Genomic DNA, 56464 nt, shown 5'->3' with positions numbered 1-56464 from the left:
GCTCACGGGGTCGCCCAGCGCGGCGGCCAGCGATCCGGAGACCTCGGGGTCGGCCAGGGCAGGCAGCCCCAACAGGGCATTTTGCTCCAGGGACTCGCCGGGCCCGTCCGCGGGCTTGCTGCCGATCCCGGAGGCCGGCAGTACCAGGTAAAGGACCTCGTCCTGGACGTGGCGCAGCGTGCAGGCATCCACCGCGGCGGACAGGTCCGGCAACCCCGGATCCGCGAGAAGCCGGGCCGCGGCCCGTGCCGCCAGCCCCGGGTCGTCCCCGGGTGAGAGCCTGATGCCCAGCAGGCGGACCCGGTTGGGAAGCTCGGCCAGTCCCAGGTCCTCGGCCACCATGTGGGCCGCCTCGGTCTGCCCGTGCAGCAGCAGCTTGGTCGTCGCGGCGCCCAGCGCATGGGCGGTGCCGACGACCACCTCGCGCTGCCTGGCCCGCAGGGCCAGCAACGTGGAGACCGTCATGATGATCTGCCGGTCGGCGCGGGTCAGCGTGCGCCCCGAGCCGATGCACAGGAACCCGTGGATCCGCGCACCGAGCAGGATCGGGTACAACACCACCGGCTGGCCGTGGAGCTCAAACGTGGCGGCCGAGGGGACGCCTGCCTTGTTGAAGCGAATCGACTCGGCGCGCAGGTCCTCGACCAGGGCGCTTGCGGAGGCGGGCCACACGGTCTCGGTTCCGGCATCCGCCGGAAGATAGGCGGCCCAGCCGCCGAGCGCCTGGGCGAGTCCGCGGACCACTGCGCTGGTGGCGTCGGGGCGCATGGCCGCCCGGGCCAGCGCCGTTTGCGTGCCGAGCGAATCCATGAGGTTGGCGGTGTCGTCCCGGGTGGACAGCCGCCAATATGCGCGCGAGACATGCTGGAACGGCACCCCGTCGGGGACGATCGCCAGCTCGATGCCCGCCGCGCGGCTGGCGGCCAGTACGTGCCCGGGCACCTGCTTCAGCCATGGGCCCAGGCCCAGCCCCACGGCACGAACCTCCTTTGACCCGAGCCGCTTCATGTATGCGAGCGAGAGCGCCGCCGACTTTGCGAAGGGCATGCCGGTGGTCAGCAACAGCTCGCCGCCCTCCAGGTACGGGGTGGGGTCCTCCAGCTCGGAGACATGGACTCCCGTCACCGGCTTGGCGCTGAATTCGGACCCGGGGCTGGGCACAAGTTCGGGTCCGAGTTCGGCACCCAACTGCAACAAGGAAATCATGGGTTGAATTATCCAACAGAGTGGGTCGTGTTGGGCAAATCATCCAATGACGTGTGTCACGTCCTGGCATAACGTGGAGCCCATGACCGAAACACTTCTGGCCGTTGACGCCGAGACGCTCCCGCAGACCCGCCACCTTGCCACCTCCATCCCCGGCCCGCGCTCCACGGCCCTGCACGCCGAACGCACCGCACAGGTGACCAACGGCTTCGGCATCACCCTGCCGGTCTTCGTGGCCCGCGCGGACGGCGGAATCGTCGAGGACGTCGACGGCAACCGGCTCATCGACTTCGCCTCCGGCATTGCCGTGACCTCGCTGGGCGCCAGCAACAAGCGCGTGGCAGAACGCGTTGCCGCGCAGCTGGACGCCTTCACCCACACCTGCTTCATGGTCACCGAATACGAATCCTTCACCCAGGTCTGCAAGTGGCTCAACGCCAACACCCCCGGCGACTTCGACAAGCGCACCGGGCTGTTCTCCACCGGCGCCGAGGCCGTGGAAAACGCCGTCAAGATCGCCCGTGCCGCCACCGGACGGCCCAACGTGTTGGTCTTCGACGAGGCCTACCACGGCCGCTCTCTGCTTACCATGGCCATGACCGCCAAGGTCAACCCCTACAAGCTGAACTTCGGTCCGCTTCCCGCGGAGATCATCCGCGCCGCCTCGGCCAACCCGCTGCGTCCCGCCGAGGGCCTCGAGTCCGGCGCCGAAGCGGCACTGGAATCCGTGGAGGCCACCATCCTGGAACACGGCGCGGACACCTTCGCCGCCATGGTCATCGAGCCGATCCAGGGCGAGGGCGGCTTCATCGTCCCGGCCGCCGGCTTCATCCCGGGCCTGCGCAAACTCGCCGACAAGTACGGCATCGTGCTGGTCATCGACGAAATCCAGGCCGGCATGGGCCGCACCGGAACGCTCTTCGCCTCCGAACACGAGGGCGTTGCGGGGGACATGATCCTCACCGCCAAGGCACTGGCCAACGGCGTCCCGCTCTCCGCCGTCACCGGACGCACCGAGCTGATGAACGCGCCGCACGCCGGGGGACTGGGCGGCACCTATGCCGGAAACCCGCTGGCCTGCGAGGCCGCGCTGGCGGTCTTCGAGCAGTTCGAGGACGGATCACTGCTGGCCAACGCCCGCCACATCGAGGCGGTCGCCCGCGAAATCCTTGAGCCGTTGCTTTCCTCCACCGGCATCGTTGCCGAGGTCCGCGGCCGCGGCGCCATGCTCGCCATCGAACTGGCCGACGCCGGGACCCTGGCCCCGCGCGCGGATAAGGCCAAGGAGATCTCCGCCGCCTGCCACGCCGCCGGTGTGCTCACCCTGACCTGCGGCACCCACGGCAACGTCGTGCGCCTGCTGCCCCCGCTGGTCATCGGCGAGGAGCTGCTGCGCGACGGGCTGGACGTGCTCGCCCAGGCAATCACCGACGCCGCCAACTAGCACCGGACCACTTCACCCCCCCCGAACTTTTTGGAGAACACCATGACCCTCACCATGCACGACCACGAAACCCACCAGTTGGACCCGGCGGATTTGATCAACTTCGATGCGCTGCTCACCGCCGAGGAGCTCGCGCTGCGTTCCAAGGTGCGGACCTTCGTCGACGAGGCCATCAAGCCGAACATCGCCGGTTGGTACGCCGACGCGGTCTTCCCGCTGGAGATCGTCCCGGAAATGGCCAAGCTCGGCCTGCTGGGCATGCACTTGAAGGGCTATGGCTGCGCCGGGGGCACCGCGGTGGAGTACGGATTGGCAGGTTCCGAGCTGGAGGCAGGGGACTCGGGGCTGCGCACCTTCGTCTCGGTGCAGGGTTCGCTGGCCATGAGCGCGATCTACAAGCACGGCTCCGAGGAACAGAAGCAGGAGTGGCTGCCGAAGATGGCGGCGGGGCAGGCCATCGGCTGCTTCGGGCTGACCGAGCCCACTGCCGGCTCTGACCCCTCGGCGATGAAGACCTTCGCCCGCAAGGACGGGAACGACTGGGTCATCAACGGCACCAAGCGCTGGATCGGGCTGGCAAACGTCGCCCAGGTCGCGGTCATCTGGGCACAGACCGACGAGGGCATCCGCGGTTTTGTGGTCCCCACCCAGACCGCCGGGTTCAAGGCGACCCCGATCGAGCCCAAGCTCTCGATGCGCGCCTCCATCCAGTGCGAGATCGAGCTGACCGACGTGCGCCTGCCCGCGACCGCGGTGCTGCCGAACGTCACGGGGCTAAAGGGACCGTTCTCCTGCCTGAATGAGGCCCGCTACGGCATCATCTGGGGCGCCATGGGAGCGGCCCGCGACTCCTTCGAGGATGCCCTGGCGTACTCGCAGCAGCGCATGCAGTTCGACAAGCCGCTGGCCGGGTACCAGATGACCCAGCAGAAGCTGGTGGACATGGCCCTGGAAATCAACAAGGGCTACCTGCTGGCCCTGCACATCGGGCGCATGAAGGACGCAGGCACCCTGGATCTGCACCAGATCTCGGTGGGCAAGCTCAACAACTGCCGCGAGGCCATCAAGATCGCCCGCGAGGCCCGCACCATCCTTGGCGGCAACGGCATCACCCTGGAGTACTCGCCTCTGCGCCACGCCAACAACCTGGAATCGGTGCGCACCTACGAGGGCACCGACGAGGTCCACACCCTCATCCTCGGAAACAAGCTCACCGGCGTCCCGGCCTTCCGCTAAACAACCCCCACCATCGTTTCGAGAGGAACGCCATGACCGAAACCATGACGCACACCGACACCGTTCCGCTGCGCCTGCTCATCGACGGGCAATGGATAGACGGCACCGGTGCGGGCCTGGAATCCACCTCGCCCGCGAACCCCGGGCACGTGGTCGCCGCCGGAGGCACCGCCACGGTGGACAACGTGCGCACCGCCGTGGCGGCCGCGCGTGCGGCGGCCACCGAATGGGCCGCAACCCCGATGGCCGAACGCGGGGGATACCTGGCCCGTGCCGCGGCGATCATCACGGCCAACGCCGACGCGTGGGGCGGCGAGCTGGCCCGCGAGGAAGGAAAGACCGCAGCGGAGGGCACCGGAGAGGTGCTGCGCGCCGCGCAGATCCTTTCTTATTACTCCGCCGAGTCCGACCGCCTGGCCGGGGAGGTCTTCTCCTCCCCGCGCCGCGGCGAGCAGATCCTGGTGACCCGCAAACCACTGGGCGTCGTTGGAGTCATCACCCCGTTCAACTTCCCCATCGCCATCCCGGCCTGGAAGATCGCCCCGGCACTGGTATTCGGCAACACCGTGGTGTGGAAGCCCGCCTCCACCGTGCCGCTGCTGGCCATGCGCCTGACCCAGGCCCTCGTGGAGGCCGGCCTGCCGGCCGGCGTGTTGAACCTCGTCATCGGATCCGGTGCGCTGGGCAACGAGATCGTGAACCACCCGGAGCTTGACGGGCTCACCTTCACCGGCTCCACGGGAGTGGGCCGCAAGCTCGCCGCCGCAGCCGCCGGACGGGGCGTGCCGATCCAGGCGGAAATGGGCGGCAAGAATGCCTCGGTCGTGCTCGAGGACGCGGATCTTGAGCTCGCCGTGGAACAGGTGCTCCTCGGCGCCTTCCGCTCCACCGGGCAGAAGTGCACCGCCACCTCGCGGCTGATCCTGCAGGAGAAAATTGCCGATGCGTTCCTGGCGCGCCTGTGCCAACGCCTCGGCGAGTGGAAAACCGGGGACCCGACGGATTCCTCCGTGCACATGGGGCCGGTGGTTTCGGGTGCGGCCGCGGAGCAGATCCGTGCGGGCATCGCCGCCTCGATCGCCCAAGGTGCTCGCCTAGCCTTCGAGGGCGATATCGCGGGCCTGGGGGACGCCTTCGTGGCCCCGACCGTCCTGGAGCTGCCGACCGGGGAGAACAATGCCTGGCGCGAGGAGTTCTTCGGTCCCGTGCTGGCCGTGCGCCGGGCGCCAACCACCGAGCAGGCGTTCGAGCTGGCCAACGATTCGGAATATGGACTGAGCTGTGCGCTGTTCACCCGGGACCTCTCCAAGGCGCTGGCGGCCATGGAACAAATCGATGTGGGCGTCCTGCACGTGAATTCGGAATCGGCCGGAGCGGACCCGCACGTGCCCTTCGGCGGGGCCAAGAAGAGCGGCTACGGGCCCAAGGAACAGGGCGGTGCGGCGAAGGAATTCTTCACCCACACCACCACGGTGTACCTGCGCGGAGCGTAGGAAACCAAGTTCGGGGCACCCGCCGTCATCCAGCCTGGCCGGATGCGGCGGGTGCCCCGAGTCATGTCTAGGATTGGCAACGGGCATGGCAGAAACGTGAGCCAGCGAACAATTGACGAAAGTGCGGAGCCAAGAATGAGCGTAGAGACCGGCATCGAGAACATTTCCACCATCCTGGTCATTGGCGCGGGCACCATGGGACGGCAGATCGCGATGACCGCGGCCCTGGCCGGGTACGCGACCACCATCCAGGACATCTCCGCCGACGGCCTCGCCGCGGCGCGCGCCGAACTCGAGGGCTGGGCGGCCTCGCGGGTGGCCAAGGGCAAGCTGGAGAAGGCTGCGGCCACCGCGGCCCTGGACGCACTGGCCTACAGCACCGACCTGGACGAGGCTGCCGCCAACGCCGACTTCGTCATCGAGGCCGCCACCGAGCGCCTGGAGATCAAGACGGCGATCTTCGAAAAGCTCGGCGTGCTGGCCCCGGCCCACGCCATCCTGGCCACCAACTCCTCGACCCTCGGCTCCTCCAAGGTCGCGGCGGCCACCGGTCGGCCGGCACAGGTCTGCAACATGCACTTCTTCAACCCGGCCCTGGTCATGAAGTGCGTCGAGGTGGTCCGCCACGGGGAAACCAGCGACGCGACCGTGGCCACCACCATGGAGCTGGCCCGGCGCCTGGGCAAGGAGCCGGTGCTGATCAACCGCGAGATCCCCGGCTTCATCGCCAACCGCCTGATGGGCGCGATCCAGCGCGAGGCGCTGTTCCTGGCCGATGAGGGCATTGCCAGCATCGAGGACATCGACACCACCGCCCGCACGGCGCTGGGCCACCCGATGGGTCCGTTTGCGCTGATGGACATGGTCGGGCTGGACGTCATCGACTTCATCGCCCAGGCCACCCACGCGGAGACCGGCGCGGCCGAGGACGCCCCCAACGAGCGGATCGCGGCACTGGTGGCCGAGGGCAAGCTGGGCCGCAAGTCCGGCGCCGGGTTCTACCACTACGCCTAGACTGATTCCAAAGTCTTACGAGCACGGGCGAGGGCGTCCGGGATTGAGTTGAACCAGCCAAATCGCCGATTTGGGGAAATCAGCTGGGCAAAGACCTGGACACCCTTGCGACAGCGTTGTGCGCCTAGCCGGATGACTTTTTGAAGGGTCATACTAAACTTGCCCCGTGGCGGCCCGCAGTCGGGTTGCGACCCTGGATCACTGATGCAGGCCCTGCCTGGCTGGAATCGGGTGAAACGGCTGACGCGGGTACGTTCCAAGTGCTGGCAGTGTCGGGAAAGAGTGGGCCGGAGGACGAAATTTTCCCCCGGCCCTGCGGTCAACCGAGCCATCGGGACCGACCATCGGGACAAGGCCACGACGCGGGACCTGTATGAAATAAACCCTTGATTCCAGGTGATTCAAATGGGCCGATTACTGTCCAAGTCGATTGAGCAGCTGCTCGTCGCGCCACGCGACACGGTCTTCCCAGCGATCCAGCGGCAGCATCTGGCGACGTTGAGAAGTTACCTCTGCGACCAAATCCGGGGTCCATTCCGACGTATCGCCTCGTTCTTGGCCCATCCGGCGATAGGTGGGGCCCATGTTCTTGGCGTGTGCCGAAATTCCGCCCCTGGTATTTAGGTCAACCGTTTCGAAGGGACCCATGAAGGTCCAACGGCGTCCCAGCCCGTCGCGTACCACGGTGTCCACATCATCGACGCTCGCGACTCCATCTCTGACCAGCGCATAGGCCTCTCGCAGGATCGCGCCCTGCAGCCGATTAAAGATGAACCCCTCACATTCCTTGTTCACCAGCACCGGCGACATCCCGGCGCCGGCGTAAATAGCGTGTGCTCGCTGCACAACCTCGGCACGGGTCTGTGGGCTGGGCACCAACTCAATGACCGGAATGGCAAATGGCGGGTTGCCCGGGTGCGCAACCAGTGCCCGGGACTCCACTCCAGTGCTACCCGCCGAAGTCGTCGTGGTCATGAACGATGATGAGGACGCCACTATGCACCGATCATCGGTAAGTTCGGCCAGCTGGGCAAACAATGGACGCTTGATGTCCTCACGCTCGGGAACACATTCCTGCACCAGGTCGGCACCGCTTACGGCATCGGAGATGTCTGCGATCACGCGCAACCGTTCCGAAATCGCTTCAACCGGCTCCTCGAGCAACCCGTAAGATTCCAGGGTTCGGAGCCGGGCTGTCAGTTCCCCGGGAATGGCCGAGCGGCGGGTCGGATCGGGATCGGTAATGGTCGTCGAGTATCCGGCGCGCGTGAATACCACCGCGAACCCGACGCCGATGGAACCGCCACCGATGATCGCGGTCTTCAGCGCTGGAAACTTCCTAGCCATGGTGTGCTCCTATGGTCATTCCGCCACAAACGTAGAGCGTCTGGCCAGTGACAAATCCCGAACGATCATCGAGTAGGTAACTCACCGCATGTGCAACATCCCGGGGGGTTCCCATCCGGCGCACGGGAACAGAGCCGACGATGGCCTGGGTTTCCGGGGAATCAGCGGGGTTGGCTTTGCTAAAGAGATCAGTGGCAATCGGTCCCGGACCAACCGCATTGGCAGTGATTCCATGGGCACCTTCTTCCAATGCCCAGGTTCGAGTCATTCCTTGCAAACCTGCCTTGGTAGCCGCGTAAGCCGTGCGCCGCTCTTTGCCAAGTGCCGCGCGTGACGACATGGCAACAATGCGGCCGAATCCCGCTTCCCGCATTCCCGGGAGCAATGCCTGTGCGCACAGGAAGGCACTACGCAGATTCAGCGCGACGGCAGCGTCAAACTCGTCCAGGGTCTGGTCTTCCAAGAGATTCGGGAACACCGCACCAACATTATTCACCAGGCGCGTGATCGGACCGTCCTGCAACGCCACCTCGAGTGCGCTTCTCGTGGATTGCGCGTCCGATAGGTCACAAGGAATGGCCCCGGTGCCCTCACGATCCAGAATAATTGGCTGATAGCCGTCTTCCACGCACCGCTGGGCAATTGCTGCCCCAATCCCATTGGCACCACCGGTGATTAACACGCGCCGTGGTGCAGCTTTTTCTCTTGACATCAATTCCTCACTGTCCGAAATTTATCCCTATCGGACGATTATTTCCAGAACGCTCTTGGCCGGCCCGCTGCATGCATCGCAAGTGCCCGGTGGCGCTGGCGATGACGAACTGACCGGCCAAGAGCAATTAGGCCCGAACCGACGGCGCTTCGGCCATGAGGCGCTGCGCATCTCGGCTGGGGTTCATGAAGATCATTGCGATGATCGCGCCAACGATCGACACGAGCCCAAAGACTTGGAAGGACTGCGCATAGCCTGCGGCTGCGGTGGCTGCACCATCCACAATCGCACCGGTGATCGGGGGAGCCACGATGCCGGCGACTGCTTGAAGCGCCAGGAACACCCCAAGCGCACCGGCCACCTGGTCGGGAGGGCAGATCTGTGAAATTGCGGCGTTGGTGATTGGTGTGACGATGCAACCAACGCCGTAAGCGGCCGACACCACCAAAACCACGGTCATCGGAACATGGATCATCGGCAGGACGACCATTGTTGCACCGCAGAGCAGCAAGCCGACGCCCGGGACGATACCCCGGACGATCTTGGAGCTCACCCCGCGCACCATCAACTTGTCCGTGATCGCGGTGCTGACAAACATTGCGATCAGGGCGGCGATGCTCGGAAAGCCAAACATCGCTCCTGCCTGCAAACGGGTGAAGCCCAAGCCGACCTCGAAATAGGATGGGAGCCAGGTCAAGACGACGGTGATCAGGCCGTACATCGGCACGGCCGCAGCCAGAGCGCCAAGAAAGGTCCGGCTCAAGAAGATCCTGCTCCACTTGACTGCCGGCTTTTTTGCCTTGCCCTCAAGCTTAATCGCGGTGTTCTTGATAGCCGCGTAGGGGCCCGGCTTCCACACGAAGTACCAGAGGACACACCACAGAACGCCCAGACCGGCCAGCGCCAGGAACGAATAATGCCAACCGAAGCGGGCAATGATCAGGGCAAGCAACGGAGCCATGGCGATCTTGGCGGTCGAATTTGCTGCCGAGATGAAGGCACTTGGCAGTCCTCGCTTCTCCACCGGGTGCCAAGTGTAGGTTGCCGACAATACCAGTGCCCCGGAAGGCCCTTCGGCAAAGCCCAAGATTGCTCGCGTGACCAGGAGGACCGTGAAGCTGCCGACAACCACCATGGGCAACATCATGGCCGCCCAGATCAATGCCAATCCGATGAGGGCCCACTTCAGGCTGAACAACTTGTTGATCGAGCCAGCGAAGAATCCTCCAATGGTGAATGCGAAGAAGAAAACGCTGGCGGTAAGGCCGATCTGGCTTGAGGTCAGACCCAGTTCTTCCTTCAGCGGCTGGGCAACCAGCCCCAGCAACAATTTGTCGCTGTAGTTGATGGTGTAAAGGGCCATGAGCACCATGGTTAGGCCCCATGCGGTAGCTCGCGACTCGGGATTCTTCCCGGGCAGGGTTCTCGGCGTCTTCGTGGTGACTTGCGATTGCTCCGGAGGGGATCCGTTCGTTACGTTTGACATTTTCTACTCCCGTTCGTGAATATGGTTGCCGTCGTTTGGTTGGGACAGGCGACGGGTGTTAAGGGTGAGTTGGTATTTTGGGTCCTTGGTGAATCTCAGAGTCGTTCCAGGACCATGGCCATGCCCTGGCCGCCGGCCGTGCACATGGTTTCCAATCCGAACTGCTGGTCCGTGGATTGCAGGCCATTGATGAGCGTGGCTGTGATCCGTGCACCGGTCATGCCGAAGGGATGACCCAACGCGATCGCACCTCCATGGACATTGAGCTTGTCTTCCTCGATGTCCAGGGCGCGGGCGCTGCCGATGACCTGCACCGCGAAGGCCTCATTGATTTCAACGAGGTCGATGTCGCGCATACTTAACCCGGCGTGGGCAAGTGCCTGCTTGGAGGCCTCGATGGGGCCCAAACCCATGATCTCCGCCGACAGGGCCGATACTCCCGTGGAAACAATGCGGGCCACGGGCTTGAGTCCCAGCGACTTCGCCTTGGCGCCGCTGAGGATGATCGCCGCGGCCGCACCGTCATTCAACGGGCAGGCATTGGCAGCGGTCACCGTCCCGTTCTCACGGAAGACCGGCTTCAGCCCGCTGACCGAATCGAGTGTCGTGCCAAACCGGGGGCCGTCATCCTTGGAGACAATCGTGCCATCGGGCAGCGTCAGCGGGGTGATCTCACGTTCGAAGAAGCCTGCCTTGATTGCTGCTTCGGCACGATTCTGGCTCAGTACCGCCCACTGGTCCTGCTCTTCTCGGCTGATGCGAAGATGCTGTGCGACATTTTCGGCCGTTTGTCCCATGGAGATATATGCGTCGGGTACGAATCCCAGTTCGTGAGGATCTTGCCAGATGCCATCACCGGTTGCCAACCGGGCCGTTCGTTCTGCAGCCTGGCTGAACCGCGGGTTCTTGGTGTCCGGCCATGCATCCGAGGTTCCTTTGCCGAACCGGGACACCCCTTCAACACCGGCGGAGATGAAGGCATCGCCCTCTCCCGCCTTGATGGCGTGGAAGGCCATGCGGCTGGTTTGCAACGATGAGGCGCAGTAGCGTTGCACTGTCGTGGCAGGAATCCAATCCAGCCCAAGGATCTCGGCGACGATGCGCCCCACGTTGAATCCGGTCTCTCCGCCGGGCTGGCCGCATCCCATCATCAAATCGTTGATCAGATGCGTATCTAGTTCCGGAACCTGGTCAAGGGCAGCTCGAACCATCTGCGCCGCCATCTCGTCGCCGCGCAAGCTTGCCAGCGAGCCCTTGTGGGCTCGCCCGATAGGGGAGCGGGCAATGGAGACGATTACTGCGTCGTTGTCCTTGATCGCACTCATGCTGGTTGTTCCGTCGTTTCCAGCTGCACACCGGGAATCAGGCTGATGAATTCGGCGATACACACCGGCTTGGCGATGCCGTCTGCTTCGAGACGCACTTCGAACTTCAGCTGGATCCCGGCTCGTACCGATTCAACTGACTTCAAAGTCGTAAAACCGCGCAACACCGAGTCCACCGGAACGGAAGCCGGGAATCGTACTCGGTCCAATCCGTAGTTCAGGCGGCTCTTTGCATCCGGAATGCTCAGCAGCTGCTGGTTCACGCCGGCGATCAAGGAGAGCACCAGGAACCCATGGGCAATGGTGGAGCCGGCGGGAGTTGCGGCGGCCTTTTCAGGGTCCGTGTGGATCCACTGCCAGTCGCCGGTCGCTTCGGCGAAGCGGTTGATCCTGTCCTGGGTAATGACCTCGTCGGACGACGGACCGAGTTCGACGCCTACTAAGTTGCGCAGCTCGGGGATGGCCACCGATGCCTGTTGCTGGGTGTTAATGGGGTTCATGATGCGAGTTCCTTTAGGTATTTCTTTGCAGTGAGCGGGCCTACTGCTTCGGCAACGAAGACGGTGCTTCCGGAGCTGGTTCGCGCCTCGAATGAGCAGTGAACGTGAACCGTATCGCCGTTGGTCACCCGATGCGCGGTGGGGATGATGGTGACCGTTTCCCCGGTGATGCTGCTGCCCACGATCTTCGCGGCAAGCTTGCCGGAGCTTAGCCATTGGCTTGGCGAGGAGAATCGCGTCATGGTTTGGGAGGCAAGTTCGAAGAGATACATGCCCTGCAGGATCGTGCCCCCGAATTGTTCGGTGGCAATCCGCGAGTCGGTGTGGATTGGCCCGTCGGTAGCGGTCACGCGCCCAAATTCGTCAAGCAGCGACTGCACCACGACAAACTCGACGGTTTCCACCTGCCTCTTCGGGCCGGCCTGGCCGGGGTTTGTCCCTGCAGTGAACAACCCGAAATCGAATGAACGGCTGGTCGAGGAGTCGGGCTCCTCGGTTTTCCCTGGAACCACGAAGCTCTTGAAGGCGGAGATGACGTGGTGGGAGCCGGTGAAGACGCGGCACTCCAGGGTGAAGTTCTTCCTTCCGCGGCGGACGCTCTTGTCGGCCACCAGGACCAGCACGGTTGCCGGCTGATCTACCAATGCGGGAGCATGGAATTCCACGGATTCCTTGGAATGCACGGTTCCCTGTGGGAGTTCGATAAAGTCCTTGACCGCATGCAGCGTGTCGTAGGCCAGGCTGGGCGCCGTCCCGTCGGTGTATACCTGCTGCTGCGGGTCGACGATGTGCGCGAACTCCCGTGTGTGCTCGGCGTCAAAGGTTGAGCGGAACACTCCGAGCGTTTCTCCGGTGACCATGCTGTCCCATGACAACTGAACTTTGGAAGACATTGGGGGTTACCTCCGGTAATGGTGGTTGGTTAGATCAGGTGATGGGGGGAGGGCAGGTCATTCTTGCGAATCTTGCCGGTTGCGGTCATCGGAAGTTCAGCCAGGAGGTGGACCCTTGGCACCTTGTAGGTAGCCATGGATTCCCGGGCCCAATCCTGAATCTGTTCCGCAGTGGCTTTTGATCCGGAATGCAGCTTCACGAACGCGTGAACACTCTGCCCGGTCTTCCCATCGAGATGTCCCACGACGGCGACCGCTTCGATGTCTGGGTTTCGTGACATCAAGACCTCTACCTCGCTGGGAAAGACGCTCATGCCGTTGACCTTGAGCATTTCCTTCTGGCGTCCCAGGTAGTGCAGTGCACCATCGGCGGAGAGCTTGCCGGTGTCTCCGGTGAATACCCAGCCGTCCCTGAGCACGGCGGCGTTTTTCCCGGCGACTTGCCAGTAACCCTTGAAATTCGAGGGGGAGCGCAGGACGATTTCGCCGGCTTCCCCGAGCGGTATCGGCTCTCCGGTTGCCGGATCGACGATGATGAAATCCGTGCCGGGCATGGGCAGGCCCACGAAGACCGGCTCACTGAGAAGATCAAAGTCGTCGACTTCGAGTCCCGTGGTAAACGTATTGGAAGTATGTGACTCGGTCATTCCGAAACTGGATTCCCGCAGCACGCTGTTGCCTCCGGTGGCGCCTTCCCACTGGCGACGAATGTCCATGGACAGCCGGCGGGAGAAGGACATGGCGCGCAGGTGACGCAGCGAGCCGAGCTGCCGGGCGCTGTCTTCGGAGTTTTCCAAGAGTTCGAGGAAACTTTCCACGACCCCGCTCATGGCGGTCACCCGGTACTTCTCGATGGCCTGCAGACCGGCGGTAACATCCCAGCGCGCCAACAGGACAATCGTTGCTCCGGCAAAGAGGGGTGCGAGGATGCCATTGTTCTCACCGGAGATCCAGAAGATCGGGGTGAATGCGATGACCGCCTCATGTTCCACAGCCTCGGGGCCAATCAATCCCCATGCGATGGCGCAGTTGTGTCCCGCTACCACCATGTTGCGTTGCGTGTGCATGCAACCCTTGGGCTCGCCGGTGGTCCCACCGGTATAGTTCAGTGCCGCAAGCCCGTCGGGATCCATCTCCACCGGGGTAAGCGTCTGTCCGGAAATGAGACCTTCCCAAACGTTCTCGGTTGACTCGCTGGTGGTGTCAGGCTCAAGGAACTTGGGCAGTCGAATGGTTGGTTCATTCGGGACGAGGTCCTGAATATTGATCGGTGCGATGTGCCGTACGGTGGTCATATCCGCTGCACTTACAACGTTCATGAGGTAATTGGGAGCAACAAGGATACTAATGGCCGCGTCGTTGGCCTCGTACTCTAGTTCGCTGCGCTTGAACATCGGGTTGATCGGAACGTGAACGGCTCCGGCCTTGAGCGTTCCCAGCATGAGAACTATGAATTGCGGGCAATTGGGCAGGAATAGTCCGACCCGGTCACCGGGACGAACCTTATGGCGTTGCAACCATCCGGCAAAGCTGTCGCTCCACTGGTCGAGTTGGGCGTAGGTGATGTTGGTGCCGTAGAACTGGATGGCCGTGCGATCCGAGTAGTCGCGTGCGTTGCGCCGGAATATCTCGATGAATGTTTGGCCCTCGAGCTCCTGCGGGAAATCCCGAGGGATGTGAGTCGGCCAGATCGCTTCCTGGAGCTGACGGATTTCCCTAAGTTGTGCCTCGACCCGGAGGATCCACTGCTGGTCGTTAGATGTGGCGCCCACCGGCAACCTCCACAACGATTCCGGTGATGTAGCTGCTCAAATCAGAGCCGAGGAAAAGGGCGGCGTTGGCGATGTCGCGTGGATCGCCGGCACGGCCCAACGGGATTTCCTTCTCGCGGGCGGCAAAGATGTCTGCGGGCATTGCTGCGGTCATCGCCGTCTTAATCAGGCCCGGCTGGATCGCATTGACGCGTACGCCCTTGAACCCAACTTCCTTTGCTGCGGACTTGGTAAGACCGACGATACCTGCCTTGGCTGCGGCGTAGTTGGTCTGGCCGATGTTTCCGACCTTTCCGGACATCGAGGACATATTCACGATGGAACCGTGACCCTGCTCTCGCATGATGTCGGAGGCTGCCTTGGTGCCAAGCCAGCATCCAAGCAGGTGGACCTGAATGACTTGGTTGAACTGTTCCATGCTCATCTTGCGCATGGTGGCATCGCGGGTGATACCTGCGTTGTTAACCATGACGTCCAGTGAGCCGAATTCGGTAACTGCACAGTTTACAAGTGCTCGAACGTCTTCCTCGTTGGTGACGTCACAGCCGATCGCCTTGGCCTGGAAGCCTGCATCGTTGAGTTCTTGAGCGGCTTTCTGTGCGCCTTCTATATTGACGTCCGAGACGACAACCTTGGCTCCCTGCTCGGCAAATACCTGACTGATTTCGCGGCCAATACCTTGGCTGGCACCCGTAACAACCGCAACTTTTCCATCGAGCATTTTCATGGATTCTCCTGATTTGTGGCTTTGACTAGAGATGGACGCGACTGAGATCTAGAACTCAGTCGGTGGTGACTGAAGCCACACCATCACTCGTTGTTTATACAATATATGATATTCGAAATTTGGCAACACCTTGCTAGGGAAGGTGCGGTCGGCCCTTTTCTGGCAATCCAGGTTGCCCAAGCTTGCGGGACTCGTTCCTTGGTAAGCGTGGTGGCCGCGCTAGGATATTAGATATGTCTTATAGGAAATTGTCGTGAGCCAGTCCATGCCGTCGGGGATTCTTCAGCCTAAGCAGCTCAGTAACCACATTGCGGAGCGCATTCGCGCCGACATTCTCGGAGGCGTGAGACATCCTGGCGAGTTTTTGCGCCTTGATGAGGTTGCCCAGCAGCTCGGCGTAAGTGTTACTCCGGTCCGTGAGGCGCTCATGGGCCTTAGTGTCGAGGGGTTTGTTCGACATGCGGAGCGACGTGGCTTCATTGTGTCTGCGTTGAAGCGCGGAGACCTGGAGGATCTCTACACGCTGCTTGCGGAAGTGTCCGGACGCCTGACCGAGCGTGCGGCTTCAGCTGCGACGCCCCACGATCTTGAACAGCTAGAGATCGTTCACAATCGAATGATCCGAGCCGCCGAGCTTGAGGATTTCGAAAATGTCGAACGGGCGAACGACGAATTTCACCGAATAATCAACAGGGCGGCGGACTCGGCCAAATTGGCGTGGATTCTCCTGAGCATCCTTAAGTACGTCCCAACGCGCTTTTATGCCAACATTACTGGCCTGACGAACATGCTTATCGAGCAACATGGCAACATCCTCGAAGCGATCAAAGGCCAAGATCCCAAGGCTGCCTATGAGGCCATGTATGAGCACGAGAAGCTTGCCATGCGGGAAGTCATTGAGAATCTCGAGCGCCGGGGAATCTTCGAATTGGAACCACAGGAATAGCGATTCCGGCTCCCCCTGGCCCCCCGCCCGCAGAATCATATAAAGTATATGAAGATGCCTCGTTGGATTCGCCCGCGGCAACCGTAACCAGAAATTGGGTCCCACTATGCATGCGACAGAGTATGAGGTCCGCGTTCCTGTTCGATGGTCGGACCAGGACATTAACGGGCACGTCAACAATGCCACCATCGTCACGCTGATCGAGGAATCTCGCATCCAGTGGTTGAACAGGGACGCCGAAGCCCAAGGGCTCGTGTTGTTCGCGGGCCCCAAAGTGGTTGTTTCCCTCAATGTGGACTACACAAATTCGGTAACCTCAAAGACCGATCTGAGCGTATCAATCTCAACCGAAAAAATCGGTGAGACGTCATTCACGTTGCGTTACCGCGGCATGCAAAATGGTCTCGAGGTATTCCGCGCCCGCACCGTCCTAGTCGCGCTGGACCCGGAAACGCAGAAGCCACGACCGATCTCCGCAGGCGAAGCCGCGTACCTTCAATCACGGCTTGTTCCGGCTGGCTGACAGCCCGTTCTGCGGGGCATCTAAACGCCAGCCGTTTCAAGTTCGAGTTCCCTCGGTGAATCTTTGGGCCGGAATGCGGGCAACGTATCGAACCGCTGACTAGGCTCCCAGATCTGGAACGCACGGCCGGAGGCTAGCCAAAGATCAAAGCTGAATTACCCAACTGCCTCATGGGATCTCCGCAAAAGTCCAGAGGCCTTCGGTCGCACCGACAGTCGAGCGTGATCGCGTGAGGCATCCCGGCGAACCGGGCAGCTCAATCAGCGTGACGTTTTCCAGAGGATGTTTTCTGGGGTGTGGTCGACGAAGTAGGCCAGCCTTCGGGGGCCTTGATGGGCGGAATGCTGGCAGTCAGTGTTCACCTGCGCCGGAAAGCCCGTAGATGCGGGTCCTGCCCCAAGGGAGGAGCCGCTCGCGCGAGTTTCCGTTGCCTGCGATGCGGGTTCGCCAGTCGCGGGCGTCCGTTGAAGCGAAAGGCTCGCCAGCTCGCCCCTCGACATCGAAGGAGCCGGGGCGGGGCTGACGGAATTCGGCCATGGTTACGATTCATTGACTTGACGTTTCTGATCTCCGCATTCGCGGACATGCTGGTGAGCCCGCTTGTTCGCCTTGCCGGCGGAGCGCTGGCGCTTCCCTGGATTGCACTACTTGCGTTTTCAGTACCTTGAATCCGTTCAGGGTGTTCGGCTTTCCGTGTGATGTGGGGCTTGCTGGCCTACGAAACCGGGCGAGCCAAGCCCGGAATCTGCACGATGAGGAAGTAGATCGGCCCCGGCGGTCGCGAAGTCAATCGCCGGCTCGATCATATTGGCCGCGGACCTGATCGATGGCATCGCGTTGGCGCCGGTGCATTTGAGCGTGCGGCGTCATGGTTTCTGGCGTTGAACCACCCCCATCAGGAGGGGCAGAGCGGCCGTTCGGCAGGTGCGGAACCACCGCATCCGCATGGTGGGATCCAACTACCACATGAAGCATGACACGGATCACAGTCACTGCTATGGTCGGAACATGTCCATGGGAGACACCTACAGATGGTCGTTAACCACCGGGAGTGTGTCTGACCGGGCGGCTGGCGGTTCCGGACACAGCGGGTTTGCCGGTCCATTCAATGGAAACGACAGGGAGTCACAGCTGTGAACAACAAGACGGCCGGCCTGCAACACGGAGGCTGCAGCCGAGCGCAGCAAACTCCCGCGAACTTTTTGACTGTTTTGTGAACCAACCACATGGATGATCGGAAAATGTCGGAGGACCTCATGGGTGGAACGATCGCGTGGCCGAAAGGGCAGATTGCCCACGGAGCCTAAGCTGGCCTGCGCACAGCGAGCCAGCTGACCCGGACTCCGGCTCCTGACGCTGATACGCAGGCCGCTTTGTTGGGTGCCCATTATCGATCGTTCGTACACAGGGCTTTCCGCTCGGCGGGAAGCAGGAGGAAGCGGCATGACCGCCAAACCAACCACAGAATCCCAGTGCTTGATCACCGTTAACGGAACGGTGCGGGAATTTACCGGACCAACGCATACCAACGCCCTGGACTTCCTTCGCGGTGAAGGACTTACCTCCTGCAAGGAAGGCTGCGCCGAGGGCGAATGCGGGGCCTGTTCCATCCTGGTGGCCCGAGCAGACGGAGATGCCACACGCTGGACCGCACTAAACGCCTGTCTTCTGCCCGCCGTGGCCCTCGACGGGCAGGAAGTGATTACGGCCGAGGGGTTGGGGGACCGCACCGACCTGCATCCGGTCCAGCAACAGATGGTCGAGCACGGTGGATCCCAATGCGGGTACTGCACCCCGGGATTCGTCTGCAGCATGGCCGCCGAATACTACCGTCCGGAACGAGCTGCCCCCGCAGGCACCCCGCCGGACGAAGAAGACGCAGCCGACCACCACTGTGGGCCAAATGGGTTCGACCTGCATGCGCTTTCAGGCAACCTGTGCCGGTGCACCGGGTACCGGCCCATTCGTGATGCCGCCTTCGCACTCGGCACGCCGGCGGCGGACGATGCGCTCGCTGCCCGCCGCTACCGGCCAGCGCCGGCCGTGGTGAACACAGACCTGTCTCGCGCCGATACCCCTGCAGGCCAGCTCGGCCGTTACCGGAGGCCCGGAACCCTGCAGGAGGCCCTGCGGATCCTGTCCGAGGAACCCGAGGTGCTGCCGCTCGCCGGTGGAACCGACTGGGGCGTGGAGGTCAACATCAAGGGGGCACGGGCCCGTTCCCTGCTGGCCATCGACCGGCTGAGCGAACTGCGGCAACTGGATGTCACGGACACGCATCTTGAGATCGGGGCGGCCTGCACGCTCAGTGAACTGGAGCGTGGACTGCAAGGGCGGATCCCCCTGCTGGACAAGCTCTTTGGCCAATTCGCTTCCCGGCTCATCCGCAACAGCGCGACCATCGGCGGGAACCTGGGCACCGGTTCACCCATCGGCGACACTCCTCCGGCCTTGTTGGCCCTGGAAGCCGAGCTGGTGCTCAGCTCGGTGGCGGACCAGCGGATGGTGCCATTGGCCGACTACTTCACCGGCTACCGGCAAACGGTCCGCCGGCCCGGCGAGCTGATCAGCGCCATCCGCATCCCGCTGCCGCTGTCCAAACTGACGTCCTTCCAAAAAATCTCCAAGCGCCGCTTTGACGACATCTCCAGCGTGGCCATCGGCTATGCGCTCGCCGTCGAGGGCGGCATCATCACCAAGGCGCGGATCGGCCTGGGCGGCGTGGCGGCCACCCCGTTGCGCGCGACCGCCACCGAAATGGTGCTCGAAGGCCGGGCCTGGGAGCTGGAAACGATCCGCGCCGCGGCACGGGTGATGGGCGAGGAAGGTACCCCGATGGATGACCACCGGGCCAGCGCCGAATACCGGAAGGCCATGCTTGCCTCCTCGCTGGAACGGTTCTTCGCCGCACAACTGCAAGAGACCGGCCGGTTGACGGGAGAAGGCAAATGAGCCAGCTGTCCCAACGTCCCGAGCGGCCAATCGTCGGGGAGTGGCATCCGCATGAATCCGCCGTGGACCATGCCACCGGAAGCGCCTTGTACACCGATGACCTGGATCGGCGGTTGGTCGGGGTGCTGCATGCCTACCCGGTGCAGTCGACGCAGGCGCACGCAAAAATCCTGGATGTGGGTATCGACGGGGCCTACCGGGTTCCCGGCGTGGTCCGGGTGATCACGGCAGCGGACATCCCCGGGGTCAATGACCAAGGTGCCAAACACGATGAACCGATGCTGCCGGTGGACGAGGTCATGTTCTACGGCCAGCCCGTGGTGTGGGTTCTCGGTGAGGACCTGGAAACAGCCAAGGCCGGGGCAGCCGCCGTTGAGGTGGACTACGAACCGCTCGACTCGTTGATCACCCTGCAGGACGCGATCGCCGCGCAAAGCTTCCACGGAATCCAGCCGGTGATCGACAAGGGCGACAGCCATGCCGCATTCGGGGACGCCGCGCGGGTGTTTGAGGGGGAGTTCGAGTTCGCCGGGCAGGAACACTTCTACCTGGAGACCCAGAACTCGCTGGCCATGATGGATGAAATCGGCCAGGTGATGATCCATTCATCCACCCAACACCCCACCGAAGCCCAGGACATCGTCTCCCACATACTGGGAATCCCCGCGCACCGGGTCACCGTCCAGGTGCTGCGCATGGGCGGCGCCTTCGGCGGCAAGGAAATGCAGTCGCATGGGTTTGCCGCGGTGGCGGCCCTCGGGGCCATGCTCACCGGGCGGCCGGTGCGGGTGCGGCTGGACCGGACGGTGGATATCACCATGACCGGCAAACGCCACGGTTTTCATGCCAGCTGGAAAGCCGGTTTTGACGAGGAAGGCAGGATCCTGGGCCTGGATGCGACGCTGACCGCTGACGGCGGGTGGAGCCTGGATTTGTCCGAGCCGGTGCTGACCCGGGCGCTGTGCCACATTGACAATGCCTACTGGATACCGAACATCCGGGTTCACGGCCGGGTCGCCAAATGCCACAAGACCTCGCAAACGGCGTTCCGCGGCTTCGGGGGACCACAGGGCATGCTGGTCATGGAGGACATCCTGGGACGGGTGGCCCCGCAACTCGGGATAAGCGCCAGGGAACTGCGGCGCCGGAATTTCTACGTCCAGGGGCAGGACACCCCGTACTACCAGCCGGTGCGCCATCCCGAACGGATGGAGGCCGCCTGGCAGCAGCTGCTGGAGGGTGCGCAGATCGAACGTCGCGAAGCAGAGATTGGCCACTTCAACGAGAGCCATGAGCATGCAAAGCGGGCCTTGGCCCTGACCCCGGTGAAATTCGGGATCTCCTTCAACCTCACCGCCTTCAACCAGGCCGGCGCCCTGGTGCTGGTCTACAAGGACGGTTCGGTGCTGGTGAACCACGGTGGCACCGAAATGGGGCAGGGGCTGCACACCAAGATACTGCAGGTGGCAGCCACCACCCTCGGAGTCACCCTCGATACCGTGCGGATCGCACCGACTCGTACCGACAAGGTTCCGAACACCTCGGCCACGGCGGCCAGCTCGGGCAGCGACCTGAACGGCGGGGCAGTAAAGGATGCGTGCGAGCAGATCCGTGAACGACTCGCCCAGGTGGCGGCCGTCAAGCTGGGTGTTCCAGCGCACGAGATCCGGTTCAGTCGCGGTACCGTCTCCAGCCTCGGCGGACGTGAATCCATCACGTGGCAGGAACTGGTAAACACCGCGTACTTCCAGCGGGTCCAGCTGTCCGCCGCGGGCTTTTACCGGACCGAGGGACTGCACTGGGACCTGGACATCATGAAGGGGGAACCGTTCAAGTACTTCGCCTATGGGGCGGCGGCCAGTGAAGTGGAGATCAGCCGTTTCGACGGTTCATACACCCTGCGCCGGGTGGACGTGGTGCATGACGTGGGGGATTCGCTCTCCCCGCTGATCGACCTGGGACAGATCGAAGGCGGATTCGTGCAGGGGGCGGGGTGGTTGACCCTGGAGGACCTGCGCTGGGACACCAGCGACCGGCCCGCCAGGGGGCGGCTGGCGACCCAGAGCGCCAGCACCTACAAGATCCCGAGCCTGTCGGAAATGCCCGAAGTCTTCAACGTCTCGCTACTGGACAAGGCCCATGAAGAGGGCGCGGTCTACGGTTCCAAGGCGGTAGGCGAGCCCCCACTGATGTTGTCCCTTTCTGTGCGCGAGGCATTGCGCCAAGCCATCGCGGAATTTGCCCCGTCCGGAACCAGTGTGGAGCTGGCTTCGCCTGCCACGCCCGAAGCGGTGTTCTGGGCGGTCCAGGCGGCCCGCGAGCACAGCGAAATGATCAGCGGACGATCCTCATGACCTGGATTGATGCGGTGACGCGGCTTCGGGCACGTCGCGCCCCGGCGGTGTTGATCACCGTGGTCCAAGTACGCGGGCATGCACCGCGTGAAGCCGGAACCAAGATGGTTGCCACCAGTGACGAGCTTTTTGAAACCATCGGTGGCGGCAACCTGGAGATGATCGCGGTGACACGGGCACGGCAAATGCTCACCGAGTCGCTGCACGTGCCCGAAACCATGACCTTGCGGCTGAATGACAAGGCTCCTGCGACCTACGGTCGACAATGCTGTGGAGGAGAAGTGACGATCTTGCTTGAACCACTGGCCGTGCCCCCGGCGGTGGCGGTCTTTGGCGTTGGCCATGTGGGTCTTGAACTCGCCCGCATCCTTTCGCGGCAGGACATTGAACTGTATTTGAGCGATTCCCGCGAGGAAAACCTGCGGGGCCTGCAAGCTCTTGAACCGGCGGTGGCGCGCATTCATCCGAAACTGGCCGTCATTGGTGAAGAAGTGCTCAGTCGGTTGCCCAGTGGAACCCATGTGCTGATCATGACCCATGACCACGCGGAGGATTTCCACCTCTGTGATGCTGCGTTGCGGCATCCGAGTCTTGGCTCGATCGGCCTGATCGGGTCCAACGCCAAATGGCAGCGATTCCGCAAGAATCTTGCGGAAAGCGGACATGAGGCAGCCGTGATTGGAAGGATAGACTGCCCCATCGGAGACCCGGAGGTGGTGGGCAAGGACCCTGCCACGATTGCGGTCAGCGTAGCAGCCGTCCTTCTCAAACGCATGAACAAGGTCAGCGCCGTCAAGGTCTGATCACCAGCCGTTCGGCCCAGTGGATGTGGGGGCCGTATGCGGCAATGTCCCCTAATCCGCCTCGGGTTGTTCCCCGAGGAGGAAATGGCGCCCGGAGATGCTGGTGGCCTCGATCTTGACCCAGGCATGCTTCTGCGTGGGGGTCCAGGGGGAGACGCCTGAACTGCGCGCTTCCTCGATCTCTGCGCTGGTCTGCAACTGGTGCGCGTTTCCGTGCACCACTACCGACCAGGCCTCGTCGGAGAGGATGCCGTCGGCCTCGAACGCAACCGCATCGTGCACCGTCAGAGCGGCGAGCTTTTCGCCCGGTGCCGTGCGCAGATAGATGGTCCGATCCAGCAAGCCGAAGTTCAGCGGGAATATGTCGACGGTGCTGCCCACTGCCGTGGCCAGGCGGCCGTGGCCGGTGCGCTCGAGGAGGCTCCAGGCCTGATCCTCGGTGAGCACCAGCACTGGTTGATCTGTCTCGTGGTCAAACATCATGGGCTCATTCTTCTACGGAACGTAGAATAATGCCAGTGTTATCGGGCCTGGTCTTTTTCACGCAGTGGCGGCGAGTCATCCTTTCGATCCACCGCATGCCCCCGGCTCATGAAAGACTGGACATCATGGTCAAGGAAACAGGATCCGAACGTGCCCGGCATATTGCAGCACGCTTCGAGGATCGCCTTTACGAGCTTCGCGCGGAGCGCGCCCGCGAACGTGGCATGGTTCCCACGGTCCTGCCCTACACCGGCTACGGCTTGTCGGATCCGGAGAACGGCTGGGTGCGCATCTTCGCCCGCGTGGTGTTGGCAAAGCCCGGTGCCTTCGATGCCGGGCGCCACCTGGCGAAGGTCATCGCCGACGGGGTGCGCGGCTGGCGCAACTTCATGGCCCCGATCGTGCCGCACGGCGAGGTCGAGGTGCACATCAACGGCGAGCGCTTCGCGGTCCAGGCCGACCGCGGGGGAGTGCTCGATGTCCGGGTGGCCGCCTCGCTGGAACCGGGGTGGAACGAGATCAGCCTGCATACCGAGGGCGGGGCCGCCGTCACCGCGCCGATCATGGTCGTTGACGGGGCGCAGGAATTCGGGGTGCTCTCGGATGTGGACGACACGGTCGTGGTCACCGCGCTGCCGCGCCCGCTGCTGGCGGCCTGGAACTCCTTCGTGCTCTCCGAGCACGCCCGCCTGGCCACCCCGGGGATGCCGGTGATGATGGAGCGGCTGATGCGCGACAAGCCCGGCGCCCCCACCTTCTACCTCTCCACCGGGGCCTGGAACGTGGCCCAGACCCTCACCCGCTTCCTCTCGCGCAACCTCTACCCGCAGGGCCCCCTGCTGCTCACCGACTGGGGCGCGACCGAGCGCAGCTGGTTCCGCTCGGGCATGCAGCACAAGGCCGACCAGTTGCGGCGCCTCGCCGCCGAGTTCCCGAACATGAAGTGGCTGCTGATCGGCGACGACGGACAGCACGATCCGTACCTCTACGCCGAATTCGCCAGGCGCTACCCGCACCATGTCGAAGCCATCGTCATCCGCCAGCTGACGCCCTCCGAGGCGGTGCTGGCCGGCGGGCGCAGCCAGGGGATCCTGAACTCCACACCCGGGGTGCCATGGGTCTACGAGCCGGACGGGGCGCGCATTGCCCAGAAGCTGGAGGCGCTGGGCATCATCTGCCCCGATGACCAGGCAAGGATCGACTGAATGCCCGAACAGAAGATCCGCGTCGAGGTCCCCATGCGCTGGGGGGACATGGACGCGTACGGCCACATCAACAACGTGAACCTGGTTCGCATGATGGAAGAGGCACGCATTGCCGGGTTCGGGGTGCCCGGCGGCACCGGAAAGCCCGGCATCATGCCCCAGGTCGACCTGTTCTCGACGGTCCCGGAGAACACGCAGATCCTGGTCGTCGAGCACCGGGTCCGCTACCTCAAGCCGCTGGACTACCGCAACGTCCCGGCCCACGTGGATTTGTGGATCAGCACCATCAAGGGCGCGAGCTTCGACATCAGCTACGAGTTCCACGATCCCGTGGACGGCGGGGTGTGCGTGCGCGCCGCCACGACCCTGGCATTCTTTTCCGTCGACGAACAGCGCCTGTTGCGCCTGAGCCCGGGCAACAAGGAAGCGCTGGCGCGCTACGCCGCCGATCCGATCTTTCGCTAGGACAGCTGCAGGTCGGCCGTGAGGGACTCGAAGTCCCGGGCCAGTGCCTCGTCGCGCTCGAAGTTGCAGGCCGACAGCGGTTCGGTGCTGAACGAGAAGTAGCGCAACCCGGCGCTGTGCCGCGGGTCCGCGGGAAGCGCGATCGCGCTGTTGTGGAAATTGACCCGCCCCAGCGACAGACCGGGGGCCGGCTGCGGCGCAACGCGCAGCAGGTGGGAAATCTCCGGCAGGTCGTGGGCGAACACCTGGTGGTGCGTCCCGCCGGCAAAGACGTGCAGCGTCAGTCCGTGGGCCATCGACATCGCGACCTCGACGTCCGCGGGGGCCCACAGCGTGGGGCGGGACATGAGGCTCCTGATGGCGCGGGGGTTGGTGCGGTGCCCGGAGTGGAACGAGGTACAGGTGTCGGTGGAACGTGACTGATTGCGCAAGGGGCGGCGCCTTTCGTGTGCTCTTGTCCCCAGGGCAGCGGCTGCTGCCAGGACCGCTTCGTCATCCGAACCACCCGTGAAGCATGGGGTTGGTGCGCGCGCCGGGTCGGAGCCCAAGTCTGGCGTGCATCTCGTGAAGCTGGATTCATCGTACCAAATCACCGGCGACGATTTAGAGTGAATGAATGAGACTCATCTTGATCCGCCACGGGCAGACCGCCTCGAACGTGGCACAGGCCCTGGACACCGCGGCCCCCGGCGCCCCGCTGGATGAGACGGGCCTGGCCCAGGTTCGGGAACTCGTGAAGCGGCTCGGTGCTGAGGATGTCGACGCGGTTTTCTCCTCGCCGTTGCTGCGCGCCAAGATGACTGCCACGCCCCTGGCCGAGTCGCGCGGCCTGATCATGGCCGAGCATGCGGGATTGAGCGAGATCTCCGCCGGGGAACTGGAAATGCGCAACGACCCCGAGGCCCAGCTGGCCTACCGCGACGTTTTTTTCCGCTGGCTCTCCGGCGACCTGGCAGCCAAGGTTGCAGGCGGCGAAGATGCACACACCGCGCTGGAGCGCTTCAACGTGGTCATCGAGCAGGCCCGCGCCGCGGGGACCGGGAAGCTCGTGGTGGTCAGCCACGCAGCCATGCTGGTGACCTGGCTTGCGTCCAGGAGCACCAACTTCGACCCCGGCTTGCTGCGTCCGACGCCCCTGGCCAACACCGGCGTGGTGACGCTGGATGCGGCAGCCAAATCCCGCTGGACCATGCGCAGTTGGCAGGACCGGCACCTGGACTAGAAGGTCCCGCCCCGCAAACGGCGGTGCCGCCCGCACGATGCCGGAACTTCGTGGGGCGGCATTTCCGGGTCGGCGTCAGTCCTCGAAGGAAAGCTTCGGCGGGGTGGTGCGGAAGCCCTTGGTGCGGATGGCCAAAAAGCCTATTCCTGCCGCGAACCACATCAGTCCCACCACGAGGCTGACGCCGGAAAGCGAGGTCCACAACCAAATGGTCAGCGCGAATCCCACCAGGGGCATGAGCAGGTAGAGCAACACCGAGCGGGCACCGCGCGACTTCGCATCCATGAAGAAGGTCTTGATGACCGAAAGGTTCACCATGGAGAACGCAACCAGGGCCCCGAAGCTGACCACCGAGGCCGCAGTCTCCAAGCTGACGAAGAGGTAGGTCAGCGACACCGCGGAGACTACGAGGGTGGCATAGACGGGGGTGGAAAAACGGCGGTTGAGCATGCCCATGCGGCGCGGCAGCAATCCGTCGCGGCCCATGGAGTACAGGATTCGGGTCACGCTGGCCTGCGAGGCCATGGCCGAACCAAATGACCCCACCACGTAGACCGCCACGAAAATCGCGGTGAGCACCGAACCGCCGACCCCTGCCATGAGCTCGACGCCCGCGGCATCCGGGTCGGCGAAGGTGGTGTGGTCCGGGTGGATCAATGCCCCGGCCCAGCCAACGACGATGAAGATCAGACCGCCGGCCAAGGTGGTGAGCACGATCGCGGCGGGAATCGTCTTGCCGGGATTCCTCGCATCCTCCGACAAGGTCGAAATAGCATCGAATCCCAGGAACGAGAGCGAGAGGATGGCAGCGCCGGAGAAGATTGGGCCCAGGCCGTCGGCGCCAAAGGAGAACGGTGCCAACAGGCTTGGGGCATCGGCGTTGAGGACCTGGTTGAGCACCAGGGCCACGAAGACGCCGATCATGAGCACCGAGGAGGCGACCACCGTGGCGCTGAGCCGGCCGATGAACTTGATGCCGATGATGTTCAGGCCCAGCACCAGCACGAGGGACACCAGCGAGAACGCCCAGGCGGGAACCGCGGGGAATTGCGTGTTGAGGTAGATCCCGATGAGCAGGAAATTGATCATCGGGATGAACAAGTAGTCGAGCATCAGGGTCCAGCCGGTGGCAAAGCCGACAGTTCCGCCGAAGGCCTGCTGGGTGTAGGCGTAGGCGGATCCGGCTTGGGGCACGGCCCGGGACATCTGGGCATAACTGAAGGCGGTGAAAAGCATGGTCACCAGCCCCACGATGTAGGCGGCCGGCAGATGTCCGTTGGTCACCCCGGTCACCACGCCGTAGGTGGTGAACACCGTCACGGGTGCCATGTAGGTCAGTCCGAAGAGCACCAGGAAGGGAATGCCCAGGACCCGCTTGAGCTCGGTGGGACGGGAGCCGTGGATGCTGCCGACTGCAGGGACGTGGGCCGAGACCTTGGTGTTCATCGTGTTCCTTCCAATATTCGATCGGGTGCTGCCAAATAGGTGGGGTTGCCTGCGAGCCAGGTGCCAAGGACCTTCACGCCGGCCACGTCGTGTTCCGCGCTGGAGCGCGGATCGCTCTCCAGCCAGACCAGGTCCGCGATCTGCCCCGCTGCCAGGGTTCCGCGTTCGTGGTCGGCAAAGGCCTGGTAGGCCACCTGGGTGCTGTAGGAGTCCAGGGCATCGACAACGCAGTAGGGGGCCCCGGCCAGCGGAGGAACGTCGGGGTCGGCCAGCCCTGTGCGGGTCACTGCCGTGCCGATGCCCAGCATCGGGTGGTGGTGTGTGACGGGCCAGTCGCTGCCAAAGGACACCTTGACGCCCGAGGCGGCGACCTCGCCGATCTGGAACTGCCGTGACGCGCGTTCGGCTCCAAGCCGCGGGAAGGTCAGTTCGGTCATGACGGTGTCCCGCTGGGCCCACAGCGGCTCGAAGTTCGCGATGACGCCCAGTTCCCTGAACCGTGGCAGGTCGGTGGGGGAGATGGACTGCAGGTGGGCCATGACCGGTCGGCGGTCGCGTGGGCCGTTGGCGGCAACGACCGCCGCAATGGTGTCCAGTCCCTGACGCACGGCGGCGTCTCCGATGGCGTGCAGGTGCAACTGGAAACCCATGGCATCCACGGCGATCGCCGCATCAATGAGTGAGTGGTCTTCCCAATTGGGCAGGCCGCGGCTGCCGGGGCAGTCCGCATAGGCATCGATCATGTGGGCCGTGTGCGATTCAACGATCCCGTCCAGGAAGAACTTGATGGTGTTTGCGCTGAGCAGTTCCCCACCGGCGGCGACCACGCGGTCCCTGGCTGCGGCAAATTCGGGCAGTTGCCGTGCCCAGCGCAACGGGTCCGCGCGGAAGGCAAGGTTCACCCGGGTGTGCAACGCCCCCTGTCGTGCGGCGGCGAGGTAGGCGTCGAGGGATTCCGTTTCCACCCATGCGTCTTGCACCCAGCTGACACCGGCCCGGGCAAATGCCGAGGTGGCCCTGGTGAGGGCCGAGACCAAGGTGTCCTGGCCGTGTGCGGGAACATGGGCGGCAACCAGGTCGATGGCGCCGGGTTCGCACAGCGTCCCCAGGGGGGACCCGTCCGGGCGACGGATGATACGGCCGAGCTCGGGCTCTGGCGTCTCCGAGGTGACCCCGGAAATTTCCAGTGCCCGGGAATTGACCCATACCGTGTGGTAGTCCCAGGCGCGCAAGAGTACGGGGCGGTCGGAAACGACGCTGTCGAGCCATCGGGCATCGAAGCATCCGTCTTCGGACAATGTTGCGTCGTAGCTGGCACCGACGATCCATTCGTCCCCGGGGTGCTCGTCCGCCCAGCGTGCGACCGCGGCCAGGATTTCGTCGAGGTCCGTGCAGTGGCGGATCTGGGGACCGACGTCCTCGAGCCCGGCAAAGAGGGGGTGGGCGTGGCCGTCGCCGAAGGCGGGCCCCAGGTAGCCGCCGCGCAGGTCATGGAGGACATCGGCGATCGATGCCAGGTCCCCGGCGGCCGGTCCGATGGCGGTGATGATTCCGTCGGTGACCGCCACGGCGGTCGTTTGCCCCGCAGGGGCACCGGCAACCGAGCCCGAATGAAAGACTGTCAAGGTCAAGGGGTACAGCTCCCAACTAAATTTAATAAGATTAAATAAACTGTCGCCTACCTTATCTGTGGGCGGAGTCACACGCAAGGGGTTTTGGTGGATTCGTCAGAAGTTCGTCGCGCCGGTCGGCCGCGCACCTCGGTGCTCGACCGCGAAAGGATCCTCGTCGCGGCCCTTAGGCTGCTCAATTCAGTGGGGCCGGAGAAGTTCTCCATGGCAGCGCTCGCCGGCGAGCTTGGGGTCAAGCCGCCCGCGCTCTACCACCACGTCAAGAACAAGCAGGCGCTGTTGGTGGGGATGCGCGAGGTGGTCAATGAGAGCATTGATGTCAGTGGTTTCGGAAACTTGTCCTGGCGCGAAGCCGTGGAGCGCTGGGCCCGGTCCTACCGGGCCGCGTTCTCCGCACACCCAAATGCCATTGCCCTGTTGGCCACCGAGCCCATCACAGGGGCGACTCGAACCTTGGCCATGTATGAATGCGTAGTGCAGGGATTCCTTGCCGCCGGCTGGGAGGCGTCCGCAGTTATGGGCGACATGGTGGCATTGGAGTCGTTCATCCTGGGGTCCGCGCTTGATGTGGTTGCCCCGGATGACATGTTCGATCCCGGCGAGGCCGCTGCGCAAACCCCGGGGCTGGCCGGAGTCCTCGCTGCGCAGTCTGCGCTTGAGGGCTCGCGCGCGGACCATTCATTTGAGGTCGGGCTGGCGATCATGATCGACGGTCTGGCCCGGCGCAATGGAGTAGGCATGTGAAGTTGGCATTGGCTTGGTCGATGCCCCATCGAATAGGATAGGTTTACCTTCCCTAATCCAAGAAAGTGGTAATTAGTGAGTACGCAGCGTTCAGCACGTCCGGTTCGGCCCCAGGTAGTCCTCGAGGTTTTGGCGAGCGAGCGACTGAGTCCCCACATGATGCGACTGACCTTCGGCGGGCCGGGGTTCGTGAACTTCCAGGACAAGGCCGTCTCCGACCGCTACGTCAAGATCCTTTTTGCCAAGCCGGAACTTGGTCTGGTGCCCCCGTTCGACCTCGACGCCTTGCGCGAGCAGCTGGCCCCGGAAGATTTTCCGGTTCGCCGCACCTACACCCTGCGCCACGTGGATCTTGGTGCCCAAACCGTGCAGATCGACTTCGTCATCCACGGTGATCAGGGACTGGCGGGCCCCTGGGCCCAAAATGCCAAGATCGGTGACCTGATCTGCTTCACCAGTCCCGGCGGACTCTACACGCCAGACCCGGCATTTGACCGCCATCTGCTGATCGGGGATGAGACCGCTCTTCCGGCGATTTCCGCGGCCGTCGAGGACATGACCCCGGACATGGTGGGGGACATCTACCTTGAGGTAATTGGCCCCGAGGATGAGGTGCAGTTGGACGTTCCTGCAGGGGTCAACGTCCACTGGCTGCACCGCGGCGGCTACTTCACTCCGGAAAGCACACGGCTCGAGGCAGTGGTGCGTGATGCGCCCTGGCGCGAGGGAACCATCCAGGTCTTTGCCCATGGCGAGCGTGAAACCATGAAGTCGTTGCGTGCCTACCTCAATGGCGAACGCGGCGTGGACCGCAGGGCCATGTCCCTGTCCGCCTACTGGGCCTACGGGCGTGCCGAGGACGAGTTCCAGGCAGAGAAGAAGTCGCCCATCGGACAGATCTTTCCCGAGGCGCTAAGCGCGTAGCCCGGTTGCGAACCGGGGCCACTCAGGTCCCCTGGCCACCCGGCCTGGAGAGGGCGGGCGGCAGTGGGGCCCCCGGGTCCGAGGCCCAAAGATGGACCATGGCGTAGGACCGGTATGGTGCCCATGATTCCGCCAACCTGGATGCCTCGCGTTCGGTGATCCGGTTCAACGCCCTGCGGGCGACAAGGTCACCGGGTACGAAGGCATCCGGATCGCTGCGACCGCGCATCTGAAGGTAATCGGCCGTCCAGGGGCCGACGCCGCGCAACGCCAGAAGCTCGGCGCGGTCCAGCGGGATGCCGGCGGCACCGGAAAAATCCTTGGCGGCGAAACTTTCCGCCATGGCGAACAAGGTGGCAGCACGGGACTTGGTGAGCCCAATGGTCTCTCGCAAGATGTCGACGCCCTGCGCAACCACCGCCTCGGGTGTCGGGAAGATGCGCAGGCCGCCTGGCCCGTCGCTTCCGTAGGCGCCCACGAATCGCCCGCCAAAGGTCCTGCCCGCCGCCAGTGATACCTGCTGGCCAAGAATCGTGGTGGCCGCTGCCTCGAAGCCATTGAGGTATCCGACCAGGCGCAACCATGGCCGGGCCCGGACCAGGGGGCCGAGCAGGGCGTCCCGGTCGAAGTGACCTTGCATGCGCGCGAGGTCCGAATCCAGATCCAGCCAGGCGCGCACGATGCCTTCGAGCTGGCCGAGGTCATGCGCGCTCGCCTCGGCGCAGGTAAGTTGCACGCCATCCTCGGCAAATTCCAGCTCGACGGTCCTCGGGCCAGAAGCAATCGACACCACTCGGGTGTGCCGAAGTGCGCGCGGCTCGTGGATATCGAGGGTAGGGATCGAATGAATGCCCAGCGTGCGCAACATGTGGGCGGGGTCCAACGGGCCGTTGGACTCCAGAAAGCGCGAGCTCATGCCGGCCAGATGCCCGAGGTGCCGCGACGGTGCGAGCCCACCAGGTGGGTGTCCACGATGCCCAGTGCCTCCATGAGCGCGAACATGGTCGTGGGCCCCACGAAGGCGAAGCCGCGCTTTTTCAGCGCCTTGGACAGGGCCACGGATTCGGGGCTGGTGGTGGGGATGTCCTCCAGTGCGTTGGGAGCCGGGGTGGAATCGGGCTGGAACGACCAAATGAACTCGGCCAGGCCGCCGTCCTCGCGCAGCGCGATCGTGGCCTTCGCGTTCTTGATGGTCGCCAGGATCTTGGCGCGGTTGCGGATGATCCCGGCGTTGCCCAGCAGCTCTTCGACCTTCGCATCGCCGAATCGCTCGATGACCTCGGGGTCGAACCCGGAGAAGGCCTCGCGGAAATTTTCTCGCTTGCGCAATATGGTTGCCCAGGACAGTCCTGCCTGGAAGGCCTCGAGGCTCAGCCGTTCAAAGACGCCATGCTCGTCACGCACCGGCATTCCCCACTCGGTGTCGTAGTACGTGCGCATCATCGGGTCCGTTGCCGCCCAGGACGGTCGGGCAAGACTGTCTTCTCCAATGATTATTCCGGTGCTCATGTTCCAATCCTGCCACGGCTGTTCTCCGTTGGCTTTATCGCCACAAATCGCTATCATCGTAATATGACGATGCTAGACCGAGCGGACCATGGACGCCAGAACGCCCTCGAGGGCCATGCCGCGGCGGCGGCCCTTTTCCATGGACTGGCCGATCCCACGAGACTGATGATCCTGGCGCACCTGCGGACCGGGGAGCACAAGGTCAAGGAACTCACCGAGCACCTGGGCCTGGCCCAGAGCACTGTCAGCGCCCACCTTTCCTGCCTCCGTGACTGCGGACTGGTGACCTCGCGGGCACAGGGCCGCGCCAGCTTGTTCTCGCTGGCAAACCCGCAGTTGTTGCAGAAGCTTCTGGGGGACGCGAACCACTACATCGGCATCAGCGACGGCCATGAACTCGAAACGCACGACTTCACCGCGGTCCATGGTCCCTCGCCGGTACCGGAAGGAGCGCGCCCATGAGCCACGACCACGACCATGGTTCGGCAACGACCAACCGGAAGAAACTTGCATGGGCATTTGGCATCACCGCGACCATCCTCATCGCCGAGGTTGTCGGTGCGTTCATCACCAACTCGTTGGCCCTGCTCGTTGACGCCGTCCACATGCTCACCGATTCCACCGGCCTGCTGCTGGCATTGACCGCGGCAACGCTGGTCATGCGGAAGCCCACCGCAAAGCGCACCTGGGGCTTTCGCCGGGCGGAGGTGCTTTCCGCGACCCTCCAATCGGCCCTGCTGCTCGGCGTGGGCGTCTACGCGCTGGTCGACGGCATCCGCCGTCTCTTCGAGCCGACGGAGATAGCCGGGGGCGGCTTGCTCGTTTTCGGCATCATCGGCCTGCTTGGCAATGTTGCCTCGATGCTGATCCTGGCCTCCGGCAAGGACGACAACCTGAATATGCGTGCAGCCTTCCTGGAGGTCGTCAACGACGCATTGGGATCCGTTGCCGTGATCATCTCGGCGATCGTCATTTCCGCGACGGGCTGGATGCAGGCGGACTCGATTGCCGCCATGCTGATAGCCGCCCTGATCATCCCGCGCGCACTGAAATTGCTGGGGGAGACCACCCACATCCTGCTGGAATCCACGCCCAGGGGGCTTGACCTCGAAGACGTCCGTGCCCACCTGGTCGCGCACCCGCTGGTGTTGGCTGTCCACGACCTGCACGCCAGCCAGATTGCCACGAACCTGCCGATCCTCTCCGCCCACGTCGTGGTGGAAGACGAGGCGTTCCACACCGGTGCCGCGGCCACCCTTCTTGGCGAATTGCAGTCGTGCGTGGCCGAGCACTTCGAGGTGAGCATCGAGCATTCGACCTTCCAGATCGAGTCACACAGGCACCAGGCCCCGGAGCACGAGGGGCACGACTAGCGGATTCGCACCTGACCCGCGTGAGGAGATTTACGGCACCGGCGACGCGCTCGTGGTCCAGTTCTTGAAACTGGACCACGGGCGCTTTGTTTTGTCCGCCCCTCGCCCGAGTGTCCACGGATAAGAATCCTCGGATCGGTTTTGCCTCATGGTCGGGTGGTTGTGCGCACCCGTTGAATTTTACCTTCGGAAATGAAGTTTATATCCCCATTCGCATTGCTGGGAAGGCCGGTGCGGTTGGTTTTTGCATGCAAGAAGTTGAGTATTCCGCCCCGAAGTGAATGATCTTTGAGGTGAAAGGGCCATATATGGCCGTAGATGTCAGTTTGGCCCGCTGTGGAAACTTGTCGGAGGGCTTGCGCTCTAAATCATTCACGGATACAGTTTTTATTTACCAGAGGCCGCGTGATGTACATCACAAGGGTGCGTGGCTCTGTTCACTCGACCAAACCACCGAAATCCAACTAGGAGACGTCGTGTCCATAGAGTCACGTAAAGTACCTGAGGCCTCATCGCATGTGCATGACGAGGACGCCGCCCACCTGGCATCTCTCGGCTACGAGTATGAAGCCCAGTTCAAGCGAGAGATGACGTTCTGGGGGAACGTCTCGCTGGGGTTCACTTACTTATCGCCCGTGGTGGGAATCTATTCGCTCTTTGCGATCGCATTGGGCACCGCGGGGCCCCCGATGTTTTGGTCGTTGCTCATAGTTGGAGCCGGGCAGATGTTCGTCGCCATGGTCTTTGGTGAAATCGTGTCAAACTACCCGGTCGCCGGCGGGGTCTACCCGTGGTCGCGACGCCTGTGGGGCCGCAAGTGGGGCTGGATGAATGGCTGGGTTTACCTTGTCGCGCTTCTGACGACGATCGCCTCCGTGGCATACGGCGCAGGCCCGTACCTTGCGGCCTTCCTCGGAATGGAAAGCAGCGTCGACGCGACCATCCTCGCCGCGCTGGTCATTATCGCGCTGGCAACTTGCCTCAACCTCCTCGGCACCGGCGTACTGAACAAGGTCGCCATGCTCGGCCTGATCGCGGAACTCGGTGGTGCAGTTGTCGTGGGCCTCTGGTTGATTATCGGCCACCGCAATCATGACCTGGGCGTGCTCTTTGAGACCTTCGGCGCCGGTGAGGGTTCCGACTACTTCGTGGCCTTCGCAGCAGCCGGATTGATAGGTATCTTCCAGTACTACGGCTTTGAGGCCTGCGGCGACGTGGCGGAAGAAGTCCCGAACCCCGGTCGCACCATTCCCAAGGCCATGCGCATGACCATTTACATAGGGGGAGCGGCGGCGATGTTCGTCTGCCTCTCGCTCATCCTCGCCGTCCCCGACTTCGGGGCAGTGATTTCAGGTGCCGACTCCGACCCGCTCGTGGGAGTCCTGATGGCGGCATTCGGCCCTGTTGGTTACAAGGTCGTGCTCGGGGTGGTGCTGGTTTCCTTCGTCTCGTGCGTCTTGAGCCTCCAGGCTGCTGCGAGCCGCCTGACCTACTCCATGGCCCGCGACGGAATCCTGCCATTCAGTTCCCTGCTCAGCCGATTCAGCGATCGCCGCCACGTACCGCCGTACGCGCTGCTGATCGCCGGTGTGTTTCCCGCGCTGGTCGTGATCGGTTCCAAGATTTCCGAAGATGCACTGGTCGCCATCATCTCCTTCGCGGCCATGGGAATGTACCTGGGCTTCCAAATGGTCGTGCTGGCCTCACTGCGGGCCAGGCTCAAGGGCTGGAAGCCGGCAGGCAAGTACCAGCTAGGTCGCTGGGGCATTCCGGTCAATGTGATGGCACTCCTGTGGGGGGTCTTGGGCATGATCAACATGGCCTGGCCACGGACACCGGAAGCCGGATGGTTCGCCAACTACATCGTCTTGATTTCCTCAATCTTCGTCCTGGGAATCGGAGGACTCTATCTTGCGCTTCGCAAACCCCACCTCAAGGGGAACGCTCCCGCCGCGGATGCCTGTAGCGCTCTCGAAACTGTCGGCGGAAGCTAAAAACGCGAAGCCACTATCAGCCGATGGGCGACCGCCCAAGAAGACCAGTACCACCACGAAAGGATCGCACCATGAGTGTCGAAACCGCCCCGAACCAACTCAACGTCCCTTATCTCGACATCTCGGATCCGAGCTTCGCTATGCAGTCCGAAGAGCTCCGCAACGCCCGCGAGGCCAGCTGGTATGCAAAGACCAACTACGGCATCGCCGTGTTGCGCTACGAGGAAGTCAGCAAGCTGCTCAAGAGCCCCAAGCTCATCCAGGGCAGTGCCAAGTGGCCCGCCCACAACGGAGTGCATGGCGGACTATTCTTTGACTGGTGGACCAAGAACCTGCTCGTATTGGAGGGAGAAGACCACCACCGGATCCGGCGTCTCCTCAACCCGGCCTTTTCCCCGCGGCTGATCAAGGACCTGGTTCCACGCTTTCAGGCGCTGGCGAACGAACTTATTGACGAATTCATCGACAGTGGCTCCTGCGAGTTCATCGGAGACTTTGCGGAACCGTACGCCACTCGCGTGCTGACCATCTTGCTGGGCATACCGGAAAGCGAATGGCCGACCATTGCCCGGCTTGCCTCCACCATTGGACTGGCACTTGGCGTCACCTTCAAGCAGGACCTGGACAAGGTCGACGCGGCGGTGGCCGAGCTGTATGACTACGCCGAAGACCTCATCAAGGACCGCCAAGCAAATCCGGGCGAGGACTTTGTCTCCCGGCTGGTCCTGGCCAGCCGGGATGGCGACAAGCTCAACGACGAGGAATTGCGCAACGCGCTGGTGCTGCTGATTTTCGGCGGCATGGACACCACCCGCAACCAGTTAGGGCTTGCCATGCAATCCTTCATGCGGAACCCGGAGCAGTGGGAACTGTTGTCGGCGCGGCCTGAGCTCGGCGCCAAGGCCGTCGAAGAGGTCATGCGCATCAACCCAACCGTCACCTGGGTAACCCGCGAGGCAGTTGAGGACTTCACCTATCAGGGACTGGAGATTGCCGCCGGCACCACCGTGCACCTTTTCACCCAAGCTTCCGGCACCGATCCTCTCGCATTCCCCAACCCTGAACTGGACCTGCTTGGTGAACACCCCGCCCACTACGGGTTCGGCGGTGGAGTGCACCACTGCCTCGGCCACTTCGTGGCCCGCGCCGACATGAGCGAGGCACTTCCGCTTTTGGCCGGCCGCCTGGGCAATCCGCACCTGACCGGAGGGGACGAATGGCTGCCCGACTCGGGCAACACCGGTCCGATTCGGCTACCCATCGGTTTCACCAAGCGCATCTAGGCCCCGCCTGCCTTTCCACATCACCGCCAGCACCAAGGAAACGAGCTTCACCATGTCACAGATCACCGTCGACCGTAAACTATGCGACAACCACGGCCAGTGTGCCATCGCCGCCCCGAAAGTCTTCTCGATGAACGACGAAGGAGTCCTTGAATTCGAGGAAATCTTCGACGATGCATTGCTTGACGAAGTCGAGGAAGCCATCGACGTGTGTCCGGTCCAAGCCATCTTCGTGAAGGACTAGCCATGGGCCAGCGGATCATCGTCGCCGGGGCTTCGCTCGGGGGACTACGCGCCGCCGAACAGCTGCGGGCAACCGGCTGGGAGGGCGAAATCCTGGTCATCGGGGAGGAAAACCATCCCCCCTACAACCGGCCACCGCTCTCCAAGGAGGTCCTGGCCGCACCCGGAACCCCGAAAGAGGTACTTTCCAAGCTGGCCTTCCGGCCCCGGCGCAGTGCCACCGGAATCCAGTGGCGCTTGGGAACCCGCATCACTGCTTCCAACCTCGCCGGCCGTACCATCACCCTTGACGACGGGGAGGAAATCAGTTTCGACGGGTTGGTGATTGCCACGGGGCTGCGTCCGGCGCGGGTTGCGGTCCCCGGTCCCCTGGACGGGCGTCACGTCTTGCGCAGCATCGACGATGCCCTGGCCCTGCACACGGTGCTGTTGCCAGGAACCCGGGTCGGGGTCATCGGCTCGGGGTTCATCGGATGCGAAAGCGCGGCCACCGCGGCCTCGCTGGGCTGCGCGGTGACCCTCGTGGAGGGACGCACCGGCCCCATGGAGCGACCTCTGGGTTCGGCACTTTCCGCCGGGGTGCGGGAGATGCTCTCGCGCCGCGGTGTGGACTGCCGGGAGGCGGTCTCCGTAGTCGCCTACAGGGGCGATGGATCCTGCACCGGGATCGAGCTTTCCGATGGCCGCACGGTGTCTGCAGAGGTGATCATCGAGGCCGTGGGATCCCATGCCAATGTCGAATGGCTGCAGGGAAACGGACTGGACCTCGGCGACGGCGTGGAATGCGACGGGCACCTGCGCGTCCTGGCCGCCGACGGGCAACCGGTGCCATGCGTTGTCGCCGTTGGTGACATTGCCCGTTACCCCGATGTCCGTAACGGGCTTCCCGCCCGGCGAGTGGAGCACTGGGCGACGCCCACCGACACCGCCAAGATTGCTGCCCCTGCGCTGGTCGCCGGGATCGCCGGCCGGACGCCGGCAGAGGCCCCAGCCCCGCTTCCGTCTTTCTGGACCGACATCTTCGGCACCCGGATCAACGGAGTCGGTTCCCCTGCCGACGCCGAGGAAACCCGAATCCTCGAGGGCGACCCCGGCAAGCCCCAGGAGGGGGTCGCGGTGGGCTACTACCGCGGGAACACGCTCATAGGCGTCGTCAATGCCGGCCTGCCAGCCTCGCGGCACTTGCATTACCGCCAGCTGGTGCTCGACGCCGGCGCACTAGTCACCAACTAAGACTTCCAGTAGAAACGAGTTGAGTCCCATGACCTTGCAAGCACTGAGAACCGAATCCGACGCCATGCTGGACCGTGAAGCCTTTTCCCGGCACCAGGCCCGCAACCTCGCACCCGAGGTCGTCAAGGACCTTGCGGCGAAGATCGAGGCCGCCGGGGTCGAGTACATCTATTACGCGCTGCCCACCATCGGATCGCGCGTCGTGGCCAAGATGGTTCCCGCCAACCACTTCCGCCGCAACCTGGAAAAGGGAATCTGTTTCCACCGCACGGCGCTCTCCGACCTGCAAAACGACCGTCATGGAAACTTGATCGGCGGCGGCATCGAGGCCCGCGAGTTCTGGGCCCTGCCGGAGCCAGAATCCTTTGTGGTGCTCCCCTGGGACACCTCGGTCGCCCGAATCTTCTGCACCGCCTATGAGCCCCCGCACCTGCCGGAGGTCGGCGGCCGTCCGCTGGCCATCGACACGCGTTCACTCTTGGCCCGGACCCACGCCGCGTTCACTGAACGCACCGGATTCGAAGTGCGCTCGGGCACCGAACCGGAAATGACCTGGGAAGGACCCGGCCTCGAGGTCGTCAAGCGGCCCGGCTCCAGCCCCGCCTACCAGGTCGAGAATCTCGAGCGCATGCGCCCGATCTACAAGAAGCTTGTCACCTACTCCAAGGCCATGGGCCTGGACATGATCGAGGGCGACTACGAGGACGACGGGCAGCTCGAACTGAACTGGATGTACGACCGCGTGGAGAACACCGCGGACCGGCTGGTCACGTACCGACAGATCTGCAAGCAGGTAGCCCGCGAATTCGGGGTCACCGCCTCCTTCATGCCCAAGCCCTACAACGGCCAGATGGGCAATGGCTGCCACCACAACCTCAGCCTCTGGGACGGGGACACCAACGTCATCGAGGACGCTGGACGTCTGGAACTGCACGTTTCGGAGACCGCCCGGCACGCCATTGGCGGCATGCTGGCCCACGCCCAGGGATCCATGGCCGTGATGGCCTCCACCGTGAACTCCTACAAACGGTTCTGGGACGCCGGGCAATTCGCGCCTTCCACTGCCAACTGGGGCCTTGACTCGCGCGGCTGCCTAATCCGCATCTCCGCCAACGGCCGGATGGAGTACAGGGTTCCGGACGCAGCGGTGAACCCCTATTTGTCCCACACGTTGCTGATCGCCTCGATGGAGGACGGGATCAACCGCAAGCTTGAACCGGGCGCTCCCGACGAGGCCTGCGACAGCGCGCCGGCGCTCGGCGCCCAGTTGCCACTGACCCTCGGCGATGCCATCGGGGCGTTCGTCTCGGACACCTACCTGACCTCGCAGCTGCCGGCGGACCTGGTTTCGATCTACACCAAGCTCAAAGAAGAGGAATGGGCCCGCTACTGCGGCTCGATCACCGAATGGGACCGCGAAATGTACTGGGAGACGATGCCGTAATGACAACGCTCAAACTGGCCTGCATCGACGCGGTCGCACCCCCACTCTTTTCGTTGATCGATGACAACGGCCAGCGCACCGGCTACGAGCCGGCCGCCGCCGAGCTTGTTGCCTCGCGCATGGGCAGGAACATCGAGTGGGTCGTCATGGGATGGGACGAGATGCTGCCCTCGGTGCGCGACCACCAGGTGGATGCGGTGTGGTGCGGACAGGGCATCATTCCCGAACGCCAGGCCATCGTGGATTTCACCCGCCCGTATGCGGTCTTCGATGAAACGGTACTGGTGCGCAAGGACGACCCTGCACGAACCCCGGCTGACCTGGCCGGGTATCGGGTGGCCGCCATCGACGGCAGCGCCAACATGGCATTGGCACGAACCTTCGAAGGGGCGATCCTCGTTCCCTTCAGCGGGGACACCGTTTACGAAGACATGCTGGCGGCGGTCGCCGACTCGAGCGTCGATGCCATGGTCGATGACGACGTGGTGCTGGTGCCGCTGGGGGACGACCCGCGCTACGACGTGGCCTTCACCGTGGCAACCCGCAACCCGTGGGGGATCGGGGTCGCCAAGGACAACCTTTTCCTGCGCGAGGAACTCAACGTGGCCCTGGCTGCCGTGATTGCCGACGGCAGCCTGCGCGAGGTGTGGGACACCTGGATGCCAACGCTCGACTTTCCCTTGGGCCACAGCATCGAGGCAATCGCGGGCAGCCGGGCATGACGGGGGGTCCAGGGCCCGCCCGACGCCCGCTGATAGGCGTCCCGGGCATGTGGTCGGCCAAGGTGCAGGGCATGCGCTTCGCGGGGGCTGCAGTGGCCGTGGCCGTGCTGGCCGGCATTGACCGGGCCGGAGGTGAACCCGTTGTCCTGTTTCCAGGCAGCAGCGAGTCGGCGGCCGACCAGCTCGCCCGGCTGGACGGAGTGGTCATAGCCGGCGGGGCCGACGTCGACCCGCGTCGCTATGGAAGTGAGCCGGACGAGCACTATTGGCCGGCCGACTACCCGGGACAGGACGACTACGAAGCCGGCCTCCTGCAGGCCTGCCTCGAATCAGGAATCCCGACCCTGGCCATCTGCCGGGGCATGCAATTACTTAATGTCGTCCACGGCGGAACGCTTGTGGGCCATTTGGCGCCCGGCGAGATCCAGCACCGCGGCGCCCAGCACCCGGTAACCTGCGAGCCCGGCACGCTCCTTGCCTCGGTCTTGGGGCATGCCCCCGTGTGTACCTCCTCGTACCACCACCAGTCGGTCGACCGCATCGGAGCGGGGCTGCGGGTTGCCGCCACGGCACCGGACGGAGTCATTGAGGCATTGGAGCTTCCGGACGCTTCGCTGCTGGCCGTCCAATGGCATCCCGAGGACCTGGCCGAGGCCTCGGCCACCGACCACGCACTATTCAGCTGGGTCGTCGAGGCAGCCGGGACCTTCCGTGCCGCGGCGTCCTCGCGCGAGCAGACGAACACCTTGGAGGTTTTGGGTTTATGAGTACCGATCCACGAGAAGACCGGGTATTGACCCTGGAAGAAATCATCCCGGAAGGGTTCGACTTGCTTCCCCCGGATGCTCCACTGGTGGCAGTGGTGGTCTCATTGACTTTCCCCGGCATGGTTGGCGAAAGCCACAGGATCATGCGCGACTTCACTCGCAGTGCCTTCGACCAATTGCTGGAAAGCGGGGCCCGCGCTATCTTGATCGACAGCTCCGCGGCGGATCCTCGGGCGGCGCTGGCCGCCGAGGAAGCGGACGCTGTGCTGTTTCTCGGCGGCGGTGACGTGGACGGGTCGCTGTACGAACTTCAGGGCCCGATCCCCAAGGCCTACGGTGTGGACCGCACTGCCGATGAATTCTGCATCGCCCTGATCCACCGGACCCTGGAGAAGGACCAACCGCTGCTTGCCATCTGCCGGGGATCCCAGCTCTTGAACGTGGCTCTCGGCGGGACATTGGTGCCGGACATCGTTCCCTCGACCTTGCACCAGGGTCAATCCGGCCAGCCGATGTTCCTCGACGAAGGGGTGACTCTTGCCGAGGGCAGCAAGATCCGCGGGATCCTGGGCCGTGGGCGAGTCACCGTGCGTTCCGGTCATCACCAGGCCGTGGACCGCGTGGCCGCGGACTTGATCGTCAGCGCCGTGGCCGACGACGGGATCGTGGAGGGCACCGAACACCCCGGGAAAACATGGGCCGTGGCCGTTCAATGGCATCCGGAAGACCGCGACGGATCAGCGGAGGACCGCCGCGCGATCTTCGGCGCCCTGGTGGATCAGGGCATCCTGCGTCGCCGGCAAGTCGCGCAGCTCGCGCAGTGGGCCTGACTGGCGTGGCGGGTCGAAATGTCTTCGACCCGCCACGAAGCTAGGCGGGAACCAACAGGGACAAACCCAGGTGGGGGACTTCCAAGGGCACGATCCGGCTTTCGCTGGGCGTGGCCTTGATCCTTTCCCCCACCAGGTAGGCACCGGAGTTGCCGATGATGACCCGATCGCTGGAGTTCAAAAGGGCCGCATGGCCGGGGATCGAACGCAAGGTGGGAAGAAAAATGTCTTCCAGTGCCCGCACCGTCACGTCATAGCCGGCAACACCCGCAAATTCCCCATGGATTTCGAACGGGGCGGTGTGCGTGAGGATGTACTCGTCCGATCCCAGGTAATCGACGTACGGTCCCCAGATCGTTACTTCGCCGGTTCTCTCCGCGGCGCTGAAAAAGGGAAGATGCTCATAGTCGTAGAACCTCTCCCCGCCCGGATCAAGGTCAAATACCAACTTTTCGGCCCCGTTGGGTCCAGGGGTCCACCATTCGAGGACGCCTTGTCCCGCGCTCATCCGAGCCGAGTAAAAAGTTGCCCCGGACCCAACGGCGTACGGATGCCGCTGCAGGAAATCGGAGGCCAGGGTCTTCAGGCCGGCCAGATCGTCCTTGGTGACAAGTGCGCTCGGGGCTACTTCTCGTGTGAGCAGTTCGGTAACTGCGGCGGCCATAGCGTAGGTAGCCGTCGACGCCTCGTTAAACCAGCTGGAAATGTTTCCCAAGGCTGCAACTGTTGGTTGGGGGAGGCTCATGGGGTTTCCTTCACGTCTGTTGCATAGCTCAGGGCCAACTTCGTATCAATGAGATGGTGCGTGCTGCGCCGGATATGGTCGATCACCAATTGTTGCCCTTGTTGGCTGTGATTTTCGGACACTGCACGCACCAGCGCGAGATGTTCCGCGGTGGCCCGCTCCGCATCAAACTCATCGACCAACGGAGACCAGAGAACCTCCACCGTTTCGGCCTGCAACCGGATTTCGGCGTTCGCCAATCTGGTGGATTGGGCAGTCACCGCCAATTCAATGTGAAAGCGACTGTCGGCACGTGCCCGCGCCTGGGCGTTTTCGGCCAAGACCAATGAGCGGGCCATATCCTGCAGTCTCTCCAATTCATGCGGCTCGGCCCGGTCGCAGGCCAGGCGGACGGTGGCGGCGGCTATGGCCGACTGTTCGTCTCCGAGATCCCGGATCTCGGCAATCGATGTGGCCATTAGCCACTTGCGCATGGCATCGAGCTGGAATTGCGGTTGCTTCAGAATGAATGTCCCGCCGCTGCGACCGCGTCTGGTCTCGACGATACCTTGGTCGCGCAAGACAGCCAGGGCGTCACGCAGGGTTGCCGCGGCCACGCCGAACATCTCAGACATCTCGATCTCGTTGGGCAGGCGTTCCCCCACGCGCAGCATGCCGAGCGTGATGGCCTTGGAAATGCGGTTGACGATGGCATCGGAACGTTCCAGATCTGGCAAGGAGCGATAGATCTGCGACTGGAAAGACATGTTCAAGGCCAAACCGGGTACTCCAAGCCAAACAAACGGAAATTCAGGCCAGTCTATCGGCTAGATCCGGTGAACCGTGGAACGCGAGTCCCCAGATGGAGAAGAAAACCGGATTGACGCGCACCGAGATGGAAAGCAAGCAAAGCGGGGCGAACTTCAACAATTCGTCCCCGGGTGCGTAGCCCGTCATTCGAGGCCCGGAGCATGGATGTCGAGGTCCGCATGGAGGACCCGGACAGGGAGTCGGATCTGTATGGGGATGTCCGGCATGCCTGCGACGGGGAGCACGCCGTGGAACACGTTCCTGGATCCGGTGGTTGCGGAATGCGCGATATTACCTCTTTAGCAATGGCTCCTGGCTGGATGCATCTGCCGCGCTCCGCCTTCCCCTGGCCATCGACACCAAGGCCCATCCGATCACTGCCGCAATAAACCCGCCGGCGGTGTTGGTGATGATGTCTGTGATGTCCGAGGCGCGATTGTTGCGCAGCGCCAGCTGGGTGGCTTCAACGCAGATCGACATGCCCAACACCAGCAGGGTGGTCTTCAGTACCGCAAACCGACGCCAACAGAAGGCCAACATCATGCCCAGCGGGGCAAAGAGGCCGAGGTTCGCCAGCAGCTCCACGCCCAGGGAGCGCTCCCGGTGCGCCAGGAACGGAATCCAGTTGAAGGTGCCGGCCGGGATCGAAGGATCCGGCGTCGGAGCGGCGGGAAACACCGCCACGGCCAGGCCAACGGCCCACACGGGAATGGCCACGAGCAGCACGTGGCGCTGGGCGCGGGAATTGCCACCGGAAGCGAACCAAAGAAGGACGGCCAGCAGGGCGATGCTTGCGGCAAGGCCCAGCACGACAAGCAGCGCAACGGTGGGGACGGCGAAATAGAGCATAGACATAGGATCGTATCGGCGTAGCCTGTGAGCCCGCTGTCTCATACCCGGGTATGAGCCAAGCGGTGGATAAAAGGGTCCCCTAGGATGATCCAAAACCATACAGTGGCCACATAACGTGGAACCATGACCATTACTGCACCACACACCAGCACCGATTTCGCTGTCCACGCGACGGGCCTGACCAAGATCTATGGCGAGGGAACCACCCGCGTCGAGGCGCTGCGAGGCGTCGACGTCTCCTTCGCCCGCGGCAAGTTCACCGCCATCATGGGCCCCTCGGGATCCGGAAAGTCCACGCTCATGCATTGCCTGGCCGGCCTGGATGATGCCAGCGGCGGGCAGATCTTCATCGGCGGGACGGACATCTCCAAGCTGAATGACGATGCACTGACCAAGATGCGCCGCGAAAAGGTCGGCTTCGTTTTCCAGTCCTTCAACCTGGTTCCCACGCTCACCGCGGAAGCCAACATCCTGCTGCCGCTGGCACTGGCCGGCAAGAAACACGACAAGGAATGGCTGCAGAGAATCGTCACCACCCTTGGACTGACCGACCGCCTGAACCACAAGCCCCACGAGCTCTCCGGCGGCCAGCAGCAGCGCGTGGCCGTGGCCCGCGCCCTGCTCACCCGCCCCGAGGTCGTCTTCGGGGACGAACCGACCGGCAACCTTGACTCGCGCACCGGCGCCGAGGTGCTCTCGCTGCTGCGTTCCTCCACCCGCGAGATGGGCCAGACCATCATCATGGTCACCCACGACGCCGTGGCCGCCTCCTACGCCGACACCGTGTTGTTGATGAAGGACGGCGAACTGGTGGGCCAGCTCGAGGCCCCGACCGTCGAATCCGTGACCCAGGCGCTTTCCGGGCTGGGTGCATAGCCTTGCTGCAGCTAGCACTAGCCAACCTCAAGACCTATTCCCGGCGATTCATCGCGGTCACCCTGGCGGTCATGATCGGCACGGCCTTCCTGGCCGCCACCCTCATGGTCAACGCCTCGGCCACCGAAACGCTGAAGAACAGCCTCGGGTCCTCGTACGCAAATGCCGACCTCGTGGTCTCCGGAGACTACTCCGCAGCTTATGACGCGGCCACCGCCGACGGCGGCGACGCAGAACCGAAGGAATCCTCATACCAGCTCGGCGCCGCGGCGCTGGAAGCCATCGAAAAGGTGGACGGCGTGTCCGCCGTCCACGGCGCCAGCGAGGTGGGAGTCAGCGTCCGCGCCGGAAGCAAGGACTACTACGCGTCGGTGAACACCGCGGCCAAGGATCCGGCGTTGAGCAACACCGTGTTGGAATCCGGGGCACTGCCCACCGGCGGCGAACAGGCCGCAGTCGATTCCACCTACGCCAAGGAATACAACATCTCCATCGGCGATGTCCTGGATCTGGGCGCCGTGACCTCCGATGAGAAGCAGGTCAACCGCCAGGTCAAGATCACCGGAACCACCGCGAGCTCCAACGACCCGATGTCCGGTTCCGTCATGAACCTGACCGTCAGCGGCTCGCTGCTGAATGCACTGGGCGGGGACGCGCCAACGGTCTACAACCAGATCGTGCTGAAAGTCAACGACCCGGCGGCCCTCGCCGGAACCAAGGATTCGATCGCTTCCGCGCTGAAGGGCACCGGCCTGGAATTTGTCCAGGTGCTGACCCCCGATGAGCAGATCGTCAAGGACGTGGCCAGCTTCTCCGGCGGAAGCGACCAGCTCACCATCGTGCTCTTGGTCTTCGCGCTCATCGCCCTGGTGGTCACCGGGCTGGTGGTCATGAACACCTTCGCCGTGCTCATCGCCCAGCGCACGCGTGAACTTGCCCTGATGCGCACCCTGGGTGCCGTGCGCTCGCAGATCCGCTCATCCGTGCTCGTCGAAGCCCTCGTGATTGGCGTGCTGGCCTCGGCCGGCGGCGTGCTGCTGGCCGTGGGCATCATGGCGACACTGATCGCAATCCTCTCGAGCACCGTGGAGGAAATGTCCTTCGTGACGCTGGCCGTGAGCCCGGTCTCGATCATTGTTCCGATGCTTGCGGGCACGGTCATCACCCTGGTTGCGGCCTGGGTCCCGGCAGGCAAGGCCATGTCAGTCTCCCCGCTGGCGGCCTTGCGTCCGGCGGAGGACGTCGCCGTGGGGAACAAGGCCGGCAAGCTGCGCATCATCTTCGGCTTCCTGCTGGTGCTCGCCGGTGCGGCGGCCCTGGCCTATGGTGCCATCCAGGGCGACATCCTGATTGCCTTCGGCGGCGGGCTGCTTTCCTTCCCCGGCGTGTTGATGCTTGGCTCCCTCTTCCTGCCCAAGGCCGTTTCGGCCATCGGCGCCCTGACCTCCGGCGGAACCGTGCCGGGCAAGCTGGCCAGCCTGAATGCCGTCCGCAACCCGGGGCGCACCACGGCAACGGCCACCGCCCTGCTCATCGGCGTCACCTTGGTCTCGATGATGATGGTTGGCGCCCAGACCGCCAAGTCGTCGCTGGGCGATGCCCTGGGCAGCGAGTTCCTGGTGGACGTGGTGGTTGACGACTACCAAACCGTTTCCTTCACCGACGAGGAACTGGAGAAGGTCAGGGCCCTCAACGGGGTCCAGGCACTTTCCGCGCTCACCTACGTGGGGGACTCCGCCAATGGCCAGCCGATCCTGGCCGCCGATCCTGAAACCCTGAAATCTGTGCTCAACAGTGACAAGCAGGTACCGGGCAACGGCGAGGTCCTGGTCGGCTCGAACAACGAGGGCGACACCATGGAAGCCAGCTCCTTCACCGGCGGATCCGGCGAGTTGAAGATGCTGATCAGCGAAAGCAGCGACATGGGGGCCGTCATCACCTGGGAGACGGCAGGCTCGGTGCTGGGCATCGACCGGGCCGCTGCGGCAAAGGGCGAAATGGCCCGCACGCAGCTGTGGGTCAAGACCGACGACTCGCTGGATGCGGCAGCCCTTCGCACGCTCTCCACGGACATGGCCGGTGCGCTGGGCGTGGAGGAATTCGCGATCGGCGGCGGCGTCATGATGAAGCAGATGTTCAACACCGTCATCGACATGCTGCTGATGATCGTCTCCGGCCTGCTGGCCGTGGCGGTGCTGATCGCCCTGATCGGCGTGGCCAACACGTTGAGCCTCTCGGTGCTCGAGCGGACGCGGGAAAATTCGCTGCTGCGTGCCCTGGGCCTGACCCGCCGGCAGCTGAAGTCGATGCTGGCCACCGAGGCCGTGCTGATTGGCGGCGTCGCCGCACTGATCGGCGTGGTGCTTGGGTCCGTCTACGGGCTGCTCGGGGCCCAGTCGGTCATGGGGGCCTTCGGCGCCATGAGCATCTCGATCCCGTGGCTCCAGCTGGTCGCGGTCATCGCCGTCAGCGTGGTGGCGGCACTTGCCGCTTCCATCGTCCCGGCCCGCCGGGCCGCCAAGCTGGCCCCGGTGCAGGGGCTCGCCAGCGAGTAACGGCTGGGGGACGGCTGGTTCCCCTGGAGGGCAGGGCACTTCACCGCGAAGCGCCCTGCCCTCGGCCGTTCCCCGGCAGAAGGGAGCCGGGCGTACTGGCACCGGTGGGCCCGGGCCCTGGGGGCCAGGCCTGCCGCGCGACGGCTACCGCCCCACGCACCCGCAATCCCGCGAAAAACGGCCGCCCACTGGACTATTCCCCGCCTGTACCGCGGTCCCGCTCGAGGTCGAGCAGGACCTTCTTGGCCTCCAGGCCGCCCAGGTACCCGCCGAGGGACCCGTCGCTGCGCAGCACGCGGTGGCAGGGGACCACGATCGGCAGCGGGTTGGTGGCGCACGCGGTGCCCACCGCACGCACCGCCGCCGGGCGGCCGGTGGTTGCGGCCAGTTCCTTGTAGCTCACGGTGTGCCCGTACCCGATCGAGGGCAGGGCGAGCTGGACCTCCAGGCGGTAGCCGCTGGACAGCCGGTGGTCCAGGGACAGCTCGAAGCCCCGGCGCGCATGTCCGAAGTATTCATCGAGTTGGGCCGCCGCCGCATCCAGCGGTGCGGCTCGGTGCAGCACGCGCACCCCGACCTTCTCGGCCAGGGTTCCGAGCACCGCATCGAAGTCCTCGGCGGCGAAGGCGACGCGCACGATGCCGCGCTCGGTGGCGGCAAGCAGCAACTGGCCCAGCGGGGAGTCCACCAGCCGGTAGGAAACATCGATCAGCCCCTCGGCGGCGGCCCGCTCGGCCAGTTGCTGCCGCAGGACATCCATTTCGTGCATGGCAAGTTCGCTCATGATTCTTCCTCCGCTTCGTGGTGTTGGCTGCGCAGGGCCTTGATGCCGTCCGCGGCGGCCCGGCGCAGCGAGGCGGGATTGCCGCCCAGGAACGCCGGGATCTCCTCATAGGGGAACCCGAGCAGGTAGTGGTAGCCGATGACCTTGCGTTGCAGCTCGCTCAGCGAGGCGAGGGAATCCAGCAGCTCCAGCCCTCCCAGGCCCGCCGGCAGCACCGCGGATTCCGGGAGCTCGTCCAGGGGGACGGGGTGGTTGGCGCGCAGGATGTCGATGGCCTTGTGCCGGGCGATGGTGATCAGCCACGCCTCGATGTTGGCGCCGATGGCCAGGGACGGGTAGGCGCGCAGGGCCGCCAGGAACGTTTCGCTCCAGGCATCCTGCGCATCGGGTCCCGGGCCCAGCAGGGCGGTGCACATGCGCAGCACCGAGGTGCCGTGCCTGCGCACCACCAGCTCGAAGGCGGGGTTCGTTGTCATCTCCACACCCTGTAAACGCCCCGGCGCACCATTTTGTGAGGTGCTATCGCAAAATGATGCTCGTGGCCACGGCCGGGGAGCGGCCCGAGGCCACGAATCCGGAGACGTTGGATTCGGGGTGCTTGATGATGTCGCACACCGAACCCAGGTGCCGGGAGAGATCGATCTTGTCCTCGGGCGCCGCGAGCAGCAGCTGGAACCCGAATTCCTGCAGCGCGTTGATGCCCGCGGCCGCGTATTCGGAGTTCGCCTGGATGAACGCCTCGTCGATCATCACGGTGCCGTAGGCGGTGAACCCGGCGGTGGCGAAGCCCAGCTGGTAGGCCAGGGCCGCGCCCATGATGAAGGAAGTGAAGCGCTGGCCCTCGCCGCCGGAAAGCGTTCCCGGCTCCAGGCCGGTCTCGACCTCGCCGTTGGGCTTGTGCTCGTTGCAGCTGATCGTCACGTGCTGGCGCACGTCCAGCACGGTGTCGCGCCACGCGGCCCGCGAGGAATCGTCCAGCGCGTCGACCAGGGCCTCGAGCGCCTTGTAGCTCTCGCTCAGGGTCCCGGCGCCGCGGGAGGAATACGCACCGGCGAGGGCATCCTTCAGGGCCTGGCGGAAGGCCCGCGCCTCGTCGGGGACCGTCGTGGTGACCTCGAGGGCAAGCCTGGACCCGTGCTCGAAGGTGACGTCGGCGAGGATCTGGTTCAGCGGGGAGATGCGTTCGGCAATCGACCGGCGTTCCTCCTCCAGCAGCTGCAACAGGTCCGAGAAGCGCTCGTAGGAGCGGTTGGAGAAGTACTCGCGGAACTCCTCCTCGTGCTGCGGCAGCCCCTGCTCGATGATGCCCTGGTGCAGGGCGACGTAGTGCTCGGCCGCCTCCACCGAGGTGCCGAAGGAAACGGCGGCGGAATTGCCGAATTCGCGGGCGAAGGCACGGAAGGTGTCCTTCAGCGAGGCCTCCAGCGTGTAGGCCTCGCGCTTGAGCTCGGCCCCGGACTCGGACAGGGCCAGGGCCAGTGCGCTCAGCGCGGCCTCCAACTCGGTGGTTCCCACCGGGGAACCCTCGTCCAGGCGCTTGACCAGTGGCGCCAGCTGTTCGCTGCCCGCCAGTTTCTCCGCCGCCCAGTCCTCGGTCTGGGTGTCGCGCACGCCGGCGGCACGCAGCGCGCTCCGGGCCTTCTCCAGGGCGGCGGACAGCGTGCCCGCCTCGGCGCGGGCCACCGCCAGGGTGCCCACGCACTCCTCGAGTTCGGCACGTGCCGCCTCCAGGGAGCGGCGCACATGGGACAGGTCCCCGGACCTGGACAGCGCCTCGGCCATGCGCGCCTCGAGGTCCTGCAGGACGTTCAGGGCGCCTGAGGCGTCCAGCGAGGCGAAGGACCTGTCGTCGCTGGCCAGGGTGCCCAGCAGCGCCAGCTTGGCGGAAAGCTGGTCCTTGGCCGCGGAGCGGTCGTCCGCCACCGCGGCGGCCTTCGCGGTCTCTGCCTCGAGCTTGGCCAGCTTGGCCTCGAGCTCGGAGATCTTTTCCGCGTTGGTGAAGCCGAGCAGGTAGTCGGAGGCCGCGACCGGGCGGGTGTCGCGCTCGAAGGTCCCGGAGCCGGTCTTGATGGTGCCGGCCAGGGAGATGGCCTTGTCGTGGATGTGCAGGCCGGCATCCGACTCCACGCAGGCCAGCGGGTAGTCTGCGGCGATCTTGGCGCGCAGCCAGGTTCCCGCCTCCGAGTGCTTGAAATCGAGCTTGCCCACCAGGTCCCCGGGGCCGGCGACGACCTCGCGCGGGATCCGGGAAATATCCATCCAGCGGATCCGGCCCAGGCCCGAGAGCGAGTCGATGGCCCGCGTGACCGACTTGATGTCCTCGCCCTTCACCAGCAGCGTCGTGGCCAGGGAGCGCAGCGCCTTTTCGGCCGAGGGCCGCCACTGCCCGTGGGCGGGGGAGAGGTCGATGAGTTCGCCGGCAAAGGGCAGGTCCTCGATGTCCAGCTTCGTGGCGGCGGCGATCGCGCGGCGGGCGGCAATGGAGCGGTCATCGATGTTGGAGCCGCGCTTGGCGTAGGAGTCGATCTGGAGCCGGAGCTTGTTGGCCCGGTCCTTCAGGTTCATCACCGAGGCCATGGCCTCGTATTCCATGGTGCGCGCGTCCTTGGCGATCGAGGCAAGGTTCTCGGCGCTGACCGCGGCCTGGCGGCGCATGGCCTGCAGGCCCGAGGAGGTGAACGTGAAGTTCAGCCCCACGGCCTCGAAGTTTTCCCGCAGCGTGCGCAGCACCGCCTCGCGGTCGGCCAGGTTCTTGCGCGCCGCCTCGGCCTCGCGTTCCAGCAGCGCCAGCCCGGCACCGCCGCCGGCCTCGTGCTGCTCATTGAGCGAGGAGACCTTGGCCTCCAGCGCGGCCTTGCGGACGCCGCTTTCCTCGATCAACGTCGTGTTGGTCTCGACGGCGGCGGTGAGCATGGCGCTTTCCCCGCGCAGCGCCCGGGTGGCCAGCTGGGCGCCGAAGGCCGGAAGCTGCGTGGTGACCAGTGCGTTGAGCGTGGCCAGCTCGGCGCTCAGCTCGTCGTGGCGCAGCTTCTGCTCGGGCACCGAGGCCAGGGCGTCGCGCTGGGCGCGGGCCTCCTCCAGCTGGCGGTGGATGCCGCGCAGGTGGGAGAAGTCCTCGATGGCGCCGGTGGCGGCCTTCATCGTCGCGGGGATTTCCAGCACCTCGTAGCGGAAGAACTGGTTGACGCCCTTGTCCAGTCCCTTGCCGTTCTGCAGGGTGCGCAGCAGGGAGAACGCCTTGTCGTTGTCGATGCCCAGTCGGCGGCGGAACTTCTCGGCGAAGGCGCGGTGCACGTCGAAGGCCTCGAAGCCGGGCAGCGACTTCTGCAGCGAGGAGGGGGTGAAGCGGCGCGCCCCGTGGTCCTCGAGGGCAGCGGTGTCCAGCACCCGGTCGCCCATGACGTAGTGCTTGCCGACCTGGCCCTCCAGGCCGTTGGCCGGCAGGTCGAAGATCGCCCCGATGCACACATTCGAGCCCAGCCCGTCCTCGTACACCAGTGCCAGCGCGCTCCAGGTGGCGCCGGGGCGCTGGTACAGGGTCCCGGCCTCGGTCTTGAAGCGGCGCCCGCGCATGTAGGAGTACGTGGTGCGGCGGTCCTTGCGGGTGGAGGCCTCGTGCGCGGATTCGTTCAGCCGCGGGGCGGCATGGAAGATGTGCCCGATGCCGTCGAAGAGGGTCGACTTGCCCACGCCGGGGTGACCGGTGAGCAGTGTCCCGGCCCGGTCCACGTAGAGGGTGTGCCGGCCGTGGAAGGTTCCCCAGTTGATGACCTGGATCTGGGTGAGCCGGTGCTGCCCCGGGTTCAGCGCGTCGGAGAGCGGGAGGGTCATTTCAATGCTCATAGCTCGTCTGTCTCCAACTCGAATTCTTCGGTGTCATCGGTGCCCACGCGCTCAATGGCCTTGATGTACTCGGGGATTTCCTCGATCGCCGCAAACGGCAGGGCGAGGGCCAGCGCCCCGGAGACCTTGTACTCGTCGCCCAGCTCGGTGGGCAGGATGAGCTTGAGGTTCAGCAGCCGGGTGAGGGCGGCGTCGGTGTTCTCCTCGAGCTTCTTGTCGTCGGTGTCCCCGGGGGCACGGTGCTCGAGCAGGATTTCCCGTGCCGCCTCCCGGGTGATCACCGCGTCGGTGCCCGACCCGGCGTGGCGCTCCAGCAACAGGCGCAGGCGCAGGGCCAGCAGCGTTTCCTCGCGCTTCAGGGCGCGGCGCGGGGCGATCGCGGTGGTGTGCGCTGCCTCCAGGTCCACCGGGGCAAGCAACGCGATCTTGCGGTTGGCATCGACCTCGAGCACCAGGAAGATCTCGGCGACGTAGGCGGCGATGTCCTCCCGCCGGTCCAGCACCAGTTGCCAGAGCCGCGGCTCGGCGACGCCGTCCAGGTACGGGCCGCGCAGCAGGCGCACCAGCAGCTGGCGCAGCGGCAGCTCGAAGGAACCGGTGTCGCCCTCGAAGAGGCGGCGTTCGTCGATCGCGCCGGTGGGAAGTGGGCTGCTCATGCGGGATCCTTCGTGAAGCTCATGGCCGGCACCAACGCTGTGCGCGTGGCGCCGTCGACCTGGGTGAAGCTGATTTCCTCGAGGCTGGCCTCGTCGATGTGGTCCCCGCCGTTGCGGGCCGTCTCGATGAGGTACCTGATGGTGTTCAGGTGCCGGTGTTCGTCGCCGAGGCTGTTGTAGGTTTCGCGCAGGCCCACCGAACCGCCGGCCCTGAGGCGCGACGCGGCGATGGCATTCTTCAGCGCCGGGATGTCGGGGCCCGGGGTGGAAGGGGTGCGCCTGATGTCGGCGATCGACAGCGGCGGCGGGGCAGCCAGCTTGGGCGGTGCGACGTGTTCGTCGGGGTCGTAGATGCCCAGCGCCGCAATCGAGGTGAAGCGCGGGGCATAGAGCCTGATCGGGGCCACCGGCGTGCGCGAGTGCAGCACGCGGGAGGAGGACACGGCGACCTCCGCGGCGCGCACCGCCTCGCGCAGGATGGCAGCTTCCTTGAACTCCGCCGATTGCACGTAGGCGTGCAGCGACTCGGACAGCCGGCCGTAGGACTGGTGGACCTCGGAGGCCTGGCGGCGCAGCTCGCGCAGCAGGTTGGCCAGCGTGTGGCGTTCCTGGGCGTCGAGCGCGTCGACGAAGTCGCGTTCGAGGACCTCGTTGACGGCCTCGCGGAAGCGCGCCTGGGCCTCGGGGGAGTTCAGGAACTCGGTGAAGCCGCGGAAGGTCTCGCCCTGCGGGGTGCTGCGCAACTGCTTGTCGCCCTCCAGCACCGCGCCGACGGCAACGCCCTTGACGGAGGAGGATTCCATGATTTCCCCGCGCAGGGCGTGGAGCATCTCCTGGACCCCGTCGCGCATGCGCTTGAAGTCCGCCGGCAGCCCGGAGGCCATGTCCAGCACCGAGCGGGTGGCTGCCAGTGCGCCCTCGCGGGGGAGCACCGCCGGGGAGGTCCCGTCGCGCAGCGAGGCGATCTTTTCCTGGCGCTGGGCGATCTCCGCCTCGAGCGCGCGGATGCGCGCGGCGGGGTCCGGGTCGGTCTCGTGGGCCAGGGACTCCAGGGACGTGAGGAGCGTGTTCAGCCGCGAGGAGTTCAGGTTGGTGCGGTCCCCGGAGAAGTCGGCGAGGAACTTCAGCACGCGCGCGGTCTGCGCGGTCGGCTCGTAGACGAAGTGGCCGTCAACCAGCGGACGGGCCAGGAACTGGTTGCGCACCCAGGCATCGGCGTATTGCGCCGCCCCCATCGAGTCGCCGAAGGCCGGGTCCTCGGAGCGCACGACCTTGAGAAAGGATTCGAGGGAGGCATGGAAGACCTCCAGCCCCACGCGGGGCTTGGCGCTGGTGAATTCGGCGCGCAGGAAGGCCACGGCCCAGGGGGCGGTGGAGAGCAATTTCCAGGCTGCGGACGACCTGAATTGTTGCGTCTGACTCCACAGCGGGCTCGCCTGGTGGGTAGGTCGCATCACGGTCCTTTTGCTGGGGATTGACCAAACAATCCTAGTCCATCGGCGCGCCGATTTAAGGTCCGCCCCCAACCCGGTAGGGTCGGTTGAACCACACCGGAGACCGGGCCGTGGGATGGTTTTTCCTTCTGGCCCGGGATTTATGGGAGGGAAAGTGATGAAACCACGCATCCGCCCGCGAGCGGCCGCCGCCCTGGTGGCGGCCTCGGGACTAATCCTGTCCGGGTGCGTCCCGCCGCCCTATATTCCGCCGAGCCAATACGACCCGACTGCCATCGGTGAGGCCCCGCAATCCCTTGTATTCCCAAGCCAGGACGCCGAAGGGCCAACCGAGGCGGAGCGGATCGAGAAGGCCGGAAGGCTCGCGGCGGGATACGACTACGCCGCGGCGACGAAGCTCCTGGCCGGTGCCGAGGGGGCAGCGGCCCGGGACGCCCGGGCCGAAATCGAGGCGGCCGAGGCGGGGACGGTGGTGTGGGAGGACAATTCGAAGATCTCGCACCTTTTTGTCCACTCGCTGATCGTCGATCCCCGGCGGGCCTTTGACGGTGATTCGCGCCAGCAGGGCTACCTGGATTACATGGTCACCCTGGACGAGTTCAGGAAGGTGGTCGCCGAGCTTCACCGGCGCGGCTTCGTGCTGGTGAATCCGGCGGATATCGCTGCAGTGGATGCCAACGGGAAGCTGACGTACAAGGACATCCGGCTGCTCAGGGGCAGGAAGCCGCTGGTGCTCTCCGAGGACGACGTGAGCTACTACGAATACATGGAGGGCGACGGGTTCGCCACCAGGCTGTTGATCGACGGGGACGGCAAGGTCAAGAACGAATACGAGGACGCGGCGGGAAAGAAACACATCGGTGCCTACGACGTGGCCCCGGTCATCGACGAATTTGTTGAGAAGAACCCGGACTTTTCCTACCGCGGTGCGAAGGGGGTGCTGGCCCTGACCGGCTACAACGGGGTGCTGGGCTACCGCACCTCGACGAGCGAATATGCCGATTCCAAGACCCTGGCCAGCGACATCGAGGCGGCCACCAAGGTCGCGACGGCCTTGAAGGAAGACGGCTGGGTCTTCGCCTCCCACACCTGGGGGCACATCAACATGGCGGCGAGCCCGGTGCAGCGCATCAAGCGCGACCTGGCGCGGTGGGAAGCGGAAGTGCGCCCCATCCTGGGGGACACCGACCAGTTCGTCTTCCCCTTCGGGGCCGACATTTCCGGCGTCCAGAAGTACACGGGCGACAAGTACGAGATGCTCCGGAAGGCCGGATTCAAGTTCTTCCACGGCATCGACGGCACGACCGCGGCGTGGATGCAAAAGGATGCTGACTATCTGCGCCAGGCACGCATCAACGTCGACGGCCTGCAATTCGCCAAGGAGGAACGCGGGGACCGGCCGGTCCTGAAGAACTTCTTCGAGGTCAAGAAGGTCATCGACCCCCGCCGGCCCACGTCGAAGTAGCGGGCCTAGCTGGCGGCCTGGAATTCCTCGCTGTCTATGGTCTTCTGCTGGTGGACGTTGTACCGCGCACCGGCAATCGTGGACTGGTTGATGATCTCCCCGGCCTCCGCCAGCTCGGCGGGGGAAAGCGAAAGCCGGAGCGCTCCGAGGTTCTCGGTGAAGTGGCCGGGGTTCTTGGTTCCGGGGATGGCGTG

Annotated in this window: 51 protein-coding genes and 1 riboswitch (2 of these 52 cut by a window edge); of the genes, 27 read left to right on the top strand and 24 right to left on the bottom strand. The window is 64.4% G+C overall.

All coding sequences use genetic code 11. The annotated features are described in order from the left end of the window. Nucleotides 1-1206, bottom strand: the 5' portion of a protein-coding gene (locus AC6CHY_RS09460) for a PucR family transcriptional regulator (protein WP_217388422.1). 348 nt of this gene lie to the left of the window's left edge; only the first 1206 of its 1554 coding nucleotides appear in the window; the start codon lies at nt 1204-1206; its stop codon lies beyond the left edge, outside the window. Between the two features lie 82 nt (nt 1207-1288). Here AC6CHY_RS09460 and AC6CHY_RS09455 point away from each other — a divergent pair, with 82 nt between their 5' ends. The 4 genes from AC6CHY_RS09455 to AC6CHY_RS09440 all read left to right on the top strand — a co-directional run bounded on the left by AC6CHY_RS09455 (nt 1289) and on the right by AC6CHY_RS09440 (nt 6393). Further along, entirely contained in the window at nt 1289-2650 is a 1362-nt protein-coding gene (locus tag AC6CHY_RS09455; RefSeq protein WP_217388423.1) for an aminotransferase class III-fold pyridoxal phosphate-dependent enzyme, read from the top strand. Between the two features lie 42 nt (nt 2651-2692). Beyond that, the gene (locus AC6CHY_RS09450; protein WP_217388424.1) at nt 2693-3886 is read left to right on the top strand and encodes an acyl-CoA dehydrogenase family protein; all 1194 of its coding nucleotides are present in this window, start codon (nt 2693-2695) and stop codon (nt 3884-3886) included. 32 nt (nt 3887-3918) lie between these two features. Next, nucleotides 3919-5379, top strand: a complete 1461-nt coding sequence (locus AC6CHY_RS09445; protein WP_217388425.1) for an aldehyde dehydrogenase family protein — start codon at nt 3919-3921, stop codon at nt 5377-5379. Nucleotides 5380-5514: 135 nt separating this feature from the next. Next, on the top strand, nt 5515-6393 hold the full coding sequence (locus tag AC6CHY_RS09440) for a 3-hydroxyacyl-CoA dehydrogenase family protein (RefSeq protein WP_217388426.1): 879 nt from the start codon (nt 5515-5517) through the stop codon (nt 6391-6393). A 414-nt stretch (nt 6394-6807) separates the two neighbouring features. On the opposite strand, the gene AC6CHY_RS09435 is transcribed toward AC6CHY_RS09440, so the two are convergent. From AC6CHY_RS09435 to fabG, 8 genes are all read right to left on the bottom strand, one after another. Beyond that, entirely contained in the window at nt 6808-7740 is a 933-nt protein-coding gene (locus tag AC6CHY_RS09435) for a 3-hydroxyacyl-CoA dehydrogenase (RefSeq protein ID WP_217388427.1), read from the bottom strand. Then, a complete protein-coding gene (locus AC6CHY_RS09430; protein WP_217388428.1) occupies nt 7733-8452 on the bottom strand; it encodes an SDR family NAD(P)-dependent oxidoreductase in 720 nt (239 codons plus the stop codon). Before AC6CHY_RS09430 ends, AC6CHY_RS09435 begins: the two co-directional genes overlap by 8 nt. A gap of 127 nt (nt 8453-8579) precedes the next feature. Beyond that, nucleotides 8580-9815: an MFS transporter gene (locus AC6CHY_RS09425; protein ID WP_254455955.1), complete on the bottom strand. Its 1236-nt coding sequence runs from the start codon at nt 9813-9815 to the stop codon at nt 8580-8582. Nucleotides 9816-10033: 218 nt separating this feature from the next. Next, entirely contained in the window at nt 10034-11263 is a 1230-nt protein-coding gene (locus AC6CHY_RS09420) for an acetyl-CoA C-acetyltransferase (protein ID WP_217388430.1), read from the bottom strand. Continuing rightward, entirely contained in the window at nt 11260-11763 is a 504-nt protein-coding gene (locus AC6CHY_RS09415; protein WP_217388431.1) for a MaoC family dehydratase, read from the bottom strand. Before AC6CHY_RS09415 ends, AC6CHY_RS09420 begins: the two co-directional genes overlap by 4 nt. Continuing rightward, entirely contained in the window at nt 11760-12656 is an 897-nt protein-coding gene (locus AC6CHY_RS09410; RefSeq protein ID WP_217388432.1) for a hypothetical protein, read from the bottom strand. Before AC6CHY_RS09410 ends, AC6CHY_RS09415 begins: the two co-directional genes overlap by 4 nt. 29 nt (nt 12657-12685) lie before the next feature. Beyond that, nucleotides 12686-14428, bottom strand: a complete 1743-nt coding sequence (locus tag AC6CHY_RS09405) for an AMP-binding protein (protein ID WP_217388433.1) — start codon at nt 14426-14428, stop codon at nt 12686-12688. After that, a complete protein-coding gene (gene fabG, locus AC6CHY_RS09400) occupies nt 14412-15155 on the bottom strand; it encodes a 3-oxoacyl-ACP reductase FabG (protein ID WP_217388434.1) in 744 nt (247 codons plus the stop codon). Before fabG ends, AC6CHY_RS09405 begins: the two co-directional genes overlap by 17 nt. A 253-nt stretch (nt 15156-15408) precedes the next feature. Here fabG and AC6CHY_RS09395 point away from each other — a divergent pair, with 253 nt between their 5' ends. The 5 genes from AC6CHY_RS09395 (at nt 15409) to xdhC (ending at nt 22733) form a co-directional block, all read left to right on the top strand. After that, nucleotides 15409-16101 carry a GntR family transcriptional regulator gene (locus tag AC6CHY_RS09395; protein WP_217388435.1) on the top strand — a complete coding sequence of 231 codons (693 nt, stop codon included), beginning with the start codon at nt 15409-15411 and terminating at the stop codon, nt 16099-16101. 106 nt (nt 16102-16207) lie between these two features. Next, complete coding sequence (locus AC6CHY_RS09390; protein ID WP_217388436.1) at nt 16208-16624, top strand: acyl-CoA thioesterase; 417 nt, start codon at nt 16208-16210, stop codon at nt 16622-16624. A 1443-nt stretch (nt 16625-18067) separates the two neighbouring features. Further along, entirely contained in the window at nt 18068-19576 is a 1509-nt protein-coding gene (locus AC6CHY_RS09385; protein WP_217388437.1) for a xanthine dehydrogenase small subunit, read from the top strand. After that, nucleotides 19573-21930: a xanthine dehydrogenase molybdopterin binding subunit gene (gene xdhB / locus AC6CHY_RS09380; protein WP_217388438.1), complete on the top strand. Its 2358-nt coding sequence runs from the start codon at nt 19573-19575 to the stop codon at nt 21928-21930. Before AC6CHY_RS09385 ends, xdhB begins: the two co-directional genes overlap by 4 nt. Next, a complete protein-coding gene (xdhC, locus tag AC6CHY_RS09375) occupies nt 21927-22733 on the top strand; it encodes a xanthine dehydrogenase accessory protein XdhC (protein WP_217388439.1) in 807 nt (268 codons plus the stop codon). The genes xdhB and xdhC overlap by 4 nt, the downstream gene beginning before the upstream one ends. A 51-nt stretch (nt 22734-22784) precedes the next feature. Here xdhC and AC6CHY_RS09370 read toward each other — a convergent pair whose 3' ends face one another. After that, nucleotides 22785-23216, bottom strand: coding sequence for a pyridoxamine 5'-phosphate oxidase family protein (locus AC6CHY_RS09370; protein WP_217388440.1), 432 nt, complete (start codon nt 23214-23216; stop codon nt 22785-22787). A 125-nt stretch (nt 23217-23341) separates the two neighbouring features. On the opposite strand from AC6CHY_RS09370, the gene AC6CHY_RS09365 reads away from it, so the two are divergent. Both AC6CHY_RS09365 and AC6CHY_RS09360 read left to right on the top strand, forming a co-directional pair. After that, nucleotides 23342-24421, top strand: coding sequence for an App1 family protein phosphatidate phosphatase (locus AC6CHY_RS09365; RefSeq protein WP_217388441.1), 1080 nt, complete (start codon nt 23342-23344; stop codon nt 24419-24421). Continuing rightward, nucleotides 24422-24886 (top strand): acyl-CoA thioesterase, encoded by a 465-nt coding sequence (locus AC6CHY_RS09360; RefSeq protein WP_217388442.1) that lies wholly within the window; start codon nt 24422-24424, stop codon nt 24884-24886. Here AC6CHY_RS09360 and AC6CHY_RS09355 read toward each other — a convergent pair. Beyond that, nucleotides 24883-25317 carry a hypothetical protein gene (locus tag AC6CHY_RS09355; RefSeq protein ID WP_217388443.1) on the bottom strand — a complete coding sequence of 145 codons (435 nt, stop codon included), beginning with the start codon at nt 25315-25317 and terminating at the stop codon, nt 24883-24885. The genes AC6CHY_RS09360 and AC6CHY_RS09355 overlap by 4 nt on opposite strands. A gap of 14 nt (nt 25318-25331) precedes the next feature. Continuing rightward, nucleotides 25332-25456: riboswitch (SAM riboswitch) on the bottom strand. 46 nt (nt 25457-25502) lie between these two features. Here AC6CHY_RS09355 and AC6CHY_RS09350 point away from each other — a divergent pair. Then, nucleotides 25503-26108, top strand: a complete 606-nt coding sequence (locus AC6CHY_RS09350; RefSeq protein ID WP_217388444.1) for a histidine phosphatase family protein — start codon at nt 25503-25505, stop codon at nt 26106-26108. 75 nt (nt 26109-26183) lie between these two features. On the opposite strand, the gene AC6CHY_RS09345 is transcribed toward AC6CHY_RS09350, so the two are convergent. Continuing rightward, nucleotides 26184-27554 carry an APC family permease gene (locus AC6CHY_RS09345; protein WP_217388445.1) on the bottom strand — a complete coding sequence of 457 codons (1371 nt, stop codon included), beginning with the start codon at nt 27552-27554 and terminating at the stop codon, nt 26184-26186. After that, nucleotides 27551-29185 (bottom strand): amidohydrolase, encoded by a 1635-nt coding sequence (locus AC6CHY_RS09340; RefSeq protein ID WP_217388446.1) that lies wholly within the window; start codon nt 29183-29185, stop codon nt 27551-27553. The genes AC6CHY_RS09345 and AC6CHY_RS09340 overlap by 4 nt, the downstream gene beginning before the upstream one ends. Nucleotides 29186-29272: 87 nt before the next feature. On the opposite strand from AC6CHY_RS09340, the gene AC6CHY_RS09335 reads away from it, so the two are divergent. Next, nucleotides 29273-29929: a TetR/AcrR family transcriptional regulator C-terminal domain-containing protein gene (locus AC6CHY_RS09335; protein ID WP_336245060.1), complete on the top strand. Its 657-nt coding sequence runs from the start codon at nt 29273-29275 to the stop codon at nt 29927-29929. A gap of 75 nt (nt 29930-30004) precedes the next feature. Further along, the gene (locus tag AC6CHY_RS09330) at nt 30005-30853 is read left to right on the top strand and encodes a siderophore-interacting protein (RefSeq protein ID WP_336245061.1); all 849 of its coding nucleotides are present in this window, start codon (nt 30005-30007) and stop codon (nt 30851-30853) included. Nucleotides 30854-30875: 22 nt separating this feature from the next. Here AC6CHY_RS09330 and AC6CHY_RS09325 read toward each other — a convergent pair whose 3' ends face one another. Together AC6CHY_RS09325 and AC6CHY_RS09320 are read right to left on the bottom strand one after the other, a co-directional pair. Continuing rightward, nucleotides 30876-31769: a DNA-3-methyladenine glycosylase family protein gene (locus AC6CHY_RS09325; protein WP_217388449.1), complete on the bottom strand. Its 894-nt coding sequence runs from the start codon at nt 31767-31769 to the stop codon at nt 30876-30878. Beyond that, nucleotides 31766-32362 (bottom strand): DNA-3-methyladenine glycosylase I, encoded by a 597-nt coding sequence (locus AC6CHY_RS09320; RefSeq protein WP_217388450.1) that lies wholly within the window; start codon nt 32360-32362, stop codon nt 31766-31768. The genes AC6CHY_RS09325 and AC6CHY_RS09320 overlap by 4 nt, the downstream gene beginning before the upstream one ends. 63 nt (nt 32363-32425) lie before the next feature. On the opposite strand from AC6CHY_RS09320, the gene AC6CHY_RS09315 reads away from it, so the two are divergent. From AC6CHY_RS09315 to AC6CHY_RS09270, 10 genes are all read left to right on the top strand, one after another. Continuing rightward, entirely contained in the window at nt 32426-32824 is a 399-nt protein-coding gene (locus tag AC6CHY_RS09315; RefSeq protein WP_217388451.1) for an ArsR/SmtB family transcription factor, read from the top strand. Then, complete coding sequence (locus AC6CHY_RS09310; RefSeq protein WP_217388452.1) at nt 32821-33735, top strand: cation diffusion facilitator family transporter; 915 nt, start codon at nt 32821-32823, stop codon at nt 33733-33735. Before AC6CHY_RS09315 ends, AC6CHY_RS09310 begins: the two co-directional genes overlap by 4 nt. A 476-nt stretch (nt 33736-34211) precedes the next feature. Then, nucleotides 34212-35729, top strand: coding sequence for an APC family permease (locus AC6CHY_RS09305; protein WP_217388453.1), 1518 nt, complete (start codon nt 34212-34214; stop codon nt 35727-35729). 71 nt (nt 35730-35800) lie between these two features. Continuing rightward, a complete protein-coding gene (locus tag AC6CHY_RS09300) occupies nt 35801-37012 on the top strand; it encodes a cytochrome P450 (RefSeq protein WP_217388454.1) in 1212 nt (403 codons plus the stop codon). Between the two features lie 52 nt (nt 37013-37064). After that, nucleotides 37065-37256: a ferredoxin gene (locus tag AC6CHY_RS09295; RefSeq protein WP_217388455.1), complete on the top strand. Its 192-nt coding sequence runs from the start codon at nt 37065-37067 to the stop codon at nt 37254-37256. Between the two features lie 2 nt (nt 37257-37258). Continuing rightward, complete coding sequence (locus tag AC6CHY_RS09290) at nt 37259-38488, top strand: NAD(P)/FAD-dependent oxidoreductase (protein ID WP_498226575.1); 1230 nt, start codon at nt 37259-37261, stop codon at nt 38486-38488. 28 nt (nt 38489-38516) lie between these two features. Then, entirely contained in the window at nt 38517-39932 is a 1416-nt protein-coding gene (locus AC6CHY_RS09285) for a glutamine synthetase family protein (protein WP_498226574.1), read from the top strand. After that, on the top strand, nt 39932-40654 hold the full coding sequence (locus AC6CHY_RS09280) for an ABC transporter substrate-binding protein (protein WP_217388458.1): 723 nt from the start codon (nt 39932-39934) through the stop codon (nt 40652-40654). The genes AC6CHY_RS09285 and AC6CHY_RS09280 overlap by 1 nt, the downstream gene beginning before the upstream one ends. Continuing rightward, complete coding sequence (locus AC6CHY_RS09275; RefSeq protein WP_217388459.1) at nt 40651-41421, top strand: gamma-glutamyl-gamma-aminobutyrate hydrolase family protein; 771 nt, start codon at nt 40651-40653, stop codon at nt 41419-41421. Before AC6CHY_RS09280 ends, AC6CHY_RS09275 begins: the two co-directional genes overlap by 4 nt. Then, nucleotides 41418-42251 carry a gamma-glutamyl-gamma-aminobutyrate hydrolase family protein gene (locus AC6CHY_RS09270; protein ID WP_498226573.1) on the top strand — a complete coding sequence of 278 codons (834 nt, stop codon included), beginning with the start codon at nt 41418-41420 and terminating at the stop codon, nt 42249-42251. Before AC6CHY_RS09275 ends, AC6CHY_RS09270 begins: the two co-directional genes overlap by 4 nt. 40 nt (nt 42252-42291) lie before the next feature. Here AC6CHY_RS09270 and AC6CHY_RS09265 read toward each other — a convergent pair whose 3' ends face one another. The 3 genes from AC6CHY_RS09265 to AC6CHY_RS09255 form a co-directional block, all read right to left on the bottom strand. Further along, entirely contained in the window at nt 42292-42996 is a 705-nt protein-coding gene (locus AC6CHY_RS09265) for a cache domain-containing protein (protein ID WP_217388461.1), read from the bottom strand. Beyond that, on the bottom strand, nt 42993-43754 hold the full coding sequence (locus tag AC6CHY_RS09260) for a FadR/GntR family transcriptional regulator (RefSeq protein ID WP_498226572.1): 762 nt from the start codon (nt 43752-43754) through the stop codon (nt 42993-42995). The genes AC6CHY_RS09265 and AC6CHY_RS09260 overlap by 4 nt, the downstream gene beginning before the upstream one ends. A 322-nt stretch (nt 43755-44076) precedes the next feature. Further along, nucleotides 44077-44640, bottom strand: a complete 564-nt coding sequence (locus AC6CHY_RS09255) for a VanZ family protein (protein WP_498226571.1) — start codon at nt 44638-44640, stop codon at nt 44077-44079. A 120-nt stretch (nt 44641-44760) separates the two neighbouring features. Here AC6CHY_RS09255 and AC6CHY_RS09250 point away from each other — a divergent pair, with 120 nt between their 5' ends. Both AC6CHY_RS09250 and AC6CHY_RS09245 read left to right on the top strand, forming a co-directional pair. Continuing rightward, complete coding sequence (locus AC6CHY_RS09250; RefSeq protein ID WP_217388464.1) at nt 44761-45513, top strand: ABC transporter ATP-binding protein; 753 nt, start codon at nt 44761-44763, stop codon at nt 45511-45513. A gap of 2 nt (nt 45514-45515) precedes the next feature. Next, nucleotides 45516-48068, top strand: coding sequence for an ABC transporter permease (locus AC6CHY_RS09245; RefSeq protein WP_217388465.1), 2553 nt, complete (start codon nt 45516-45518; stop codon nt 48066-48068). 193 nt (nt 48069-48261) lie between these two features. Here the strand turns inward: AC6CHY_RS09245 and AC6CHY_RS09240 are convergent, their stop codons facing one another. From AC6CHY_RS09240 to AC6CHY_RS09220, 5 genes are read right to left on the bottom strand one after another with little or no spacing between them, the layout of a single operon-like run. Further along, nucleotides 48262-48852 carry a methylated-DNA--[protein]-cysteine S-methyltransferase gene (locus AC6CHY_RS09240; RefSeq protein ID WP_217388466.1) on the bottom strand — a complete coding sequence of 197 codons (591 nt, stop codon included), beginning with the start codon at nt 48850-48852 and terminating at the stop codon, nt 48262-48264. Then, the gene (locus AC6CHY_RS09235) at nt 48849-49328 is read right to left on the bottom strand and encodes an RNA polymerase sigma factor (protein ID WP_498226570.1); all 480 of its coding nucleotides are present in this window, start codon (nt 49326-49328) and stop codon (nt 48849-48851) included. Before AC6CHY_RS09235 ends, AC6CHY_RS09240 begins: the two co-directional genes overlap by 4 nt. A gap of 43 nt (nt 49329-49371) precedes the next feature. Next, nucleotides 49372-52695 (bottom strand): ATP-binding protein, encoded by a 3324-nt coding sequence (locus AC6CHY_RS09230; protein ID WP_498226569.1) that lies wholly within the window; start codon nt 52693-52695, stop codon nt 49372-49374. Beyond that, a complete protein-coding gene (locus AC6CHY_RS09225) occupies nt 52692-53351 on the bottom strand; it encodes a DUF4194 domain-containing protein (protein ID WP_498226568.1) in 660 nt (219 codons plus the stop codon). The genes AC6CHY_RS09230 and AC6CHY_RS09225 overlap by 4 nt, the downstream gene beginning before the upstream one ends. Beyond that, complete coding sequence (locus AC6CHY_RS09220; RefSeq protein ID WP_217388470.1) at nt 53348-54805, bottom strand: DUF3375 domain-containing protein; 1458 nt, start codon at nt 54803-54805, stop codon at nt 53348-53350. Before AC6CHY_RS09220 ends, AC6CHY_RS09225 begins: the two co-directional genes overlap by 4 nt. Before the next feature lie 157 nt (nt 54806-54962). Here AC6CHY_RS09220 and AC6CHY_RS09215 point away from each other — a divergent pair, with 157 nt between their 5' ends. After that, nucleotides 54963-56270: a polysaccharide deacetylase family protein gene (locus tag AC6CHY_RS09215; RefSeq protein WP_217388471.1), complete on the top strand. Its 1308-nt coding sequence runs from the start codon at nt 54963-54965 to the stop codon at nt 56268-56270. 5 nt (nt 56271-56275) lie between these two features. Here AC6CHY_RS09215 and AC6CHY_RS09210 read toward each other — a convergent pair whose 3' ends face one another. Continuing rightward, nucleotides 56276-56464 carry the final stretch of an aldo/keto reductase gene (locus AC6CHY_RS09210; protein WP_217388472.1) on the bottom strand. The gene runs 810 nt beyond the window's last position, so only the last 189 of its 999 coding nucleotides appear in the window; the start codon falls outside the window, past its right edge — the gene reads right to left on this strand; its stop codon occupies nt 56276-56278.

The organism is Paeniglutamicibacter sp. GQ140 (assembly GCF_059759235.1).
Note: the sequence above shows the minus strand (reverse complement) of the source record. Positions and strands in the feature narration are given on the sequence as shown.

Bases quoted from the DNA above. Each gene is read 5' to 3' on its own strand.
- AC6CHY_RS09215 (WP_217388471.1), top strand. From the start codon at position 54,963: ATGAAACCACGCATCCGCCCGCGAGCGGCCGCCGCCCTGGTGGCGGCC.
- AC6CHY_RS09360 (WP_217388442.1), top strand. From the start codon at position 24,422: ATGCCCGAACAGAAGATCCGCGTCGAGGTCCCCATGCGCTGGGGGGAC.
- AC6CHY_RS09285 (WP_498226574.1), top strand. From the start codon at position 38,517: ATGACCTTGCAAGCACTGAGAACCGAATCCGACGCCATGCTGGACCGT.
- AC6CHY_RS09300 (WP_217388454.1), top strand. From the start codon at position 35,801: ATGAGTGTCGAAACCGCCCCGAACCAACTCAACGTCCCTTATCTCGAC.
- AC6CHY_RS09320 (WP_217388450.1), bottom strand. From the start codon at position 32,362: ATGAGCACCGGAATAATCATTGGAGAAGACAGTCTTGCCCGACCGTCC.
- AC6CHY_RS09345 (WP_217388445.1), bottom strand. From the start codon at position 27,554: ATGAACACCAAGGTCTCGGCCCACGTCCCTGCAGTCGGCAGCATCCAC.
- AC6CHY_RS09250 (WP_217388464.1), top strand. From the start codon at position 44,761: ATGACCATTACTGCACCACACACCAGCACCGATTTCGCTGTCCACGCG.
- xdhB (WP_217388438.1), top strand. From the start codon at position 19,573: ATGAGCCAGCTGTCCCAACGTCCCGAGCGGCCAATCGTCGGGGAGTGG.
- AC6CHY_RS09350 (WP_217388444.1), top strand. From the start codon at position 25,503: ATGAGACTCATCTTGATCCGCCACGGGCAGACCGCCTCGAACGTGGCA.
- AC6CHY_RS09440 (WP_217388426.1), top strand. From the start codon at position 5,515: ATGAGCGTAGAGACCGGCATCGAGAACATTTCCACCATCCTGGTCATT.
- AC6CHY_RS09240 (WP_217388466.1), bottom strand. From the start codon at position 48,852: ATGAGCGAACTTGCCATGCACGAAATGGATGTCCTGCGGCAGCAACTG.
- AC6CHY_RS09455 (WP_217388423.1), top strand. From the start codon at position 1,289: ATGACCGAAACACTTCTGGCCGTTGACGCCGAGACGCTCCCGCAGACC.
- AC6CHY_RS09425 (WP_254455955.1), bottom strand. From the start codon at position 9,815: ATGGCCCTTTACACCATCAACTACAGCGACAAATTGTTGCTGGGGCTG.
- AC6CHY_RS09290 (WP_498226575.1), top strand. From the start codon at position 37,259: ATGGGCCAGCGGATCATCGTCGCCGGGGCTTCGCTCGGGGGACTACGC.
- AC6CHY_RS09325 (WP_217388449.1), bottom strand. From the start codon at position 31,769: ATGAGCTCGCGCTTTCTGGAGTCCAACGGCCCGTTGGACCCCGCCCAC.
- AC6CHY_RS09280 (WP_217388458.1), top strand. From the start codon at position 39,932: ATGACAACGCTCAAACTGGCCTGCATCGACGCGGTCGCACCCCCACTC.
- AC6CHY_RS09370 (WP_217388440.1), bottom strand. From the start codon at position 23,216: ATGATGTTTGACCACGAGACAGATCAACCAGTGCTGGTGCTCACCGAG.
- AC6CHY_RS09420 (WP_217388430.1), bottom strand. From the start codon at position 11,263: ATGAGTGCGATCAAGGACAACGACGCAGTAATCGTCTCCATTGCCCGC.
- fabG (WP_217388434.1), bottom strand. From the start codon at position 15,155: ATGAAAATGCTCGATGGAAAAGTTGCGGTTGTTACGGGTGCCAGCCAA.
- AC6CHY_RS09390 (WP_217388436.1), top strand. From the start codon at position 16,208: ATGCATGCGACAGAGTATGAGGTCCGCGTTCCTGTTCGATGGTCGGAC.
- AC6CHY_RS09365 (WP_217388441.1), top strand. From the start codon at position 23,342: ATGGTCAAGGAAACAGGATCCGAACGTGCCCGGCATATTGCAGCACGC.
- AC6CHY_RS09445 (WP_217388425.1), top strand. From the start codon at position 3,919: ATGACCGAAACCATGACGCACACCGACACCGTTCCGCTGCGCCTGCTC.
- AC6CHY_RS09450 (WP_217388424.1), top strand. From the start codon at position 2,693: ATGACCCTCACCATGCACGACCACGAAACCCACCAGTTGGACCCGGCG.
- AC6CHY_RS09220 (WP_217388470.1), bottom strand. From the start codon at position 54,805: ATGCGACCTACCCACCAGGCGAGCCCGCTGTGGAGTCAGACGCAACAA.
- AC6CHY_RS09270 (WP_498226573.1), top strand. From the start codon at position 41,418: ATGAGTACCGATCCACGAGAAGACCGGGTATTGACCCTGGAAGAAATC.
- AC6CHY_RS09410 (WP_217388432.1), bottom strand. From the start codon at position 12,656: ATGTCTTCCAAAGTTCAGTTGTCATGGGACAGCATGGTCACCGGAGAA.
- AC6CHY_RS09430 (WP_217388428.1), bottom strand. From the start codon at position 8,452: ATGTCAAGAGAAAAAGCTGCACCACGGCGCGTGTTAATCACCGGTGGT.
- AC6CHY_RS09435 (WP_217388427.1), bottom strand. From the start codon at position 7,740: ATGGCTAGGAAGTTTCCAGCGCTGAAGACCGCGATCATCGGTGGCGGT.
- AC6CHY_RS09315 (WP_217388451.1), top strand. From the start codon at position 32,426: ATGACGATGCTAGACCGAGCGGACCATGGACGCCAGAACGCCCTCGAG.
- AC6CHY_RS09310 (WP_217388452.1), top strand. From the start codon at position 32,821: ATGAGCCACGACCACGACCATGGTTCGGCAACGACCAACCGGAAGAAA.
- AC6CHY_RS09225 (WP_498226568.1), bottom strand. From the start codon at position 53,351: ATGAGCAGCCCACTTCCCACCGGCGCGATCGACGAACGCCGCCTCTTC.
- AC6CHY_RS09415 (WP_217388431.1), bottom strand. From the start codon at position 11,763: ATGAACCCCATTAACACCCAGCAACAGGCATCGGTGGCCATCCCCGAG.
- AC6CHY_RS09235 (WP_498226570.1), bottom strand. From the start codon at position 49,328: ATGACAACGAACCCCGCCTTCGAGCTGGTGGTGCGCAGGCACGGCACC.
- AC6CHY_RS09265 (WP_217388461.1), bottom strand. From the start codon at position 42,996: ATGAGCCTCCCCCAACCAACAGTTGCAGCCTTGGGAAACATTTCCAGC.
- xdhC (WP_217388439.1), top strand. From the start codon at position 21,927: ATGACCTGGATTGATGCGGTGACGCGGCTTCGGGCACGTCGCGCCCCG.
- AC6CHY_RS09255 (WP_498226571.1), bottom strand. From the start codon at position 44,640: ATGTCTATGCTCTATTTCGCCGTCCCCACCGTTGCGCTGCTTGTCGTG.
- AC6CHY_RS09385 (WP_217388437.1), top strand. From the start codon at position 18,068: ATGACCGCCAAACCAACCACAGAATCCCAGTGCTTGATCACCGTTAAC.
- AC6CHY_RS09295 (WP_217388455.1), top strand. From the start codon at position 37,065: ATGTCACAGATCACCGTCGACCGTAAACTATGCGACAACCACGGCCAG.
- AC6CHY_RS09275 (WP_217388459.1), top strand. From the start codon at position 40,651: ATGACGGGGGGTCCAGGGCCCGCCCGACGCCCGCTGATAGGCGTCCCG.
- AC6CHY_RS09230 (WP_498226569.1), bottom strand. From the start codon at position 52,695: ATGAGCATTGAAATGACCCTCCCGCTCTCCGACGCGCTGAACCCGGGG.